The 57671-nt window shown below is 42.8% G+C and carries 60 protein-coding genes and 2 pseudogenes; 9 read left to right on the top strand and 53 right to left on the bottom strand.

Translation table 11 applies throughout. From position 1 onward, the window contains the following. Positions 1–29: 29 nt before the first annotated feature. The 4 genes from C1G53_RS02230 to C1G53_RS02215 form a co-directional block, all read right to left on the bottom strand. Positions 30–878, bottom strand: coding sequence for a bifunctional methylenetetrahydrofolate dehydrogenase/methenyltetrahydrofolate cyclohydrolase (locus C1G53_RS02230; protein WP_105117507.1), 849 nt, complete (start codon positions 876–878; stop codon positions 30–32). Positions 879–994: 116 nt separating this feature from the next. Then, positions 995–1729 carry an amino acid ABC transporter ATP-binding protein gene (locus C1G53_RS02225; protein ID WP_105113720.1) on the bottom strand — a complete coding sequence of 245 codons (735 nt, stop codon included), beginning with the start codon at positions 1727–1729 and terminating at the stop codon, positions 995–997. Between the two features lies 1 nt (position 1730). Further along, positions 1731–2411, bottom strand: coding sequence for an amino acid ABC transporter permease (locus C1G53_RS02220; RefSeq protein ID WP_105109884.1), 681 nt, complete (start codon positions 2409–2411; stop codon positions 1731–1733). 124 nt (positions 2412–2535) lie between these two features. Continuing rightward, positions 2536–2766, bottom strand: coding sequence for a DUF1797 family protein (locus C1G53_RS02215; protein ID WP_024532454.1), 231 nt, complete (start codon positions 2764–2766; stop codon positions 2536–2538). A gap of 218 nt (positions 2767–2984) precedes the next feature. Here C1G53_RS02215 and C1G53_RS02210 point away from each other — a divergent pair, with 218 nt between their 5' ends. The 3 genes from C1G53_RS02210 (at position 2985) to C1G53_RS02200 (ending at position 6199) form a co-directional block, all read left to right on the top strand. Continuing rightward, a complete protein-coding gene (locus C1G53_RS02210; protein ID WP_105117506.1) occupies positions 2985–5213 on the top strand; it encodes an ATP-dependent Clp protease ATP-binding subunit in 2229 nt (742 codons plus the stop codon). A 163-nt stretch (positions 5214–5376) separates the two neighbouring features. Then, entirely contained in the window at positions 5377–5835 is a 459-nt protein-coding gene (locus tag C1G53_RS02205; protein ID WP_105113717.1) for an NUDIX hydrolase, read from the top strand. A gap of 55 nt (positions 5836–5890) precedes the next feature. Further along, the gene (locus tag C1G53_RS02200; protein ID WP_105113716.1) at positions 5891–6199 is read left to right on the top strand and encodes a DUF1827 family protein; all 309 of its coding nucleotides are present in this window, start codon (positions 5891–5893) and stop codon (positions 6197–6199) included. Between the two features lie 84 nt (positions 6200–6283). Here C1G53_RS02200 and ileS read toward each other — a convergent pair whose 3' ends face one another. The 13 genes and pseudogenes from ileS to murD form a co-directional block, all read right to left on the bottom strand. Further along, entirely contained in the window at positions 6284–9073 is a 2790-nt protein-coding gene (gene ileS / locus C1G53_RS02195) for an isoleucine--tRNA ligase (protein WP_105117505.1), read from the bottom strand. A 12-nt stretch (positions 9074–9085) separates the two neighbouring features. Beyond that, positions 9086–9523, bottom strand: a complete 438-nt coding sequence (locus C1G53_RS02190; protein ID WP_105117504.1) for a GNAT family N-acetyltransferase — start codon at positions 9521–9523, stop codon at positions 9086–9088. Positions 9524–9754: 231 nt separating this feature from the next. Further along, entirely contained in the window at positions 9755–10444 is a 690-nt protein-coding gene (locus C1G53_RS02185; RefSeq protein WP_105117503.1) for a DivIVA domain-containing protein, read from the bottom strand. Between the two features lie 8 nt (positions 10445–10452). Next, a complete protein-coding gene (locus C1G53_RS02180) occupies positions 10453–11244 on the bottom strand; it encodes an RNA-binding protein (RefSeq protein WP_105117502.1) in 792 nt (263 codons plus the stop codon). Positions 11245–11246: 2 nt separating this feature from the next. Further along, complete coding sequence (locus C1G53_RS02175; RefSeq protein WP_105117501.1) at positions 11247–11510, bottom strand: YggT family protein; 264 nt, start codon at positions 11508–11510, stop codon at positions 11247–11249. A gap of 4 nt (positions 11511–11514) precedes the next feature. Then, positions 11515–12069: a cell division protein SepF gene (locus tag C1G53_RS02170; RefSeq protein ID WP_105117500.1), complete on the bottom strand. Its 555-nt coding sequence runs from the start codon at positions 12067–12069 to the stop codon at positions 11515–11517. Between the two features lie 19 nt (positions 12070–12088). Continuing rightward, positions 12089–12760, bottom strand: a complete 672-nt coding sequence (locus C1G53_RS02165) for a YggS family pyridoxal phosphate-dependent enzyme (RefSeq protein WP_105117499.1) — start codon at positions 12758–12760, stop codon at positions 12089–12091. 1 nt (position 12761) lies between these two features. Then, positions 12762–12914: pseudogene (locus C1G53_RS13660) on the bottom strand (cell division protein FtsZ); the annotation flags it as partial. Positions 12915–12994: 80 nt separating this feature from the next. Next, positions 12995–13997 (bottom strand): annotated as a pseudogene (gene ftsZ, locus C1G53_RS02160) (cell division protein FtsZ); the annotation flags it as partial. Positions 13998–14022: 25 nt separating this feature from the next. Next, positions 14023–15399: a cell division protein FtsA gene (ftsA, locus tag C1G53_RS02155; RefSeq protein WP_105117497.1), complete on the bottom strand. Its 1377-nt coding sequence runs from the start codon at positions 15397–15399 to the stop codon at positions 14023–14025. 145 nt (positions 15400–15544) lie between these two features. Continuing rightward, positions 15545–16519 (bottom strand): cell division protein FtsQ/DivIB, encoded by a 975-nt coding sequence (locus C1G53_RS02150; RefSeq protein WP_105117496.1) that lies wholly within the window; start codon positions 16517–16519, stop codon positions 15545–15547. A 5-nt stretch (positions 16520–16524) separates the two neighbouring features. Next, positions 16525–17589, bottom strand: coding sequence for a UDP-N-acetylglucosamine--N-acetylmuramyl-(pentapeptide) pyrophosphoryl-undecaprenol N-acetylglucosamine transferase (locus tag C1G53_RS02145; RefSeq protein WP_105117495.1), 1065 nt, complete (start codon positions 17587–17589; stop codon positions 16525–16527). Then, positions 17589–18941: a UDP-N-acetylmuramoyl-L-alanine--D-glutamate ligase gene (gene murD / locus C1G53_RS02140; RefSeq protein ID WP_105117494.1), complete on the bottom strand. Its 1353-nt coding sequence runs from the start codon at positions 18939–18941 to the stop codon at positions 17589–17591. The genes C1G53_RS02145 and murD overlap by 1 nt, the downstream gene beginning before the upstream one ends. A gap of 229 nt (positions 18942–19170) precedes the next feature. Between murD and C1G53_RS02135 the strand changes: the two genes are divergently transcribed. Then, positions 19171–20373, top strand: a complete 1203-nt coding sequence (locus C1G53_RS02135) for a mechanosensitive ion channel (RefSeq protein ID WP_105117493.1) — start codon at positions 19171–19173, stop codon at positions 20371–20373. Positions 20374–20476: 103 nt separating this feature from the next. On the opposite strand, the gene C1G53_RS02130 is transcribed toward C1G53_RS02135, so the two are convergent. Continuing rightward, positions 20477–20728 carry a DUF3165 family protein gene (locus C1G53_RS02130; protein ID WP_105117492.1) on the bottom strand — a complete coding sequence of 84 codons (252 nt, stop codon included), beginning with the start codon at positions 20726–20728 and terminating at the stop codon, positions 20477–20479. Between the two features lie 17 nt (positions 20729–20745). Then, positions 20746–22593 (bottom strand): translational GTPase TypA, encoded by a 1848-nt coding sequence (typA, locus tag C1G53_RS02125; protein WP_105117491.1) that lies wholly within the window; start codon positions 22591–22593, stop codon positions 20746–20748. Between the two features lie 280 nt (positions 22594–22873). Between typA and C1G53_RS02120 the strand changes: the two genes are divergently transcribed. Both C1G53_RS02120 and C1G53_RS02115 read left to right on the top strand, forming a co-directional pair. Then, a complete protein-coding gene (locus C1G53_RS02120) occupies positions 22874–23599 on the top strand; it encodes an excalibur calcium-binding domain-containing protein (RefSeq protein ID WP_161941350.1) in 726 nt (241 codons plus the stop codon). An 8-nt stretch (positions 23600–23607) separates the two neighbouring features. After that, positions 23608–24033 carry a thioredoxin family protein gene (locus tag C1G53_RS02115; protein ID WP_105117489.1) on the top strand — a complete coding sequence of 142 codons (426 nt, stop codon included), beginning with the start codon at positions 23608–23610 and terminating at the stop codon, positions 24031–24033. Positions 24034–24086: 53 nt separating this feature from the next. Here C1G53_RS02115 and asnA read toward each other — a convergent pair whose 3' ends face one another. The 14 genes from asnA to C1G53_RS02045 form a co-directional block, all read right to left on the bottom strand. Next, positions 24087–25079: an aspartate--ammonia ligase gene (gene asnA / locus C1G53_RS02110; protein ID WP_105117488.1), complete on the bottom strand. Its 993-nt coding sequence runs from the start codon at positions 25077–25079 to the stop codon at positions 24087–24089. Between the two features lie 95 nt (positions 25080–25174). Next, positions 25175–26236, bottom strand: coding sequence for an MmcQ/YjbR family DNA-binding protein (locus tag C1G53_RS02105; protein ID WP_105117553.1), 1062 nt, complete (start codon positions 26234–26236; stop codon positions 25175–25177). Positions 26237–26286: 50 nt separating this feature from the next. Next, positions 26287–27045, bottom strand: a complete 759-nt coding sequence (locus C1G53_RS02100) for a DUF3883 domain-containing protein (protein WP_105117487.1) — start codon at positions 27043–27045, stop codon at positions 26287–26289. A gap of 82 nt (positions 27046–27127) precedes the next feature. Next, positions 27128–29779: a valine--tRNA ligase gene (locus C1G53_RS02095; protein ID WP_105117486.1), complete on the bottom strand. Its 2652-nt coding sequence runs from the start codon at positions 29777–29779 to the stop codon at positions 27128–27130. An 18-nt stretch (positions 29780–29797) separates the two neighbouring features. After that, on the bottom strand, positions 29798–30706 hold the full coding sequence (locus C1G53_RS02090) for a DUF5655 domain-containing protein (RefSeq protein WP_044667920.1): 909 nt from the start codon (positions 30704–30706) through the stop codon (positions 29798–29800). Beyond that, positions 30703–31107 carry a VOC family protein gene (locus C1G53_RS02085; protein WP_105117485.1) on the bottom strand — a complete coding sequence of 135 codons (405 nt, stop codon included), beginning with the start codon at positions 31105–31107 and terminating at the stop codon, positions 30703–30705. The genes C1G53_RS02090 and C1G53_RS02085 overlap by 4 nt, the downstream gene beginning before the upstream one ends. A 240-nt stretch (positions 31108–31347) precedes the next feature. Next, on the bottom strand, positions 31348–31734 hold the full coding sequence (locus C1G53_RS02080) for a helix-hairpin-helix domain-containing protein (RefSeq protein WP_105117552.1): 387 nt from the start codon (positions 31732–31734) through the stop codon (positions 31348–31350). Between the two features lie 16 nt (positions 31735–31750). Further along, entirely contained in the window at positions 31751–32005 is a 255-nt protein-coding gene (locus C1G53_RS02075) for a DUF1912 family protein (RefSeq protein ID WP_105117484.1), read from the bottom strand. Positions 32006–32112: 107 nt separating this feature from the next. Further along, positions 32113–33114: an aldose epimerase family protein gene (locus C1G53_RS02070; RefSeq protein ID WP_105117483.1), complete on the bottom strand. Its 1002-nt coding sequence runs from the start codon at positions 33112–33114 to the stop codon at positions 32113–32115. A gap of 148 nt (positions 33115–33262) precedes the next feature. Then, positions 33263–33664 (bottom strand): PTS sugar transporter subunit IIA, encoded by a 402-nt coding sequence (locus C1G53_RS02065; protein WP_105117482.1) that lies wholly within the window; start codon positions 33662–33664, stop codon positions 33263–33265. Positions 33665–33668: 4 nt separating this feature from the next. Next, positions 33669–34484 carry a PTS system mannose/fructose/sorbose family transporter subunit IID gene (locus tag C1G53_RS02060; protein ID WP_105113637.1) on the bottom strand — a complete coding sequence of 272 codons (816 nt, stop codon included), beginning with the start codon at positions 34482–34484 and terminating at the stop codon, positions 33669–33671. Beyond that, complete coding sequence (locus C1G53_RS02055; RefSeq protein WP_161941357.1) at positions 34471–35367, bottom strand: PTS mannose/fructose/sorbose/N-acetylgalactosamine transporter subunit IIC; 897 nt, start codon at positions 35365–35367, stop codon at positions 34471–34473. The genes C1G53_RS02060 and C1G53_RS02055 overlap by 14 nt, the downstream gene beginning before the upstream one ends. 39 nt (positions 35368–35406) lie before the next feature. Further along, positions 35407–35892, bottom strand: coding sequence for a PTS system mannose/fructose/N-acetylgalactosamine-transporter subunit IIB (locus C1G53_RS02050; protein WP_105117480.1), 486 nt, complete (start codon positions 35890–35892; stop codon positions 35407–35409). A gap of 55 nt (positions 35893–35947) precedes the next feature. Next, a complete protein-coding gene (locus C1G53_RS02045; protein WP_105117479.1) occupies positions 35948–37720 on the bottom strand; it encodes a glycoside hydrolase family 35 protein in 1773 nt (590 codons plus the stop codon). A gap of 220 nt (positions 37721–37940) precedes the next feature. Between C1G53_RS02045 and C1G53_RS02040 the strand changes: the two genes are divergently transcribed. Beyond that, on the top strand, positions 37941–38651 hold the full coding sequence (locus C1G53_RS02040) for a GntR family transcriptional regulator (RefSeq protein WP_105117478.1): 711 nt from the start codon (positions 37941–37943) through the stop codon (positions 38649–38651). Positions 38652–38688: 37 nt separating this feature from the next. Here C1G53_RS02040 and C1G53_RS02035 read toward each other — a convergent pair whose 3' ends face one another. The 4 genes from C1G53_RS02035 to recX all read right to left on the bottom strand — a co-directional run bounded on the left by C1G53_RS02035 (position 38689) and on the right by recX (position 41310). Beyond that, the gene (locus C1G53_RS02035) at positions 38689–39414 is read right to left on the bottom strand and encodes a GntR family transcriptional regulator (RefSeq protein ID WP_105117477.1); all 726 of its coding nucleotides are present in this window, start codon (positions 39412–39414) and stop codon (positions 38689–38691) included. Between the two features lie 134 nt (positions 39415–39548). Further along, positions 39549–39866, bottom strand: a complete 318-nt coding sequence (locus C1G53_RS02030; protein ID WP_105117476.1) for a DUF960 domain-containing protein — start codon at positions 39864–39866, stop codon at positions 39549–39551. 56 nt (positions 39867–39922) lie between these two features. Then, entirely contained in the window at positions 39923–40456 is a 534-nt protein-coding gene (locus C1G53_RS02025; RefSeq protein ID WP_105117475.1) for a DUF402 domain-containing protein, read from the bottom strand. Positions 40457–40533: 77 nt separating this feature from the next. Then, positions 40534–41310 (bottom strand): recombination regulator RecX, encoded by a 777-nt coding sequence (gene recX / locus C1G53_RS02020; protein WP_105117474.1) that lies wholly within the window; start codon positions 41308–41310, stop codon positions 40534–40536. 37 nt (positions 41311–41347) lie between these two features. On the opposite strand from recX, the gene rlmD reads away from it, so the two are divergent. Next, positions 41348–42700 carry a 23S rRNA (uracil(1939)-C(5))-methyltransferase RlmD gene (gene rlmD / locus C1G53_RS02015; protein ID WP_105117473.1) on the top strand — a complete coding sequence of 451 codons (1353 nt, stop codon included), beginning with the start codon at positions 41348–41350 and terminating at the stop codon, positions 42698–42700. 53 nt (positions 42701–42753) lie between these two features. Here the strand turns inward: rlmD and C1G53_RS02010 are convergent, their stop codons facing one another. From C1G53_RS02010 to C1G53_RS01945, 14 genes are all read right to left on the bottom strand, one after another. Beyond that, positions 42754–43443, bottom strand: a complete 690-nt coding sequence (locus C1G53_RS02010; RefSeq protein WP_105117472.1) for a 5'-methylthioadenosine/adenosylhomocysteine nucleosidase — start codon at positions 43441–43443, stop codon at positions 42754–42756. A gap of 8 nt (positions 43444–43451) precedes the next feature. Beyond that, on the bottom strand, positions 43452–43772 hold the full coding sequence (gene macP / locus C1G53_RS02005) for a cell wall synthase accessory phosphoprotein MacP (protein WP_105117471.1): 321 nt from the start codon (positions 43770–43772) through the stop codon (positions 43452–43454). A gap of 9 nt (positions 43773–43781) precedes the next feature. Beyond that, on the bottom strand, positions 43782–44327 hold the full coding sequence (locus C1G53_RS02000) for an NUDIX hydrolase (RefSeq protein WP_105117470.1): 546 nt from the start codon (positions 44325–44327) through the stop codon (positions 43782–43784). 8 nt (positions 44328–44335) lie between these two features. Further along, positions 44336–45718: a bifunctional UDP-N-acetylglucosamine diphosphorylase/glucosamine-1-phosphate N-acetyltransferase GlmU gene (gene glmU / locus C1G53_RS01995; RefSeq protein ID WP_105117469.1), complete on the bottom strand. Its 1383-nt coding sequence runs from the start codon at positions 45716–45718 to the stop codon at positions 44336–44338. A 173-nt stretch (positions 45719–45891) separates the two neighbouring features. Next, entirely contained in the window at positions 45892–46362 is a 471-nt protein-coding gene (locus C1G53_RS01990; protein ID WP_105117468.1) for an ASCH domain-containing protein, read from the bottom strand. A 13-nt stretch (positions 46363–46375) separates the two neighbouring features. Beyond that, a complete protein-coding gene (locus C1G53_RS01985) occupies positions 46376–47074 on the bottom strand; it encodes a 3-oxoacyl-ACP reductase (RefSeq protein ID WP_105117467.1) in 699 nt (232 codons plus the stop codon). After that, the gene (locus C1G53_RS01980) at positions 47067–47303 is read right to left on the bottom strand and encodes a DUF2829 domain-containing protein (RefSeq protein ID WP_004194840.1); all 237 of its coding nucleotides are present in this window, start codon (positions 47301–47303) and stop codon (positions 47067–47069) included. The genes C1G53_RS01985 and C1G53_RS01980 overlap by 8 nt, the downstream gene beginning before the upstream one ends. 52 nt (positions 47304–47355) lie before the next feature. Beyond that, positions 47356–48150 carry a hypothetical protein gene (locus tag C1G53_RS01975; RefSeq protein WP_105117466.1) on the bottom strand — a complete coding sequence of 265 codons (795 nt, stop codon included), beginning with the start codon at positions 48148–48150 and terminating at the stop codon, positions 47356–47358. A 1-nt stretch (position 48151) separates the two neighbouring features. Next, positions 48152–48469, bottom strand: coding sequence for a PadR family transcriptional regulator (locus tag C1G53_RS01970; protein WP_105117465.1), 318 nt, complete (start codon positions 48467–48469; stop codon positions 48152–48154). Next, positions 48466–48630 (bottom strand): hypothetical protein, encoded by a 165-nt coding sequence (locus C1G53_RS13125; protein WP_105117464.1) that lies wholly within the window; start codon positions 48628–48630, stop codon positions 48466–48468. Before C1G53_RS13125 ends, C1G53_RS01970 begins: the two co-directional genes overlap by 4 nt. A gap of 452 nt (positions 48631–49082) precedes the next feature. After that, on the bottom strand, positions 49083–51095 hold the full coding sequence (locus C1G53_RS01960) for an ABC transporter permease (protein WP_105117463.1): 2013 nt from the start codon (positions 51093–51095) through the stop codon (positions 49083–49085). A 1-nt stretch (position 51096) separates the two neighbouring features. Then, positions 51097–51855, bottom strand: coding sequence for an ABC transporter ATP-binding protein (locus tag C1G53_RS01955; RefSeq protein ID WP_105117462.1), 759 nt, complete (start codon positions 51853–51855; stop codon positions 51097–51099). Positions 51856–51953: 98 nt separating this feature from the next. Beyond that, positions 51954–52934 (bottom strand): sensor histidine kinase, encoded by a 981-nt coding sequence (locus C1G53_RS01950; RefSeq protein WP_105117461.1) that lies wholly within the window; start codon positions 52932–52934, stop codon positions 51954–51956. Further along, complete coding sequence (locus C1G53_RS01945; RefSeq protein WP_105117460.1) at positions 52927–53610, bottom strand: response regulator transcription factor; 684 nt, start codon at positions 53608–53610, stop codon at positions 52927–52929. Before C1G53_RS01945 ends, C1G53_RS01950 begins: the two co-directional genes overlap by 8 nt. 135 nt (positions 53611–53745) lie before the next feature. Between C1G53_RS01945 and C1G53_RS01940 the strand changes: the two genes are divergently transcribed. Next, entirely contained in the window at positions 53746–54939 is a 1194-nt protein-coding gene (locus tag C1G53_RS01940) for a DUF2974 domain-containing protein (RefSeq protein WP_105117459.1), read from the top strand. 1 nt (position 54940) lies between these two features. Here C1G53_RS01940 and C1G53_RS01935 read toward each other — a convergent pair whose 3' ends face one another. Further along, positions 54941–56065 carry an aminotransferase gene (locus tag C1G53_RS01935; RefSeq protein ID WP_105117458.1) on the bottom strand — a complete coding sequence of 375 codons (1125 nt, stop codon included), beginning with the start codon at positions 56063–56065 and terminating at the stop codon, positions 54941–54943. A gap of 540 nt (positions 56066–56605) precedes the next feature. After that, entirely contained in the window at positions 56606–57565 is a 960-nt protein-coding gene (locus C1G53_RS01930) for a site-2 protease family protein (RefSeq protein ID WP_105117457.1), read from the bottom strand. Positions 57566–57671: the final 106 nt, after the last annotated feature.

The following is a 57671-nucleotide window of genomic DNA, read 5'->3' as shown; positions in this document are numbered from 1 at the left end:
GTCAGCTCTTGCCAACCTCGCCTACTTACCTATTTCCCACTTCTGACACAAGCCTCAAAAGTCTGTTCCATGAGCATGGTAATGGTCATAGGGCCAACTCCACCTGGAACAGGGGTAATGTGACTAGCAACTTCTGCTACCTCATCATACTTGACATCCCCAATCAGTTTGCCATTTTCATCACGGTTCATACCAACGTCAATCACTACTGCACCTGGCTTGACAAATTCCTTGGTTACAAAATGTCCACGACCAATCGCAACGACTAAAATATCCGCCTGACGAGCTAATTCTGCCAGATTTTTTGTACGTGAATGAGCAATGGTTACAGTTGCATTGGCATCCAAAAGGAGCTGGGCCGTGGGTTTGCCAACGATATTGGAACGACCAATAACCAGCGCTGTTTTGCCTTCTAGGTCAATCCGGTATTCCTTGAACATCTCCATAATTCCTGCTGGAGTTGACGGAATCATGACCGGATGACCTGACCAGAATTTACCCATATTGGTCGGATGAAAACCGTCCACATCCTTATCTGGGTCAATGGCCAACAAAACTTTTTCTTCGCTGATGTGGGCTGGTAGAGGCAACTGCACCAAAATACCATGCCATGCATCATCTTGATTGTAGCGCTCAATCAATTCCAAAAGTTCTTCTTCTGAAATGCTAGCTGGCACTCGTACAACCTCACTCTTAAAACCAGCTGCAAGGGCTGAACGTTCTTTATTGCGAACATAGACCTGGCTGGCTGGGTCTTCTCCAACCAAAATAACGACCAAGCCTGGTACCAAGCCCTTCTCCACTTTTAATCGAGCTGTTTTTTCTGCCAGAGCTGCCTGCATTTTGGCTGCCAAGGCCTTTCCATCAATCACTGTCATTGCTTAAAATCTCCTCACTTTTTCTTCATTATACCCTATTTGCCACTGATTTGACTAGGTTCTCACCCAATTCATCTGAAAACAGCAAAAAACTCCGAACAATGTCGGAGTTGAGCTTATAAGACTTTGGATAAGAAATCCTTAGTCCGTTCTTCCTTGGTGTGTTCAAAAACTTCTTCTGGAGTTCCATCTTCAACAATATAGCCTCCATCCATAAAGATAACTCGGTCTGCTACTTCACGCGCAAAGCCCATTTCATGGGTTACGATTACCATGGTCATCCCTGACTTAGCCAAGTCCTGCATAACCGCAAGTACCTCACCAACCATTTCAGGATCAAGGGCTGAGGTCGGCTCATCAAAGAGCAAGACATCTGGATCCATGGCCAAACCACGGGCAATGGCAATCCGTTGCTGCTGACCACCTGATAGACTTTGTGGATAGGCATCCGCCTTGTCAGGCAAACCAACTTTTGCCAACAATTCATGCGCCTTAGCTTCTGCCTCTGCCTTAGCAATTCCTTTTGTCTTAATAGGTGACAGGGTAATATTTTCTAATACGGTCATATTTGGAAAAAGGTTAAACTGCTGGAAAACCATTCCCATCTTCTCACGCATCTTGAAAATATCATTGGATTTGTCCGTAATATCGACCCCTTCAAAAGTCACCGTCCCCTTGGTCGGTACCTCTAAGAGATTCATGGTACGCAAGAAAGTTGATTTTCCTGAACCTGAGGGACCGATAATGACAACCACTTGACCTTGCTGGATATCTAAATCAATCCCTTTTAAAACTTCATTTTCACCAAAATACTTATGAAGATCTTTTATGGAAATAATTGCTTCTGTCATCTTAGTGTCCTCCCTTGTTTAATTTTTTCTCAAGAGCTTGAATGCCTAGGGTCAAAATACTGGTCATCATCAAATAATAGAAGGCTGCAAAAATAAGCGGACTTTGAGTGAGATAAGTCGTCGTAGCAACCGTCTGTGCCCCATTCCACAACTCAATAACACCAATGGTTGACAGGAGCGAACTGTCCTTAACAATGGTTACAAACTCATTTCCCAAAGCAGGGAGAATATTCTTGATAGCCTGTGGCATAATGACATAGCGCATGGCTTGTTTTGGACGAATACCTAATGAATAAGCTGCTTCCAATTGACCCTTTGGCACAGCATTGATACCCGCACGAATGGTTTCAGACACATAGGCTGCGGAGTTCATAGAAATGACAATAATCCCTGGAATTAAACGCGTCAAATCTACATCTAAAATCCCTATTTGGATAGTCGGTGCAACAAAATTGGTCATGGCAAAGGCAATCATAATCTGTACTACCATTGGAGTACCGCGGAAAATCCATACATAAATATTGGCAAGCCAAACCAGAACCTTATATCTACTGCGTTGGGCAAAGGCCAAGAGCGTCCCTAAAATACTACCAAAGAAAACCGAGAAAAAAGCGATAATAAGGGTTACAAGGGCCCCATAATTAAAATATGCCCAATAATCAGGCAAGAAAGAAAAATCCATTCATTCACTCCTCAAATATGATCTAGACACCATTATACCATTTTTGAATATTTATGCAACTATTTTTGCTTAGATATTCATTTTATTGCAAGAAAAAAGCACCTATCGGTGCTCGAGCTTGTTCTTAGTACAACAATTCGTAGATTTCCATCGCAATCAAGTCAATGCTGTCAAACGTATAGGTTTCACGAGCAGCGACATCACGCAAGGTAAATACTGAACCATTTTCCTCGTCATAGCTATAAGCCACTTCTGCAACAACAACACCTTCACGCTCAAAATTACGTTTCAATGTACCGCCATCGTTAGCCATAGCTTCCAGACGATTGATAATTCTCACCAAATGTGATTCCATATTCCTTCTCCTAATCCTTTTTATAAAAACATTTTACCACATATTATAAAAAAAGTCTTGATTTTTCAACATTTTCTTGTCAGTTCCAAGGCATCCAAGTGATTATGTTCCGAATATAGCAGTTTCTTGATTTTTCCCTAAATCTTGTTATAATAAAGCTATAACTGACCTTTATTGACTATTTGACAAAGGTCCATTCCATAGAAAGAGGTAGAACGATGCTCTGTCATAACTGTAAAATCAACGATGCAACCATCCATCTCTATACCAATCTGAATGGTAAGCAACAACAGGTAGATCTCTGCCACAACTGCTACCAAATTATGAAAACTGATCCTAATAATGCCATCTTGCGTGGTTTAGGGGATTTAACAAACCCAAATAATATGGACCCTTTCAGCGAGTTCTTCAATCACTTGGGAGGCTATCCAGGAAACACTCCAGCTGGCAAGAAACGTGACCAAACCCCACCAACACAAGCAGGAGGGAACAACGGGCGTGGTGGGCAAACTCCACCACCTCAGCAACCACAACAACCAAATGGATTGTTAGAAGAGTTTGGTATCAACGTGACGGAAATTGCCCGCCGTGGTGATATTGACCCAGTGATTGGCCGTGACCAAGAAATTACACGTGTCATCGAAATCCTCAACCGCCGTACCAAGAACAACCCAGTCCTCATCGGTGAGCCAGGTGTTGGTAAAACCGCTGTTGTTGAAGGGTTGGCTCAAAAAATTGTCGACGGCGATGTGCCACAAAAATTGCAAGGTAAGGAAGTCATCCGATTAGACGTTGTCAGCCTGGTACAAGGGACTGGTATCCGTGGCCAATTTGAAGAACGTATGCAAAAACTCATGGAGGAAATCCGTAACCGCCGTGAGATTATCCTCTTTATTGACGAAATCCACGAGATTGTCGGGGCTGGCTCTGCTGGTGATGGCAATATGGATGCTGGAAATATCCTCAAACCTGCCCTTGCCCGTGGCGAAATGCAGCTAGTCGGTGCAACAACCCTCAACGAATACCGTATTATCGAGAAGGATGCAGCCTTAGAACGCCGTATGCAACCTGTAAAGGTCGAAGAACCAAGCGTTGAAGAAACCATTATCATTCTCAAGGGTATCCAGAATAAGTATCAGGACTACCACCATGTCAAATACTCTGACGCAGCTATTGAAGCTGCTGCGGTCCTTTCAAATCGCTATATCCAAGACCGCTTCTTGCCAGACAAGGCCATTGACCTACTGGACGAAGCTGGTTCTAAGATGAACCTGACCCTCAATTTTGTTGATCCAAAAGAAATCGACCAACGCTTAATTGATGCCGAAAATCGTAAGGCCCAAGCAACTCGTGACGAGGACTATGAAAAGGCTGCCTATTTCCGCGACCAGATTGCCAAGTATAAGGAAATGCAAAAGGCAACCATCAGCGAGGAAGATATTCCCCTCATTACTGAAAAGGAAATTGAAGCCATCGTAGAACAAAAAACAAATATCCCTGTTGGTGATTTGAAAGAAAAAGAACAATCTCAATTGATCAACCTGGCTAGCGATCTCAAGGCACACGTTATCGGTCAAGATGAAGCTGTAGACAAAATCGCCAAGGCTATTCGCCGCAACCGTGTTGGTCTTGGTGCTCCAAACCGCCCAATTGGCTCCTTCCTCTTTGTTGGACCTACCGGTGTCGGTAAAACAGAGCTGTCCAAGCAACTAGCGATTGAACTCTTCGGTTCAGCCGATAGTATGATTCGCTTCGATATGTCCGAGTATATGGAGAAACATGCCGTTGCCAAGCTAGTCGGTGCCCCTCCAGGTTATGTAGGATATGAAGAAGCAGGACAGCTAACGGAAAAGGTCCGCCGCAATCCTTACTCTCTCATCCTCTTGGATGAGGTAGAAAAAGCTCACCCTGATGTCATGCACATGTTCCTCCAAGTCCTAGACGACGGCCGTCTGACAGATGGACAGGGACGCACAGTCAGCTTCAAAGACACCATTATCATCATGACTTCAAATGCTGGAACTGGTAAGGTTGAAGCAAGTGTCGGTTTTGGAGCAGCCATGGAAGGTCGCACCCAGTCTGTTCTTGGCCAACTCAGCAATTTCTTCAGTCCAGAATTCATGAACCGCTTTGACGGAATCATCGAGTTCCAACCACTCAGCAAGGAAAACCTCCTTGAAATTGTCAGCCTCATGCTGGATGATGTCAACAAACGCTTGTCTAATAACGGCATTAGCTTACATGTGACAGATAAGGTCAAAGAAAAGCTAGTTGATCTAGGTTACGATCCCAAAATGGGGGCTCGGCCACTTCGCAGAACCATCCAAGATCAAATTGAAGATGCCATTACAGACTTCTACTTGGAAAACCCAAGCGAAAAAGACCTTCGCGCTGTTATGACCAGCAAGGGGAACATTCAAATCAAGGCACATACAAAAACAAAATAAGTAGGAAAAGTGGGACTGGCAACTTGACCAGTTCCCTTTTTTCAAAAATCCTTCCTCACATATAAAAAATACCTGATTTGACCAGAAAAGTCTAGTCTGAGGAAAAATGTAAGAAAAATGGTATAATATAGTCATCTCAATTGTAAAAAGGACTTAGTTTACTATGAATATTGCCGTTTTTGGAGAAAAGAAGGCTGACGTAGACTATCAAAATCGATTTGGTGTCTATGCTGTTATCCCTGATGAAAAGAAAGAAAATATCATCCTCGTTCAAGCACCAAATGGTGCTTGGTTCCTACCAGGTGGGGAAATCGAAAAAGGGGAAAATCATCTCATCGCCCTAGAACGCGAACTAATGGAAGAGCTTGGTTTTACAGCCGAAATTGGTCACTATTATGGTCAGGCTGACGAATATTTCTACTCTAGCCATCGAGATACCTACTTCTACAACCCCGCTTACATCTATCAAGTGACCAGCTATCACCAGGTCGGCCTACCTTTAGAGGATTTTAACCACATTGCCTGGTTCCCAATCGATGAGGCCATCGAAAAACTCAAACGAGGCAGTCACAAGTGGGGAATTGAACAATGGAAATTGCAAGAAAATGTATCTGATAACTAGCCAAAACACCCCCTAGCGTGCTATAATGGAACTAAAGAGATGTAGGAGGTTCCACATGAAAATCATAAATACGACAAATAGTCATTCATACCTGGTCCAAAATCAGTTGGCCAATACCGATGCCTTTCTAGTAGAAACCTATTCTGCTGGTAATACAGATGTTATTTTCACCCAGGCCCCTCGTCACTATGAACTCTTAATCAGCAACAAATACAGGGCTGTGCAACAATCCGAAATCGAAAAAATCCGTGATTTCTTCCTTCACCGCAAGATTGATGAACGAACAATTGACAAGGCTGCTATTCAAACCATCCATACCGAACGGTTGATTGAAATGTCTATTCCCATTATTACTGAAATCTAAGAAGCCAACGGGCTTCTTTTTTTGACCAATTAACAATAAAAAAGCCTATCGCTAGATAGACTTTAATTAACGAATATGGATTGCTTAGGCTTCAAAACCTTGAGCTACTGCTTCAGCAAAGTTTTCTTCTACTACGCTAGCACAGTGGTCACAGATTGTTGCACCATAGCTACGCTCAACAACGCTAGTATCAATGCGGCGGCAACGATCACACACTTCACCGGCTGCACGTTCTACAGCAAAGGCAACTTCATCCACCACAAGTGCACTTTCAGGAGCTGCTTCCGTGGTTACTGTCAAGTTTGAAACGATGAGTAACTGAGCCAGGTCTGCATTCAAGCTCTCCAAGAAGGACTTGGTTTCAAGTGACACATAGGCAGTCAGATGTGCTTCTAGCGATTTACCAATCACTTTAGCGTTACGTGCTTCTTCCAAGGCTTTTTGAGCTTTTGTACGGAAGACCATAAAGCTTTCCCAATCAGCTAAAAGCTGCGCTTCATTGCCAAATGTTTCCACCTCTGGCATTTCCGCCAATTGTACAAATTCTTCTGCTTCATGTTCCAAGTAGGACCAGATTTCTTCTGCCGTGTGTGGCAAGATCGGAGTCAAGAGCTTGGTAATTTTCACCAAGATGTCATAGAATACTGTCTGCATCTGACGACGAGAAAGTGATTTAGCACCATCAATGTAGACGACATCTTTGGCAAAATCGAGGTAGAAAGCTGACAAATCAAGAGTCACAAAGTTTACGACAGACTTGTAGATAGCCATGAAATCATAATTGTCGTAGGCTTCACGGATTTGAGCTACCAACTTGTTAAATTTCACCAAAAGATACTGGTCAACAGAACGAAGTTCGTCGTAGGCTACCGCATCGCTTGCAGGATTGAAATCAGAAGTGTTGGCAATCAAGAAGCGAAGGGTATTACGGATTTTACGGTAGGTTTCAGAAACCTGTCCAAGAATATCCATTGATACACGCACATCGTTTGAAGTATCCACAGAAGTTACCCACAGACGTAAGATTTCTGCACCAAATTGTTTCTCAACATCACTTGGAAGGATGGTATTCCCTAGAGATTTAGACATCTTCATGCCTTTACCATCAAGGACAAAGCCCTGTGACAAGATAGCTTTGTATGGGGCATGACCATTTACGGCTACAGAGGTGATCAAGGATGAGTTAAACCAACCACGGTATTGGTCAGAACCTTCTAGGTATAGGTCTGCTGGATAGGCAAGGTTTTCACGGGCATTCATGACGCCATTCCAAGAGGAACCTGAGTCAAACCAAACGTCCATGATGTCTGTTTCTTTGGTAAATTCGCCATTTGGTGAACCTGGATGAGTGAAACCAGCTGGCAAAAGATCTTTGGCTTCTGATTTCCACCAGATAATAGAACCATGCTCTTCAAAAAGGGCAGCAACGTGGTCTGTAACTTCCTTTGTCATAATGGCTGTGCCGTCTTCAGCATAGAAGATTGGAAGCGGCACACCCCAAGCACGTTGACGAGAGATGACCCAGTCACCACGGTCACGGATCATGTTGTAAAGACGTGTTTTACCCCAAGCAGGAATAAAGGTCGTTGATTCAATTTGGTCCAAGATTTCCTGACGGAATTTAGAAACAGAGGCAAACCACTGTGGCACTGCACGCCAGATGATTGGCTTCTTGGTTCTCCAGTCGAATGGGTAGGAGTGATTGATGACTTCGCTAGCAAGGAGCAAGTCACCCAATTTTTCCTTAACCGTTGGTACAACCTTGTCATAGAATTGACCTTCAAAATCAGGACCCGCAGCTTCATTCATCAAGCCACGTTCGTTGACCGTTACGGCAACTTCCAAGTTATATTTGACACCAACATTGTAGTCATCCTCACCAAAACCTGGAGCCGTATGGACGATACCAGTACCCGAATCCGTTGTGACGTGGTCACCCAAGATAACCAATTCATCAACTTCAGCATCCCATGGGTGTTCGGTCACGATATATTCAAATTCAGCACCCTTGTGTTTTGAAATCACTTCAAAGGATTCCCAACCGAATTTGGCTGCCAAGCTGTCAACCAAGGCTTCTGCCAAGATGTACTTACGGTCTGAGCCAGCAGGTTGAACCAAGACATAGTCAATGTCTGCTCCCATGGTCAAACCGCGCGAAGCGGTTACTGTAAATGGAGTGGTTGTCCAGACAACAATGTAGCTATCCGTATCCAAGAGCCCCTTGCCATCTTTGACCTTGTTGGCATAGTAGAGAGAAGTAGAGTCAATGTCATGGTATTCGATTTCAGCTTCTGCAAGAGCAGATTCAGATGACCATGACCAATAGACTGGCTTGGCACCACGGTAGATATAGCCCTTGTCCGCCATAGCTCCAAAAACACGGATTTGAGCTGCTTCGTAGTCTTTAGTCAAGGTGATATATGGATTTTCCCAGTCTGCAGAAACACCCAAGCGCTTGAAATCATCACGTTGCTTGTCAACCTGGCTAAGAGCGTAATCACGACACATTTCAAGGTATTCTACCAGGTCCATTTCCTTGCGCTTGACCCCTTGTTTTGCCAAGACTTGCTCAATCGGAAGACCGTGCGTATCCCAACCTGGTACAAAGGGGGCACGGAAACCTGACATGGACTTAGAACGAACGATGATGTCTTTTGAAATCTTGTTCAAAGCATGCCCAACGTGGATATTCCCATTTGCGTATGGAGGGCCATCGTGTAGGTGGAAGGCAGGCTTGCCTGCGTTAAGTTCTTGACGACGAGCATACAAGTTTGCTTCATCCCAAGTCTTTTGCCATTCTGGTTCACGAGTTGGTAAACCTGCACGCATTGGGAAGGCCGTTTGACCTAAGTTGAGGGTTTCTTTTAATTTCATTTTATCTCCTTTTTAAAAAGTTAATTCCATTTTTATTTCTTGTCCAATCATACCAACTGATTGGAAGCCAAATTTTTCTAAGATGTACCGCATTTTATGATTGCCGATTACATAATTCATGGTAACTGTGTGGCAACTTGGATCTTCCTTAGCCAGACCAATCACTTGCCGGATGACTTCCTTACCATAGCCTCTATTTTGACAATGCCTGTCTATTAACAAACGCCACACATAGTAGCTCTTGTCTTCTTGTATAGACAACAATACAAAACCTACGATTTTCTCTCCTGATTTGACTGCATAAGGAAGCAGATGTCCCTCCTCCCGATAGAGCCAAGCCTGAGCCAGAGAATATTCAACCGAGGCAACTCGACGCTGGTCCTCTTCTAAGACCTGCACTTGCAAGACTTCTTCAAAATTATCCTTATTTACTAATTCTAATCCGATCATAACAAACAAAAAAACTCCCGCCAATAAGGACGAAAGTTCGTGGTACCACCTTAGTTTAGATAGGGTTTCCCCCATCCCTCTATGTTCGTAACGTGAACCGACGTCTTTCCCTACTTAACTGTTCAGGAAAGATCAGACAAAGGGATCCTTGACTAGAAAGGGATTGCAGGTCTTCCACCATCACCTACTCGCTGAATATATTTCTAGCAATACTGTCTTTGTATCTGAAAACTATTCTGTCACGGAAACTTCAACTGTTTCCCCTTTATCAAAAGCTTCTGCCTGACGAGTTAATTCTGCAATTTCCTCTGGACTTAGCTGACGGGTATAGTCTAAGCTATCCTCTTCAATGGATACTTCCTCATCTAAAGCCTTATGAAGGACATCGCGGAAAGCATCATCGCTAGTTTGAATATAGGTAGCTGTTGGACGGAGAATTTCTTCCCATTCTGGAGAATTTATCAAAGATAGCTGGCTTTCCACTGTTGATTTTAATCGTTGATGGAAAATACGTGTCTTATTCTTTAATTCCTCTGTTTCAATTACAACTTTCTTTGCATTATCTGTCGCATTACGAAGGATCTCATTTGCCTTATCCTTTGCTTCGTGCAATAAAGTAGCGGCATCATAATCTGCTTGTTTAATAATATTTGCTGCTTGATCTTCTGCAGCATGTTTTACTTTCTCAGCTGTATCTTGTGCTAAGAGAACAGACTGGCTCAAGGACTCCTTCATTTCATCAAAATATGCCAATCGTTCACGAAGAGTCTTTAATTCTGCCTCTTGTTCATGGTTTTTACGAGTTAAATCCTCATAATCACGAGTCACAATATCTAAAAAGTCATCCACTTCATCCGCATCGTAACCTCTAAATTTGGTTGCGAAAGTTTTATCTTTTAATTCTAGTGCTGTAAGTGCCATTTTTCCCCCTATGTTTTAATCATTTCTAACTTTAATTTTACTTTACCTTGCTTAGAAAAACCTAAAAGTTCGCTTACTCGAATTCTTCCGTACTTTCTAAGACTAATCAATTGTCCTAACTCAACCTGCCTACCTGCTTGTTCTACCTGAACATAATCCAATTTTACATGACCAGCTGTAATCAACTTATCTACCTTGGTTCGTGACAGATGGAAGGCTACTGCAATTAACTTGTCCAATCGCATACTGGAAACCAATACTTCCTTAAAGCGGACCTCATCATTCATTTTAATTGACATAGACTGCCAATCTCGTTCCATCAGCTTAACAGGAACCCTTGCAATTTTAACAATGGTCTGAATTGCCAGTTCTCCAAACTTCTTATCCAAAAAAATGAGCAACTCATCTTCTCTATTAAGAATATCACCTAAGTATTCTCTCCGAATACCCAATTTATTCAAGAAAGTTCCCAGTACCTGTGAATGTGATAAACTGTGAAACTTTCTAGAGTAGACAAGTTCTAGGGCCATCACATCAAAATCTTTTTTGTCCAAGACATAGTAGCTAGGAGCAAGAATGACACGAGAATACTCTGTTGGGACAAGATCCCTTGTCGAAAACGCTTGTAAGTGGTAATAATTGGCAATCATCTGAGCAATAGCATCCTGCCTAGGATTTAGAAAACTTGTCAATCTATAGGAATAAGTATCCTCAACTTGCTGACACATATCCATCACCTTCTCGACAAATTCCCTCTCCTCTCGGGCAAAATGTTCCAAAATATGCTTTTCACTCTTCATCTTTATACCAGGCCAACTAAGAGTTGCACCAATAGGCGCGTTCCCATATTCAAGACTAGCATGGCCACCAGGACTGTCAAATCTAAGCCCATAAATTGTAAGTTCAAGCGCCGAAAGGGTTTCAAGAGCGGACTAACTAGACTTTCTAAGAAACGACCAAGGGGACTTGTGAATAGAGCAGGGAACCAACTCAATAAAGCGTAGGCAAATAAGAGATAGGAATAAATCTCTACAAATTTTAATAGGATTAAAATCAGAAATTGCATATTCTTAGCGTTTCATATCAAAATCAAATGACGAATCTGCCCCTTGACCATTATTTGCATTACGCAATTCTTCAATATGTACAGTAACATTTACAGGAGTCAATAGCCACATGGTATTTGATACCTTCTTCAAATTACCAGAAAGAACAGAGCGTGCTCCATCTAAATAATCCAAACAACGTCTAGCCTGTTGCTCTGACATATACTGAAAATCGATCAAAATACTTGCATTATCTAACAGCAAATTGACCATTTCTGGAGCATCCTCATAGCGTTTTGGAAACTTAATGTCAATGGTTGTCCTAGCCATATCACTAATAACTGTATTTTTTAAATCTTGTTGTTTTTCACTTAATCGCTGAACTTGATAGTCTGAACGTGTTTCTCTACGTGTTTCAGGCTTTTGCTGATGCTCACTAACAGTTTGTGTCGTATTGGCAACACGCATCTTAGGACGTTCATTTGGCATGGAATATGCTTCCTCTTGCTCAGCTACTTCATTTACATCGTCAACCTCAAAATAATTAAATAAATTTTTAAATGTATCTTTTAGTGCCACGGTTTTCTTCCTACCTCACCTATTCAAAAAACGCAGAGCCGATTCTCACATAGGTAGCCCCATGTTCAATGGCTATCTCAAAATCACCACTCATGCCCATACTTAATTCTGTAAAAGGCATTCCTGGTAACTGCCGATTTGACAATTCTTCTTGAACTTGCTTCATTTTAGAAAAAATGGAATGCAGTTCCAATTCATCTGCCTCAAAAGGAGCCATTGTCATCAAGCCCACCAACTCAAGGTTTTTAAATTGAGCTATTTCAGACAAGACCTCATCAATCTCTGATAGGTCAAATCCATGCTTACTTTCTTCACCAGATATATTCACTTGCAGAAAACACTTAATTCTTCTAGTAGCTCTTTTATCAATTTCTTTGGCTAACTTTACAGAATCCAAGGCATGAAAATAATCGACAAAATTGATGATATCCTTAACCTTGCGTCTTTGCAGTGTTCCAATTAAATGCCAGGTAAGATTTTGATCTGCCAAGGCATTATATTTATCTAAAAACAGGTCCACTCGGTTTTCGCCTATATGAGTGACCCCCGTCTTCACAAGCTTATTAGCAATAGAGCTGTCAACATATTTGGTGACAGCTATTACATTCACAGATTCAGTTGGACGTCCTGCCTCTTCAGCTGCCTGAGCCACAGCCATAAAGACAGCATCCGTATTCTTTTGTAAATCCATCCTAACGGTTTCTGAAGAATGGTGGTGTATCCAACTCATCTTCGTCATGGTCCATAGAAAACTTCTCGACAGCTACTGTTGAAGCTGGTTCTGTATCAGTAGGACGGATTAGATTTTCTCGACGTAAGTCCCATTCACCAAATGCTGAAGCTTTTGGTGTTTCTACCTGAGCTACTGCAGTGCGAACTGGAGCCGTTGCTGGAGCTACTGGATAATCAAAACGTTGTGTCTGACGTGGTGAAACAGTTTCTGTACGATAACGGACAGCTTTTTCAGCCGCATCCTGACGAACACCTGTCGCTACAACGGTTACGCGGATTTCATCCTTCATGGTCTCGTCAATAGATGTTCCCAACCAGATATTCACTCCTTGACCAGCTGCTTGATGAACAATCTCAGATGCATCCTCTGCTTCCGTCAAGGTCATATCATAGCCACCTGTAACGTTGACAATAACATCTTCTGCACCATCGATAGTTGTTTCAAGAAGTGGTGAGTAAATTGCTTTACGAGCGGCTTCAATAACACGGTCTTCACCAGTACCGATACCAATACCCATAAGAGCATTACCCTTGTTTTCCATAACTGTCTTCACATCCGCAAAGTCCAAGTTAATCAAACCAGGATTGGTAATCAGGTCTGTAATTCCTTGGACACCTTGACGAAGAACATTATCAGCTTCACTCAAAGCTTCCAAAAGCGGTGTCTTCTTATCAACGATTTCAAGAAGGTTATTGTTTGAAATAATCAACAGAGTATCTACTTGTTCGCGAAGGCCTTCGATACCTTCGATAGCAAAGTTGCCACGTTTGTTTCCTTCAAAACCAAATGGACGTGTTACAACAGCTACTGTCAATGCACCCAAATTTTTGGCAATACGTGCGATAACTGGTGCTGCACCTGTACCTGAGCCACCGCCCATACCAGCAGTGATGAAGACCATATCAGCTCCTGAAAGAACGTTTGTTAACACTTCTTCGCTTTCCTCAGCCGCCTTACGACCAACTTCAGGCTGACCTCCAGCACCTAGACCGCGAGTCAACTTAGGACCTAACTGAATAACCGTTTCTGCTTTTGAACTACTTAGCGCTTGTACATCTGTGTTAGCTGCAATAAATTCAACACCAGCTACGCCTTCTTCAATCATACGGTTGATGGCATTACCACCACCGCCGCCGACACCAATAACTTTAATGACAGCACCATGACTTGCTGCTGCTTCAAATGAAAATGCCATAGTTTATATCACCTTTTCTATTCTCTTATTCAAACATACTGCCAAACAAACCACGGATACGATCTGTTAGGTTTCCTTTGGTCGCTGGACGACTCTCTTCTACCTCATTACTGTAGGCAGGAATTACTGGTTCTTCATGTTCTACCACGTTCAGCTCATTCACAATCTCCTTCTGAATGGGTTGACTAATACGTGGACGTGCTATAGGAATATCTACAGGCTTATGTCTTAATATTGTCTCACCATTTACAGCACGTTGAGCGATGTCTGCAACCTCTTCAAGTTCTCCCACATACTCTACAAAACTGATAACACTAGCAAACGAAGGATTACGTATGCCAATCTGATTTGGAACAAAGAGTTTTGTATTTACTCCAAATACTTCTTGTGCCAACTCGGTAATACCTGGTAGAATAGCACCGCCACCTACAAGAACAATACCTCCTGGTAAGTCTAAGGCGCGAGTTCGTTCTAAATCTTGTTTTACACGTTCAAAAATCTGACGAAGTCGAGCTGCAATCACTTCTGATAGATAACGTTCTGTCACCTCAACTGGCGCATTTTCACCAATCACTTCAACTGTGAACTTTTCCTTATCGCTAGATTCTTGAGGAAAAGCAATTCCGTAATTAAATTTCAAGTTTTCAGCGATGCTTTTTGAAGTGGTCAACACTTTTGAAATATCATTTGTAATGTAATCTCCACCTTCTTGGTAGATGTTGGTGTACTGTAATTCTTGACCACGCATGACGGCTACTGTTGTCTGACCTCCACCGAGATCAATAACAGTGGCACCGAATTCACGTTCTCCTTCATTTAACACTGAACGTGTCAAAGCTAATGGAGAAATAACAATGTTTTCTACCTGCACACCCGCACGTTCAACTGTTTTTCGTAGATTGTGAAGAATAGTACGAGGTCCAGTATAGAGCATCCCGCGCATTTCCAAGCGAATACCCATCATACCACGAGGATCCTTGATCCCTTGGAAACCATCGACTATGAATTCTTCTGGAATAAACGAAATCACTTCACGTTCTGGTGTCATGCTCTTTGTCAATGCCGACTTCACAACATTCTCTACATCCACATCTGTAATTTCTTGTGAATCTGTTGTTACAGGAATCATGCCTTGAGTCGGTTCAATTTGTAGAAGATTTGCTGGCAAACCAACATTTACTCTGTCGATTCGGACTCCCGCCTTCTCTTCGGCTTGTTCGATAGCCTTCTTTATTGCACCTGCAGCAACCTCAATATTGACAATAATCCCATCCTTGACACCAGCACTTTTCACATTGCTGACACCAATTACGTTCATTTCATTTTCATTATATTCTGCAACCAAGACTTTAACGGAGCTTGTTCCAATATCTAATCCCGTAAAAAAGCCGTTTCTAGCCATTCTATCAGTCCTCTCTTACTTCCACTTTAACAAATCATCTTCCATTTTAAAAAATAGTATAATTAGTCATCTTTCATTATACCATATTCTATTCGAATTTGGGGATAATAAAGGATTATTTTATAATTTTTTCTTTACCCAACTATCAAATTTCACTTGAATAGCGATAGATACCAACTTCCATATCAATTGTTATTGGTCCCTCTGCTTCTGCCGCAATTTTTGTATAATAAACAAGTTTTTCGGTCAGTTCACTAAGGGGCACCAAAACTGTATTTCCATCTGTCATATTGAATGTCAATAAATCAGCTGTTACCTGACTTGGAGTTAAACTTACAGTCTGGATTTTCTCCCTAATCGTCGGTTCAATCTCTCCAAGGGCAATGGCTAATTGTTTTACCTGATTTTTATCTGATAATTGAATGGTCGTATAGGTTTCCGGCAAGGTATCTACTGCTACAACCTCAGTACCTATATTACCACTAGATAAAACAGGGTAAAGCTGATTGTTCTGCTGAATATAGCCAATGATAGCGTATTCTTTGATGCGGATAGTGAACTGGTTTGGAAACTGATAGCTAATCTCCGAAGTTTCCACAGATGGATTATTTTTTTTCACATTCTCAGCGTAAGCTGGTGCATTCAATAGAGTGGTCACAACATAGTCTTTATCCGAAATCAAACTATATTTGATGACCTGTTCTGCTGTCAGCTTATCCTGACCTTTGACAACAATGTCTTTCGCCTTACTAGTTGGGGAAATGAAGTAGAGAGAAAGGGCCGCAAGTAATAAACTGACCACTAAAATAGGGACAGATTTCCAAATTACTTTTTTAGGTATTTCTACTTGCTTAATCTTCTTTCCTTCCAACTTATTCTTAGGAACAGAGCTAAGCTTGCCAGGCTTCTTAATCCCCTGAAAAAGCTTTTTCTTCTCTTGAACCATTGAAGGAACTTCCTCACTATTATCCGCTTTCACCTTACTTGCTAAATAGGCTTGATGCTTGGCCTTCCACTGTTCAAAAAAAGCACTTTTTTCTTCCTTAGAGGCTTCCATAGAAGGAACTTCTAAGTCGGGTTGTTCTTGGCTAGTAGGTTCTTTATCATTTTTTTGTGTCATTGCACCTACCTCCCCATATCATCCCGCAATAAATTGTAAAAACTATCTACAGATTGGATTTCTTTAGAGTTAGCCATATTATTTTTGTAAAATTCCTTGTTTTCCAATAAATTTTCAACTTCGGCTAGTAGATTTTCCAAGGTCAATTGACTTTCATCAATTTGTTTGGAATACCCTTTTTTCTCCGCATAGAGAGCGTTTTCTATCTGATCCCCTCGACTAGCTTGACGTCCCAGGGGCACAATCAAGTGAAGTTGTTGCATGGCAATCAACTCAAACAAGGTATTGGAGCCTCCTCGCGTAATAACCACATCCGCCAAATCCATCAAGGGCTGGTATAGTTCTGTTACATAGTCAACTCTATATAGGTTTCTATCTAATCGGTTAAGGCTACTATCCCCTGTCAAGTTGATAATATTGAACCGTTCTGTTAGAGCTAGGCTATTCTGACTAATCAAATCATTAAATACCTTGGCACCTCCTGAACCACCTACAAATAAGAGAGTAGGTAAGGACTTGTCAAAATGACTAAGGATTTCTGGCAACTGGATTGGTGTAACTTTATCATTGCTTTGCCCTACCTTGGTAACAGCCCCAACGTGTTTGACCTTGGTCAGACCTGCAGGCTGTTCGAAGGTACTATACATAGTTGTTGCAAATTTGTAGGCAATTTTATTGGCCAGACCCATGGACAAATCAGACTCATGGATAAAAACAGGTACCCCTAGAAGTTTAGAAGCAATGACCGGCGGAACTGATACAAAACCACCTTTTGAGAACAGGGCCTGGGGTCTAATTTTTGCAATAATAGCAAGCGATTGTAGGACCCCAAAACCAACCTTAAATACATCCAGCATATTCTGGAAAGAAAAATAGCGGCGTAATTTTCCTGTAGCAATCGAATGAAAGCGTACATCTAAGCCTGATTTTACAATCTGCTCATGCTCAATTCCATTTCCATCACCTATATAGTGAACTTCCCAGCCATCTTCAATAAAACGGGGAATCAAGAGAAGGTTGAGGGTCACGTGACCCACAGTACCTCCACCTGTAAAAACAATTTTTTTCATTAGTTACATAACTCCTCGTAGGTCTGCAAGAAAACATCTCCACGCACTTCAAAGTTTGGATACATATCCCAACTTGCATTGGCAGGACTTAAGAGCACAACATCCCCTTCTTCTGCTGCTTCGAAGGCCTTCCGAGTTGCGTCCGCAATATCCTTTGCAGCAAGAGTTGGTACTCCAGCCTTGTCTGCTGCTCGCTGAACCCGCGGAGCTGATTGACCCAGAATAACCATTTTCTTCAAACCAAGCAAATCTGGAACCAAGTCATCAAATTCATTGCCTCTATCCAAACCACCAGCAATCAAGATTACCTTGCTATTATCAAAACCTGACAAGGCTTTTTGAGTTGCTAGGATATTGGTCGATTTACTATCGTTATAGAAGGTCACTCCCTTGATTTTACCAACCAACTGCAAGCGGTGTTTCACTCCACCAAAGGCAGACAAGCTTTCTTGAATAGATTGGTTATCAACTCCCCACAACTTAGCAACAGCAATCGTTGCCAAGGCATTCTCAATATTATGAGTTCCTGGAACACCAATTTGGTCTGCATCCATGATGAACTCACCCTTGAAATAGAGTTTGCCATCTTGTAAATAGGCACCATCCACCACTTCTTTGGTTGAAAACGGAAGAACTTTAGCCTTGGTTTTTTGAGCCAAATCCTTGGCTTCTTCTTGATTGAAGTTCAGAACAATCGTATCTTCTTCAGTCATCTGGCGTTGAAGCATCCATTTGGCTGCCACATACTCTTCATAGGTTCCATGATAGTCAATATGGTTGGCACTCAAATTAGTAATAACTGCTACATTTGGATGGAAAGCCTCTGTTCCCATCAATTGGAAAGAGGACAACTCCATTACTAGAGTATCATCATTGGTCGCTGTTTGCGCGACAGAAGAGGCTGGATAGCCAATATTCCCACATAATTTTGCAGACTTATTTCCTGCATTTAGAGCTTCCGCAATCATGGTTGTGGTTGTTGTCTTCCCATTTGACCCTGTAATTCCGATAATCGGAGCATCTGAAATCAGGTAGGCCAATTCAACTTCCGTCCAGACCGGTATACCTTTTTCAAGGGCTTTTTCAACCATCGGATTATCATAGCGGATACCTGGGTTCTTAACCATAAGAGCAAAATCCTCATCCAACAACTCCAGCGGATGGCTACCACAAACCACACGAATTCCTTCCTCAAGAAGTCCTTGAGCTGTCGGATTTTCTTCAAATGGCTTACCGTCATTTACTGTTACAATAGCCCCTAAGGTATCCAATAGGCGAGCTGCCGATTCGCCCGACTTAGCCAAACCGAGCACCAAAACTTTTTTATTTTTTACAATTTCAGTCACTTTCATATTCTAGTTACCTTCATTTTCTATCATAGTCAATCAACTCTTGTCAAATGACCGATTATCCTTTTCAAGAATAAGTATTTTCTAACACTTTATTTTACCCTTTACAAGAAGCTTTTTCAAGCCAAAGGGAGTGAATAGCATGCAGAACAGAAAAAAACCAACTTATTTGTCAATTGTATGTAAACATGGTAGACTAATAGCGAAAAATATTATATTTAAGGAGTATTATATGACAAATATAATCGATAGTTTATTCTATCCTTTGCTTTCTGCTTTACCAGGCGTCATCCGTATGCTTGTCCTGGTTATCATTGCCTTTGTGTTGGCTGGCTTATTACGCAAGCTAACTCTAGCTGGTTTGAACAAAATCCAGTTCTCACAAAAATTACAAGAATGGGGTGTTATCAAGCCTGAAGATAACGGCCAAGCCCTCATCAAAACACTTGGTCAACTTGTTTACTTCCTTGTGATTCTCTTCTTCCTTCCATCTATCTTGTCTGGTTTGAATATCAGTAGCACGGTAGATCCAATCTCTAGCATGTTTGAGAAATTCTTTGCCTTTATTCCAAACATGATTGCAGCTGGTTTGATTATCTTTGTTGGAACTTTCTTCTGCAAATTTATCAAAGGTCTGTTGACTGGTGTCCTAGAACGTTTGGATATTGATGCATGGTACACTAAAGTTACTGGTCAGGAAAAATTGCCATTTGACAGCAAACAAATCATTTCTGTCCTATCAACTGTTGTCTATGTATTGATCTTCATTCCGATCTTAACCTTGGCTTTGGAAACACTTGGTATCACAAGTATTTCTCAACCAATCGTTACCATTCTTAATCAAGTAATCGGTATCTTGCCAAATGTTTTGGTTGCCCTTATCTTGATTGCAGTTGGTAGCTTTGTAGCTAAATTGATTGGCAACCTTCTTGAAAATCTTCTTGAAACTGCCGGTATCAACAACTACTCTAAATACCTATTCGCTAAAGAAGAAGCTAACTTTGAATTGTCAGCTATCATTACTCAAGTCGTTCGTGCTATCATCATCGTTTTCTTCTTTATCCAAGCTATCCAAGTATTGAACCTTGAAGTATTTAATTCTGTTGGTTCTGCCCTACTTGCTTACCTGCCATCACTTATCAGCGCTGTTGCTATTGTTATCTTGGCAATCATCGCAAGCAATCTAGTAGCTAACTTCCTACAAAAAGTTACGGATAGCCCTCTTGTTATCACAATTGTACGCTACTTGATTATCGTATTTGCAGTCTTCATGGCTCTCGATCAATTGAAGTTTGCACAACATATCGTTCAATCAACCTTCACAATTGTTCTTGGTGCACTAGCAGTAGCCTTCGCCCTTGCCTTCGGTTTAGGTGGTCGTGACTTTGCTGCAAGACAACTTGAAAAATTAGAAAAGAAAATTGACAAAGAATAACCATTACAAATAGCCTGAACACTCGCTTGGGCTATTTTTTATACCCTAAAATCCTGAGAAAAAAGGCCGGACCAACTGTCCAGCCTTTTATTCTATTATTAACTTATTTTCCTTTAGGAGAACTATCTAGATAGTGAATATCCCTCATAGCCCAGACCCCAATGAAAATCATGATCAAACCAAGCCAGAAATTTGTAGAAAACTGCATGATTTTTAGAAATCCAAGAATGAGCGCGATAACTAGTACGACTAGCAAAAACACTGCTAAAATCAAATTGATAGTCCCCTTGACATTTTTAGGGGCTACAAAAATATAAAAGAGTACCAATAAAATCGCTAGGATGAGGTAAAACATAGCTCTTCTCCTCGGAATTATTCTTCAGTTGCTAATTTTTTCTTTTTAGCTGCCTTGTCACGTTCTGCCTTATTCAAGATTTGCTTACGAAGACGGATAGACTCAGGCGTTACTTCCATGTATTCATCATCGTTCAAGAATTCAAGGGATTCTTCAAGAGTCAAGATACGCGGTGTTTTGATAACTGATGTTTGGTCCTTGGTTGCTGAACGAACGTTGGTCATTTGTTTAGCAGTCGTGATGTTCACAGTCAAGTCATTTTCACGTGAGTTTTCACCAATGATCATTCCCTCGTAAACTTCAGTACCTGGGTTGACAAAGATTGTACCACGCTCTTCGATACGCATGATTGAGTATGTAGTTGCCTTACCTTGGTCGATAGAAACAAGGGCACCACGGTGACGACCACCGATTTCACCTTGAACAACAGGCAAGTATTGGTCGAAAGTATGGTTCATGATACCGTAACCACGGGTCATTGAAAGGAATTCAGTTGAGTAACCAATCAAACCACGCGCAGGTACAAGGAATACAAGACGAGTTTGACCATTACCAGTTGAAATCATGTCCAACATGTCACCCTTACGCTCTGAAAGAGATTGGATAACAGAACCTTGGTATTCTTCTGGTGTGTCGATTTGCACGCGCTCAAATGGCTCCATTTTCACGCCATCGATTTCCTTGATGATAACTTCTGGACGTGATACTTGAAGCTCATAACCTTCACGACGCATGGTTTCAATCAAGATAGACAAGTGCAATTCACCACGACCTGAAACAGTCCATTTGTCTGGCGAGTCAGTAGCTTCTACGCGGAGAGATACGTCCGTTTGCAATTCTGCCAAAAGACGTTCTTCGATTTTACGTGATGTTACCCACTTACCTTCACGACCTGCAAATGGTGAGTTGTTGACCAAGAAGGTCATTTGAAGTGTTGGTTCATCGATACGAAGAACTGGAAGTGGCTCAACCGCATCAGTTGGTGTTACCGTTTCACCAACGAAGATGTCTTCCATACCTGAAACGGCAATCAAGTCACCAGCTTTTGCTTCTTGGATTTCCTTACGCTCAAGACCGAAGAAACCGAAAAGTTTAGTAACGCGGAAGTTTTTAGTAGTGCCGTCTAGTTTTGAAAGGGTAACCTGGTCACCTACTTTAACAGTACCACGGAAGACACGACCGATACCGATACGACCTACGAAGTCATTGTAGTCCAAAAGCGATACTTGGAACTGCAAAGGCTCATCTGAGTTATCGACTGGCGCTGGAATATGCTCGATAATGGTATCAAAAATTGGTGCCATGGTTTCTTCTTGGTCTGCTGGATTGTCAGACAAGGAAGAAGTTCCGTTGATAGCTGATGCATAAACTACTGGGAATTCCAACTGGTCATCATCTGCACCGAGTTCGATGAAGAGTTCAAGGACTTCATCCACAACTTCTTCTGGACGAGCAGATGGCTTGTCAATCTTGTTAACAACGACGATTGGCGTCAAGTTTTGTTCAAGGGCTTTTTTCAATACAAAACGGGTCTGTGGCATAGTACCTTCGTAAGCATCTACGACAAGGACAACACCGTCAACCATTTTCATGATACGCTCAACCTCACCACCGAAGTCCGCGTGCCCTGGTGTGTCCATGATGTTGATACGAGTACCGTTATAAGCAACAGCAGTGTTTTTAGCTAGGATAGTGATACCACGCTCTTTTTCGATATCGTTTGAGTCCATGGCACGCTCATCCAACTGCGTACGTTCATCAAGGGTTTGGGATTGTTTCAATAATTCATCAACGAGGGTTGTTTTTCCGTGGTCAACGTGGGCAATAATGGCTACATTACGGATGTCTTCTCTAAGTTTTGTCATAATATCCTCTGTATCTTTTAATTTAACTAAAAAAGTATATCATAGATTGGCGAAAAAATCACAGATAATCACATTGTAAATGTTTTCAGACAAAAGTTTGAAAGAATCTAGGAAAGAATCTGTAGCCAGCGTTGAACCTATAATTAAATAATCTGTTCTACCACCTATATCTATCTATTTTAAACACTAAACTTTTTATATAATAACATGTATAGAAAACGCTTTTATTTTATGATTGAATATGATATACTTAAAGAAATATGAAAGGAGATTCTTCAAAATGAAAGTGAAGACATTCGTTATATCGTTAGCTGCTCTCCTTATCGGAGCAAGTATCCAAACAAGCGTTTCTGCAGATACTCCTATCTATCGCCTATATAACCGACAGAATGGTGAACATCTTTATACCACTGATGCAAATGAAAAAGATGTTTTATATAACCAACATGGTTGGGGATACGAAGGTATTGGTTGGAATGCCCCTGACACTGGCACACCTGTATACAGACTTTATAATGCTGGTCTTCAGAACCATCTCTATACTAGCGACACCAATGAAGTGGCGGAATTAACTGCTAAACACGGTTGGACATCTGATAACAACGGACAACCAGTATTCTACTCTGGTGGTACCGTCCCAATTTACCGCGTTTATAACTTCAAACTCCGTGGGCTTCACCATTGGACAACAGACCTAAATGAGTACAATGTTCTCCCTAGTCATGGCTGGTCACAAGAAGGTGTTAAATTCTATGCGACGTCCCTAGGACAGCAAATTACAACTCAGTATGTTACTCCTCCTGCACCACCTACTATAGAAGCACCTCAGACCCCTGTTCAAACTGAACCAGCAACTCCTACACAAACTGAACCAGCTGCACCTTACTATCCAAATTGTTCTGCAGTCCCTGAAAGTTTAAAACCTATTCTATCTGGCCAACCTGGTTATGGCCCACATTTGGATAGAGACGGGGATGGTCGTGCATGCGAACCGACTAGACAGTGATAGAAATTATGATTAAAAAATTTGTCAGCTGTATTTGTTTATTGCTCTGTTTGGTGATCTTCTATGCCTGCAAACCTTCTCAAGAAGCTAAATCAGAGGTTATCACCTCCACTCAGTCTATTTCGCTTGAAGAAGTGGAAGAAAAGATACGCAGCCGAGAAGACTTCTATCTCTATGTAGGACGACCAACCTGTCCTTATTGTCAAAAATTCTTTCCAAATTTGGAAAAAGCCATTCAAGATACACAAGTTCCCGTTTACTATCTCAATACAGATGAAGAATCTAGTGACCCTGTAAAAAGTTTTGTATCGTCTCAAAATATACAAACAGTTCCTCACTTAACCTTCTATCAAAATGGTGAAAAACAAACTTATCTTGAAAAAGGAAGTCAGACTCCACTTGAAGAAATTGAGCAGTTCTTGAAACAATATTAAATAGAAAATGATAGACTTCCTTTTTGAAACCTATCATTTTTTATATACTCATCTTACAAGATATTTTCAAAGTTATCACGCACTTCCTGTGGCCATACGCTAGATTGAACTTCACCGATATGTTTCTTACGAAGCAAGAACATGGCCAAACGAGATTGACCAATCCCACCACCAATAGACAGTGGAAGCAAGCCGCTCAAGAGCGCCTTATGCCAGTCAAACTCTAGGCGGGCCTGATCACCAGTAATGGCTACCTGACGACGAAGGGCTGCCTCATCAACTCGAATACCCATTGATGACAATTCAAAAGCTGAACCCAGAACTTCGTTCCAGACTAAGATATCCCCATTGAGCCCCTTGTAATCCCCTTCTGATGGACTAGTCCAGTCATCGTAGTCCGAAGCACGACCATCATGTGGCTTACCATCTGCCAGTTCTCCACCGATACCGATTAGGAAGACTGCGCCGTATTCTTTGGCAACAACGTTTTCACGCTCTTTTGGCGTCAAGTCTGGGAAATTTTTCACCAAGTCTTCCGTGTGGATAAAGGTGATTTTCTTTGGAAGAACAGACTCAATGTCATAGCGAGCCTCCACAGCCAATTCTGTCAGGCGGATGGCCTTATAAATCTGCTCAACCGTTTCCTTCAAATAAGCTAGATTACGACGACCTGCTGGAATAACTTTCTCCCAGTCCCACTGATCCACATAAACCGAATGAATTTCATCTAAGGAGTCCTCATCAGGACGCAGGGCCTTCATATGAACAAAGAGCCCTTCTCCTTCATTAAAACCGAATCGAGCCAGGGTATGACGCTTCCACTTAGCAAGAGAGTGTACGACTTCGTAAGTTGCATCTGGAATCAATTTGACATTAACTGACACGGCATTCTCCACTCCTGACAAATTATCTTGAATACCATCCCCGACACGACTTAAAATCGGTCCTTGTACTTCTACGATTTCTAACTTGTCTTTCAAATACTGTGTGAATGTATTTTTGACGAAAGAAATCTCCTCTTGCTGATGAATGAAGCTTTTCTTCATACCTTACCTCCTCGTAAAATTGATACACCTATTATACTCTTTTTTTTCAACTTGTAAAGCCTTTTTATTAAATATTCTGATAATTTAATGAACTATTAGAAATCCTGATAAGAAAAGGGTTTCTGCAATTCTCTTATCAACTCTTCTGTCAACCGTCTAGGACCACGGACAGCTTTCACTCCTAGGTCCATCATGCGCTCTCTTGGCAAAAACTCATCTGGCAACTGTGCAATCAACTCGACCTGCATGACTGACTTGTCCCTTGGGATATCCGACTGACCATGATTGGTGACATTGGCTTGCAAAACCCGACAAACATAGCGAATGGCCTGTACAGGCGCCGTCACGTAGATGGCTACGATGTCCCCAGCTTGAATGGTTGATTTTTGCGGCCAATAGACTACCTTATTTTCCGCAAACTCAGTATCAATATCATAGACCTTGGGATTGGCTGGAATAACCCAGTAATCAGGCCCCTGCTCCGCCTTATAAGATTTTGGTCCCAACATAAAACGACTTTTCTCAAGGAGGGCAAACACCGTCTGGTCCTCCATCGTATCATCCAGTAAGACCGACACCCAGGTCTTCTTCGACATATGGTAGGCAGGGAAGATGCCCGACTGACTCAGCAGCTCTGCTATTTCCCGACCGTCAACCTTGAGATTGACAATCTCCACCTCTTCTTGAGAATCGCTCCCATCCAGCTTGTCCCTCGGAATCTGACTGACCAGGGCATACCACTTGTTATTGTTGGGATGGCGAAAAGCCCCATAGGTCGGCAACTTGGCAAAGGGATAGTCAGGAAGGTCGCCCCACTGCTCCTTGATGAGCTGGGCTAGGCGGTTGCTTTGGTCTTTGGTAAATGGCAGAGCGATACAGCAGGCTTCCTCTACCCGACCCAAAATGGTCTGGTAAGCCTCACGCACCTGCCCCACAAAAGCCCCCGCTGGCGCAGTCACCAGATGGGCGGTATAGACCTCCTCCATCTCACAATCCCAGACATAGGACGACAGCTGACCAGCCTCATCGACCTCCACCACCGCCTCTAACTGCCCCTCCATGAACACTTCACGATAGATGTAACGATTGTTGGAGAGGATAAAACCGAAAGGGATGAGGGAGGGGAGGTGGATTTGGTAAGAATTAGATTTGTTCATCATTCATCCTTGCTTCCTAGAAAATAGAGGAATAATCTGTGAGTTTCTCTTTAATAAATATCCTCAAGAACATGATACTCCTTTACTGCTTTTGACTGGACTATTTTTTCTCTAAAGCCCAACTCTTTCAATGGATTTTCAATCGTCACAATTCTAGGGATACTCTCCAAATTTAACACTAAAGATAAGACAAATTGATTTGGAAATTCTTTCGCTTTCAAAAATTCTTTCTCAGTCATTCTGAAACGACCTCTGTTTTCTCGAATTCCTTTTACTTCGGATAAAAATACCCTTTCTGTTGTTGTGATTTGAAAATCATATCCATCACCATACAAACGAGCATCTTCAATACTCCCTGCTTTAAACAGAGGTACTGACTGGAAATGTTGCAAAAAGTATTGCTCTGCTTCTAGACCGGTTTCCTGCAATTTCCGAAATCGTGTTTGAATAATTGGTTTTTGAGCCACAAAAATGTCCTTTAAGAACCCCTCTTCTTTTAAGCTCATTTTCAAAATATCTGCAAATTCCGTTACATCTGCAGTTCCAAACAAACTATCTATAAATAATTTTCGATGCTCATAAACATCTTTTTTCTGCCACCAACCCCGCCGACCATTCTCAAAATAAGGATCAAATAAATCCATACGTTGCTTGACAACACCTGTCGTTTCAGTTAAACCAAGCTGAACAAAATACTGATAAAAATCCGTCTTTGTATTGAAACCAAATTGCTTGATTAACTGGGTATCAAATTTAGCCAGACCATAGCCAATTAAATTTAATAGATGGTAATATTTGTGCTTACTCATAACTTATACCTGTTCCAATTTATTATCCCCATTATACCACAAAACCCAGCCTTTTTAGGCTGGGCATTTGATTGTATTCTACCTACTTAACCAGTTTCTTCATCTCTTCAATCCGCCCTACTGTCGCATCGTATTTTGCTTGGTAGTCGGCTTGTTTTTCTTTTTCTTTTTCAACGACTTCTGGTTTGGCGTTGGCGATGAAGCGTTCGTTGCTGAGTTTTTTGCCGACCATATCTAGTTCTTTTTGCCATTTGGCCAATTCTTTGTCTAGTCGAGCCAACTCTTCTTCGACGTTGAGGAGGTCGGCGAGTGGCAAGAAGATTTCAGCACCGGTGATAACGGCTGACATGGCTAATTCTGGTGCGGCAATGCTTGAGCTGATTTCCAACTGCTCTGGATTTGTAAAGCGGCGGATATAGTTTTCATTTGCCTTGAAGAAGGCTTCAAGCTCGCTATCTGCCGTCTTAATCAAGATAGTAATCGGCTTAGATGGCGCAACATTGACCTCTGCTCTGCTATTTCGCACCGAACGAATCAGATCCTTAAGGCTTTCCACTCCCTTGTGGGCTTCCGCATTTTCAAAGGCTGGGTTGACAACAGGGTAAGCTGCCACCACGATAGAGCCCTCTGCGTACTGAGCGAAGATCTCTTCCGTCACGAACGGCATGATTGGGTGGAGGAGGCGAAGGATTTGGTCCAGCGTGTAGAGAAGGACAGAGCGGGTCATGACTTTCTCGGCCTCGTTGGCGCTGTAAAGAACTTCCTTGGTCAGCTCCACATACCAGTTGGCGAACTCTTCCCAGATGAAGTTGTAGAGGATGTGCCCAGCCACACCGAACTCGAACTTGTCGAAGTTTTCAGTGACCTTGGCAATGGTTTCGTTGAGGTTGTGGAGAATCCAGCGGTCCGTCACGTTACCAGCCTCACCAGTTGCGACTTTGGCTACATTCTCACGCGCCGCATCCAAGGTCAAGCCTTCATTGTTCATGAGGATGTAGCGGGAAATGTTCCAAATCTTGTTGATAAAGTTCCAAGACGCGTCCATCTTCTCATAAGAGAAGCGAACATCCTGACCAGGAGCAGAGCCGTTTGACAGGAACCAACGCAAAGCGTCTGCACCGTATTTCTCGATGACATCCATTGGGTCAATCCCGTTTCCGAGCGACTTGGACATCTTGCGACCTTCTTCGTCACGGATCAAACCGTGGATCAGCACGTTCTTGAAGGGCTGACGGCCGGTGAACTCAAGCGATTGGAAAATCATCCGTGACACCCAGAAGAAGATGATGTCGTAGCCCGTTACCAAGGTTGAGGTCGGGAAGTAACGCTGGAAGTCCGTCGCGTTTTCGTCAGGCCAGCCCATAGTTGAGAATGGCCAAAGGGCAGAGCTGAACCAGGTATCTAGGACATCCTCATCCTGTACCCATCCGTCACCTGCTGGTGCCTCTTCTCCGACGTACATTTCGCCAGATTCGTTATACCATGCTGGAATCTGATGACCCCACCAAAGCTGACGCGAGATAACCCAGTCATGTACATTTTCCATCCATTGTAGGAAGGTATCGTTGAAACGTGGTGGGTAAAATTCTACCTTGTCAGCTGTGTCTTGGTTGGCAATGGCATTCTTCGCCAATTGGTCCATTTTAACAAACCATTGAGTTGACAAGCGTGGCTCGACTACCACACCAGTACGCTCAGAGTGTCCAACGGAATGCACACGGTTTTCGATTTCAACAAGTGCACCCAGTTCTTGTAACTTAGCAACGGTTGCCTTACGAGCTTCAAAGCGGTCCATACCTGCAAATTCACCCGCCAACTCGTTCATAGTACCGTCTTCATTCATAACGTTGACTTGTGGCAAATTGTGGCGTTGTCCAACGAGGAAGTCATTTGGATCGTGGGCAGGTGTTATTTTCACAACCCCTGTACCAAATTCTGGGTCTGCGTGTTCATCCGCAACGATTGGAATTAACTTGTTAACGATTGGCAGGATAACGTTTTTGCCAATCAAGTCCTTATAACGTGGGTCTTCTGGGTTAACCGCAGCCGCAACGTCACCGAACATGGTTTCAGGACGAGTTGTCGCAACTTGAAGGGCACGAGAGCCGTCTTCCAACATGTAATTCATGTGGTAGAAGGCACCTTCGACATCTTTGTGAATAACTTCGATATCAGAAAGAGCTGTGCGAGCCGCTGGGTCCCAGTTGATGATAAATTCGCCACGGTAGATCCAGCCTTTTTTGTAGAGTTCCACAAAGACCTTGCGAACGGCTTTTGACAAGCCTTCGTCCAGCGTAAAGCGGTCACGTTGGTAGTCCAAAGACAGACCCAACTTGCCCCATTGCTCACGAATGGTCGCTGCATACTCATCCTTCCATTCCCAGACTTTTTCAAGGAATTTTTCACGACCCAAGTCATAACGGGTCACGCCTTGCTCACGCAAGCGCTCCTCAACCTTAGCCTGTGTGGCAATCCCCGCATGGTCCATACCTGGAAGCCAGAGAGTGTCAAAGCCCTGCATACGCTTCTGACGGATGATAATATCTTGAAGGGTTGTATCCCAAGCGTGTCCTAAGTGCAACTTACCTGTTACATTTGGCGGCGGAATGACGATTGAATAGGGCTTGGACTCCGCATCGCCTGACGGCTTAAAGACATCTTGGTCCAACCAAGTCTGGTAACGACCAGCCTCAACCTCGGCTGGATTGTATTTTGGTGATAATTCTTTTGACATATTTTGTCCTTTCCACATTTATAAAACTTGCTTAATCAAACTCATGATATACTCTAAATTGTCTGTCGTCTTAACCTTCAGCTCGTAATCCCCATTTCCAAAATGACCGATATTTGAAACATCTCTGGTTAATTGTTTTGGATCATCCAATTGACCAATTCGGGCATTTATGAACAGTTTTAACTGCTTGTTTTGAATTTCAATATCAACAATATTATGACCATCCTTCTTAAAAGCAATATAATACTTAGTAGGAATTAACTCACAATCCGGTATCAATTGAAAAATAGCTTGTTTAAAGCTGTCATACAACTCTACAATATCGTCCGATTTTTTGAGTAATAAATCTTCTTCAGAATAGGTTTTTAGCTCCTGGGCAACAAGGGACAGATCCGATTGCTCTTTAGAAACTGATGCCTTAATACTCGGGGCATTCTTCGATTTTTTAATACCATTCACAAATAGTACATCATTTTCAAATTTCCTAACCTCCCAAAGCTCGATATTCAAATCTTTGAAGTCAACAGCCTGTTTTTGAAAGGAAGTAAAATTAGGAGAAACAAAAGCCACCTTACTTTGGGACCAGTCTACCTGTGATTTATTTAGCAACTTCCCTGTTCGTTCTTGATACTCCAAAATGAAATCTGCCTTGTATTTCAACAAAGTATTCAAATAAGACACACCTTGATCTAAAACGCTTTGGTTGGCGCTACGCTTGTACTCAATAATAACAAAGGCATTTGTTTCTTGATCAAAGGCAAGTGTATCTAAGCGCTGATTCTGAATAGAAAACTCCGAAGCAATAAATTCTAAGCCAGTTAACTGAGTTAGATGACGCTCAAATAAGCGTTGTAAATCGCGCTCTAGCTTAAATGCTTGATCTTTTAAATGATACAATTCATTCCCATTTAACTTAAAAAGATTCATCGCAAACCTCGCCTTTCAAATTCCCCCACCAACTCTATCTTAATCCCATCGGGATCTTCCAAATAGAGGGCGTAGTGGGCTGGTCCTCCTGCATGGGGATAGCGGTCGTCGTAGAGAAGTTTGACTCGTCTGGTCAAAAATTCCTTCCGCCATTGGTCAATATCATCAGGTGTTCCCGCATGAAAGGCTAGATGATTGAGCCCCGTACGGCAACGGTGATAGCCTGCCTCTAGGAAATCCTCTGGCGTTTGGACAAAGACCAGGTACTGCTCTTCTTTTTTATAAGATAGCCCTTCCTCCCACTCCTGATAGAGCGAGTAGCCCAGCTTGGTCAGGAGAAAGTCGTAAAATGCACGCGAAGTTTCCAAGTCAGAAACGTAAATTTCAACATGATGTAGCATATTTCTCCTTTCCAAATGAAAATCCCTGCCTAGACTTTCTAGACAGGGACGAAGTTATTCCGCGGTACCACCCTTGTTCAGATACATTATCTGCACTTTGCTTATTCGATTCACATCATCAGCAACCAGTTTTGACATTTGTGCGGATTTCTCAGTACCACCGCTTCCTGTGACAAATGGGGCTCAAAACACCTCTGAATGGCTTTATTGTAACAAATTGCACCTTAAAAAGCAAGGGATTTAAGCTTTCAAGTCAATCCCTTTTTCTTTCAACTGCTTGATAGTTGCAGGACCGATGCCTTTAAGAGCCAAGAGCTCTTTTTCTGTATGGTTTGCAAAATCAGCCACAGATTGAATACCTGCTTGGTAGAAGGTTTCCAAACGTGCTGCCGCAATACCTTCCAAGTCAGGAAGTGCCATAAAGGCTTCCAATGAAGTCGCTGAAGAAGTCACCTCTGCTACAACTTCATTCACTTGTTCCACAGCATGCTCTACTGCAGCTTCAGCCTTTTCAACTACAGTTTCAACAGCCTCACGCGCTGTAGCAACCCCCACACGCCCTGCACGTTTCAAGTCTGCCAACTGTTTTTTCAATAGTTTTTTACGATTTACATTTTTCTTTGCCAAGATTTCTATCCTCTCTTTAATAATGTCTTTGGCCAAATAAGTCATCTGGTAAATCATGGAAGCTCTTGCCAGCATGATAGTTGGCAAATTTCCCCTGGATAAAACGATAAGCATCTAGCTTACTTTCGTAACGGATGTAGGCATCCGCCGCACGCTCATCCTTATCCTCTTCCAATACACGACGGCTTTCTTCTACCGCCATCTCGTTTACCATGACCTGAGTATTGACCCAAGCTTCAAATTCCTTTAAAAATTCTTGTTCTTTTGTCATTATTTTCCTCTTTCGTCTGCTTCAATCGAAACACACCGATTTATTATACCACATTTTCCAAAAAAGACAAGAAGCCCTATCTGTCTAGCAGGTAGAGCTTCTCATTCTTACCATGAAAATTGATAAACAGTCTGAGATAAAAATTCCTCATCTTTTTCCAGCAAAATGGAGCCAAAGCCATCTAGGTTGCAAGCATTTGGCAGAGCCTGGCATTCCAAGCTAAAGGCACCATGGTAGGCAGCCAAAGCTTCAACAGGATAATTGTAAGTGTAGATGACTACTGATGGCTGATTGGTTCGCACGCGCAGACTTATTTTCCCATCTGGGCTACTAACTTCAACTGGAACCTCCACCTGCTCCAAAAGCCATGGATGGTCGTAACCTTTCACAAGGATATTCTGAGGGTGCTGGCTGTCAAAGCCCTGAGCAAATCTTGCTCCCTCTCTAAAGTCAAACGGTGTTCCCGTTACATCCTCTAAGACACTTGTTGGCAGATTATCCTCACCAAGCGGAGCATAGCGATTTGCCTCAATCCGAATTTCATGGTCTGCTACTGACTGCTGAAAATCCCCCGATAAGTTGAAATAGATGTGATTGGTCGGATTGAAAATCGTGTCTTTGCTAGACACCGCTCGATAATCCACCGTCAACTCGTTCTGGTCTGTTAGACCATAAATAGCCTCAACCCTCACATCTCCTGGAAAACCATTGAAACCATCTTTTAGGACAATGCCAAAGGTCACTTGATTTTTCTCATGGTCTAGAAGGACATCCCAGTACTGTTCATTTGCCGTGTCAATCCCACCATGCAAGGTTCTGCTAGGTTCATTTTCTGTGAACTGATATCTGGTTCCCTTTATCTCAGCCTGAGCACCTGAAATACGCCCCGCTACTGGGACAATGCTTGAACCAGGGTACAAATCTGTCTTACGGTAATCATCATCCGACTTGGCAGCCAAACTGACATTCCGTAAACCACCATTTTCTTCTACCGGCAAGAGAACTTCCACCACTCTGGCACCAAAATCAGTCAGAGTAACCTGCATGCCATTTTTATTTTTTAAGCAATAGAGCTTCGCTTTTTCACCAAAATCTTTTACGTCAATCATTGCTTTTCCTCACAACATCAAATGAGGGGAGGCAATCAACTTGCTTCCCCTCAGGATACTTAAAGCCTCATCATATAGATGACTAGTCAGAAAACTGGAATGAGAAACCCATTTCTAGGCTCGGGCTAAACTAGTCCACCGAACTAGTTTATTCCTCATCATCGTCATCGCTTGTTAGTAGGCTATTGACATGGACGAGGTTGCTTGTACCAAATTCCACATAGTCTACGGCTTCACCGAGCAAGACGCCGTTCAAGAAACCAATCACCATAGGCATGTTCATACCTGCATAGAGGTCAAACTGCCCACCGTCAATCAATTTACGGGAAACAACGTTGGCTGGTGTACCGCCCAACAAGTCAGCGAATACAACAAAGTCATCTAAATTAGCAACTGTTTCTTCAAATTTCTTCTGGAAGTCTTCTGGACCTTCTTCTGGTAAAAGAGCTACTGTATAGATATCCTCCTGAGGACCCATAATCATCTCAGTAGATTTCTTCAATTCTTCACAGAAAATCCCATGACTTACTAAAATTAAACTCTTACCCATACGCTTACATGCCAAAGACAAACTTACCGATTGCTGAAAGCGTTACTGCAAGAACGATGATAATCAAGATAGCCTTAGTAGAAGTCATACCTTTGCGTCCTAGCAACCAGAAGACAAAGCCTGTGAAGATAGCTGGTACCAAACGAGGGAAGATAGTGTTGAGCAAGTCTTGTACATCAATCACTTTTTCACCAACACTTGGAGCCCATGATACTTCAAAGTTAATCATAGTTGCAATCAAGGCACCCATCATGAAGACACCCATTACAGAAGCAGCATCTACAAGAGCTGTCAACTTATCACGCATAGTTGTGATGAGTTTAGTACCTTCTTTATAGGCAATTTCCAACTGTTTCCAACGGAAGATGTCATAAGCTACTGCTACAGCTACCCAAAGGAAGATACCTGCTGGAGTTCCTTCTTTAGCCATAGTCGCTGCTACAGTACCCATGATAGCTGGTACAAGGGAACCAAAGATAGAGTCACCGATTGGAGCAAATGGTCCCATCAAGGCTGTCTTAATACCGTTAACTGCATCCTTAGAAGCTACACCGTCGCTTTCTTCAAGCGCCAAGTCAATACCAGTAATGATGGTATGGAAGAATGGAGAAGTGTTGAAGAATTGAGTATGCAATTTCATCATTTCCTTCAATTCAGGAGTACCATCTCCATACATTTTACGAAGCTGTGGCAAAATCATGTAGAGGTAACCAGAACCCTGCATCCGCTCATAGTTCCAACCTAACTGATAAGTGAACAAGCTACGTTTGTTGATTTGATTAAAATCTTCTTTTGTTAGTTTGTAATTAGATTTCGTCATCTTCAATTTCCCCACTTTCTGAAACTGATGGAGCAACCACTGCTACTTTTTGGCTATTTTTGAAGTGAAGCACTGAAAGGAAAGCACCCACAATAGCGATACCGATCATTGACAAGCCTTTGAAGTTGTTCACAAAAGCGATACCTGCATCTTCAGGAAGAGTGCCAACGATACCAGCAACAGCACCACCCAAAGCTGATACGTTACCGTAAAGAACAGTCAACATAGCTGTAAGGGCAAAACCAACTGCCAAGTAGTGAAGGTTACGTTTAAGTGGAAGGTAGTGGAGCAAGATTGCAAATCCAAGACCTGGAAGCATACGAGCAGCAAGTGTTAAACCATCTGCAATCCATTGATATTCTTGGATAGTAGTAACCATTGTGTTTACAAACTCACCACCGAATGCAAGGGCAAGGAAAACAGGAAGTGCACGAGATGCTGCCCATGGAATAGCTCCAAGAAGGTAGTTGCGTTCGATTGCTGCATAGTCAAATTTTTCAACCGCAGCATCTACGCGGTGTGCAAAGAACGTAGTTGAGAAACGACCAGCAATATCTGTATAAACAAGAAGTGCTGCTACAGGTACTGCGATAGTAGATACGGCAAGTTCTGGGTCAATACCTTGTGAAACTGAGAAAGCTGTCGCAAGAACCGCACCAGAAGTTGCGTCGATACGAGATGCACCACCGAAAGTACCTACACCAAGTACCATCAATTGAAGAGCTGCTCCAATGGTCAAACCAGTTGCCATGTCACCCATGATCAAACCAGAGATGAACCCTGCGAAGACTGGAGAACCAGCTGACGATACAATTGTCAACTCATCACAAATCTGATAAGCAGAGTAGAGCGTTAGAAGTAATATTTGCCACCATTGCATAATAGTGAACCTCCTTTAAAATTTTTCAAAAATATCCGAAGTTTATCTGACCTTATCCAAGAGTGGCATAAAGTCTTTTGGCGTGTCGCCTGGTACCATTTGAGCGATCAATTTCACTCCCTTAGCAACCAAGGCATCAAAGTCCGCAATGTCCTTGTCTACAACGTTAATAGAGCGAGTAACAGAGCGAGTTTCTGGTGATTGTGACATATTGCCGACGTTCAATTCAGCAAGTTCTACACCATATTCAACCAAGCGGAGGAAGTTTTCAGGACGACGGGCAACAATCAACAAACGTTGCGCATCATATTTGCCTTCCTTGATGTTATTAGCTGCTTTTTCGATTGGCAAAATAGATAATTTTACCCCCGGTGGGCAGGCTAATTTCAAACCTTGTTTCTCAATGTCGTTTTGAGCAACCGCATCATCGATAACCATGATCCGACTAATATTTAATTTAGTCGTCCAAAGGTTAGCAACCTGACCGTGGATCAAACGACCATCAATACGTGTAGCAATAATTGCCATACAATGTTCTCCTTTTCTTCATAAATCTTTCTGTTAGACACTCTCAAGGGAGTACCTATACTTCTTTATAAACGGGTTCCTGTGAAAAGCTAATCTTCTCTCTATATTGTCCTTCCGTTTCAAAAACGACTATTTCATTAACTCCTTTCTTTAAGTATCCTTTTGGAATATAGAGATAGAGGATTGGACCTTTTTCCCAGAAACGTCCGATATTTACATTGTTAACAAATACAACACCCTTACCAAAACCTGTCATGTCCAAGTAAGTGTCTGCCAGGTCTTCTAGTTCAAACTGGTAGCGATAGAAGGCTGGTTGCCCCTCCTGCCACCCTTTTGTGAAGTCTAGTCCAGAAATATCATCCAGTGGCAATGGGTACATATCCCAATTACTGATATAGTGCAAATCTGCTATGGCACCACGACCCAAACCTTTGGATTGTGTAGGTGCAGTCAATTTATGACCGTAATTGACTCGTCCCATGTTTTCAACTAACACTGCTAGTTCAACCTGGTTAGACTGGAACTCTAATTCAATATCTTCACCAATTTCTGTCTGATACTGGGTTGTAACCAAGCGACCATCGGCATAGACCTGAATACGATCTCGAGCATCAATGACACGAAGTCGCTCTGCCTCATCCTTATCACGTTCTATCCGTGTTTTATAAAGAATATAGCCTGTCGATTGACCCAACTCTTCCATATTTTTTGGATAGAAGCTAGATGAGTAATCGCTTACATTTTCTGCTGTAGAAAATAGACCAACCTTGTCCTTTAAGTCTACTGCTGGATAAGCCTTGGCTTCCTTAACCAGTGGCTCCGCATAGGACAAATCAGGATAGGCTTCTTTCATACGTTTTTGTAAGGCATAGAATTTCTTAGTTGGATTACCAGCCTCATCTAAAATCGCATCATAGTCATAAGAAGTCACCTGTGGCAAATCAATCTGACCCCGAGCCGAGCAACCATTCATGAAGCCAAAGTTGGTTCCTCCGTGGAACATATAGAGGTTAATCGAACCTAATTCAATACATTCCATAACAGCGTCAACCATCTCATCTGGATCGCGACGAATAACTTCATCACCCCAGCGGTTAAACCAACCATCCCAGAACTCCATACACATGTAAGGCCATTCCTTGCCATATTCATTAAAGAAGGCCTGCATGTTTGCAAAGTTTTCTCTAGCTCTCGAACCAAAGTTACCTGTCACAAAGATGTCGTCTTCTATCAAGGTCCCTGCTCGAAGCGTTGCCCGCCATGCACCATCAGAAGTGAAGAGCGGAGCTGTCAAGCCATACTTCCTCATTAGACCTGCTACAGCCCTTAGATATTCCTTATCCTCACCATAGGAACCATATTCGTTCTCTACCTGGAACATAAGGATATTGCCACCTTGTGCGAGTTGGAACTTGGCTAATTTAGGAAGAAGAGAAGCGTAATATTCATCTAAGTGCCTTAGGTAGCGTTCATCATGAGAACGAACCCTCAGCTCCTCCTGCATCAGCCAAGCGGGGAGACCTCCCCATTCCCACTCAGCACAAATATATGGGGAAGGACGAACGATAGCATAAAGCCCCAAATCCTGCGCCAGCTGTAAGAAGCGCTCCAGATCCAGTATCCCTTCATAGCAAAACTCCCCTTTTTTAGGTTCGTGCATATTCCAAGGAACATAGGTTTCAACCGTATTAAAACCTAAAGCTTTTAAGTTATACAAGGAATGGTACCAGTCATCAGGATGCACTCGGAAATAATGGATGGCCCCCGATAGAATTTTAAAGGGTTGATGATCTAAGTAAATTTGATCTTTTATATAGAACTCTGTCATCTCGTCACCTTTATAATTATATACCTTTCTGTTAATATAATAACACTTTTTACTGGTTATGTCCACTACTTTTTTGAAATTTTTTTGAAATATTTTATTCTTTTTGAAAAATATAGGATAGGGAAAAGGATTACAGGGATTTTTTTAGGGTTTCCAGCTGTATATTTTGATTTTTCAAAATTCATTTAGTATAATAAAACATGGAAAGGAAGTAATAAATATGAAAGTACCTAAGTACCAACTGATACAAAATGACTTACGTCAACAGATTATCTCTGGTAAATTTGAAAATGGCGATAAATTTTACACTGAATCTGAATTGACAAAACTATTTAACGTTAGCTCTATTACGGTTATCCGTGCTGTGAATGAATTGGTTAAGGATGGCTACCTGGTTCGTCAACAGGGCAAAGGAACCTTCGTTTCCCGTTCCCGTAAAGGACGCTTGGTAGAATTCTCCGATATTGAAGTTTTCTCAATGGATAAGGATACCGTTGTCGTGCTCTCTTGTGAAAAAGGCAATGATCCTGACATTCTAGAAAAACTCAATCTGGATAAGAATGATTTCTACTATAAGATTGTTCGTGTGCGTTCAGCAGAAAATACACCCTATATCTTCCACAATTCCTATATCCCTCAACGATATATTCAAAATCCGGATGCTCCACTAGAACATTATCAGTCTATCTACCAACGCTTCAAATTGGACTACAATATCCATATGTCTGAGGAACCGTTTGTTGAAACAAATGAAATTGTTAGCCCTTGTCCAAAAGACGTTTCAAAACATTTAAATTTAAAAGCAACAGAACCTGCAGTTCTTCAAAATAAAACAACCACTCACAGCGCAAGTGGTGAAATTATGGAATATACTGAAACCTACAAGCACTGGAAATACTACAAATTTGAAATCATGGCTAACCACCGTTAAATGCAAAAAACGCAGACTTAACCATCTGCGTTTTTTTCTATTTCTGATGAATAATCTTATAACGAAACTGATCCGCTCTAGCAATACTCAGTGTAAACTCAATTATCCTATTTTTATCATTGTAGGTTTTTCTCACCAAATGAAGAACTGGACTGTTGTTAGGAATACTTAACATCTTTGCTTCATTATCCAAAGAAATACTTGCATAAAATTCTTCTTCTGCCAAACGGATGGTTTGGTCATAATCTTCTAAAAACAATTCATACAAGGGTAACTCCATCATTCTATCCGCAGATAAACTCGGAAATAGAGAGGCAGGAACATAGGTCCTCTCTAGCATCATTGGGATCTCATCAGCCAGACGAAGGCGTTCTATTTCAAAAACCTCTTCACCCTTACGCAACTGTAGATGTTGAGCAAGATAATCAGTAGCTGGAACAGTCTGAAAAGACAGAATTGAAGTTCGGGGTTCCTTACCAATCTTTCTCATCTGGTCTGTGAAACTGTAGGACTGGGATAAATCAACAGCATTATCCAAAATTTCTGAAACATAGGTTCCCTTGCCATGTTTCCTATAAACTAAGCCGCGCTTTTCCAACTCCTGCAAGGCTAGGCGAACGGTAATGCGACTGACCCCATGTACCTGTGTCAGTTCCCGCTCTGAAAGCAATTTATCATTTGGCGCCATTCTCTCACGAATAGCTACTTCTAGTTCATCGACCAACTGCAAATAAAGGGGTTTGTCATCAACTTGACCACTCATAGCATCCTCCTTTCGAATCAGCACAATCTCTCACCATTATTTTACACTAAATTCACTATATTAACAAGATGTTATTGTGATTTGATTGATTCCAAATGAAAAAGAGCTGAGCAAGAAGCGAAAATGGAAGATGATTATAGGAGGGTCACTTCATCTGGCAGGGTAATGGTTTCCTTGCCCTGCTTATCCATCACCAAAATCGTTGACGGATAAAAAGGATCGAAGCGACTGTTCAAATCCAAAGCAATGGCATTCCTATAGCCCTCTTGAGAAAACACAAGTGTCACCTTTCCCTTTCTATTTTTGATGGAAAAACGCAAGACACTTTTTAAGGGAATAACTCCTTTTAAGTAGTTATCAATAAAATACCAAAAACTGTCAATGACCTCTCCTGGCAATGAGGTGACAACACCAAAACTTGCGTACCGTCCATTTGTTTGATCAAAAGCCATCTTTCCTCCTTTATGGTAAGAAAAAAACCTGTAAAACAGGATTTTCTTTTCTAACTTTATCTACTTCGCAGTTCTAAATAGCGTTTGTACCAGATATTAACATAGGCTGGAGAGAAGGGACCACGTTGATTGTTGATCCAGTCCACCAGAATCTTGACATTTTCCTTCAAAATAAAATCAATATCACTAGAATACTTCATAGCCTTGCGGTGACGCTCGTATTCGTCCACATCCAAGAGCCTTTTCTCACCATCAGCAAAGACCTTGACATCTAGGTCGTAGTCGATGTACTTGAGGGCTTCGTTGTCTAGAACATAAGGACTAGCAAGGTTACAATAGTAGGAAACACCGTTTTCACGGATCATAGCAATGATATTGAACCAGTATTTTTTATGAAAATAAACGATTGCTGGTTCTCTCGTTACCCAACGTCTGCCATCATTTTCAGTCACTAAGGTGTGGTTATTGACCCCAATAACAGCATTTTCCGTTGTTTTTAATACCATGGTGTCACGCCAAGTGCGATGAATTTCACCGTCATGTTTATAACTTTGAATAGTAATAAAGTCGCCTTCCTTTGGTAATTTCACTTTGTTACCAACTTTCTACTATTACAATTTATCTCGACTATTATACCATATTTTTTCAACCTAGGCGAAGATTTTTCTCACAGATATTCACGAAGGGCTGTTTTTATAGTATCAAAATCAAATCCTTTGCGGGCCAAAGCCTGTGTCAAACGTTGTTTTAGCTCATATCCCTCATATTTTCGACTGTATTTCCGATACTGCTTATCCAGCTCCTTGGCAATCAACTCTGCTTCATTTTCTTCATCCGATGTCAAGTCTAATTGAGCAAGGCACTGTTTGGCAAGCTCATAGGAAAATCCCTTGGACATCAAGCCCTGAACCAACTTATCCTGTAAAGCTCGCAGGGGCAACTTGGATTGATACTTTCGACTTAACTTTTCTGCAACCCTTTCAGCCAGATCTGAAAAATCAATCTCAGCCAGTCCATCTTCAATTATTGATTTCGAAATTCCCTTGGTCATCAATTTTTGCCGAAGCATAGCTGGTCCCTTGTCACCATTCAAGCTATTCTGACGGATATAGGTTTCTACATAGGCTTTATCGTCAATCCACCTATCTTCTTCCAAATTAGCAACTATTTTTAGAGCAGTGGCTCCTGCAATCTCATATTTTTGCAGATATTCCAATACTTCTTTTTTAGTTCTCTGCTTGAAGGAAATGAAATACAGGGCTAAATTTTTCCCATAGGAAAATTGGGCAAAATCCCGAATGGCTCCAAATTCCTCTTCTGTGATGTCCTTGTCCTTACTGAGCATGAAGCGAACAATGGTATCTTCTGTGATATAGGTGTTTTCCTGTCCTTCAACTTCTAAGAGATAGAGCCGTTTTTTCTTTTCGATTTTTGTAATTCTCATTCTTTCATTATACAGGAATTTTCGGTAAAATAATAATATGAATTTACAAGTAAACCAACGAATTCCCTTGAAAATCAAGCGAATGGGTATCAATGGCGAAGGTATTGGCTTTTATCAAAAAACGCTAGTCTTTGTTCCGGGTGCCCTCAAGGGGGAAGAAATCTATTGTCAAGTAACCTCTGTTAAACGTAATTTTGTGGAAGCAAGGCTACTGAAAATTAACAAGGAATCAAAATTCCGGGTCAAACCAAGCTGTGACATTTATCAAGCCTGTGGTGGCTGTCAAATCATGCACCTTCGTTATGACAAGCAACTGGACTTCAAGCAAGACCTGCTCCAACAAGCCTTAAAAAAGTTTAAGCCAGCAGGCTATGAGGATTACCTCATTCACCCAACCATTGGAATGGATCAACCAAGTCATTATCGGGCTAAATTACAGTTTCAAACCCGTTCATTCAAGGGTCAAGTCAAGGCTGGCCTCTATGCTGAAAATTCCCATCGCCTGATTGGTATTACAGACTGCTATGTCCAAGACAAGGAAACCCAAAAGGTTATCAATAGGATTGCTGACCTCCTAACCAAGCACCGTATCCCTATTTACAACGAGCGTAAGGAGCAGGGCATTCGTACAGTTATGGTTCGCAGAGCTCGTCAATCTGGTCAGGTGCAGGTCATTTTTGTCACCTCCTGCCAGGTCAATCTGACCAAACTCATTGAAGAAGTAACCAAGCAATTTCCTACTATTGTCACTGTTGCTCTAAACTGGAATAGGCAGAAGTCCAGTGATATATACGGAGAAAAAACGGAGATTCTCTGGGGCAAACAGGCCATCGAAGAGGCTGTTTTGGATTATGAATTCTCCCTGTCACCTCGGGCATTCTACCAACTAAATCCCCAACAAACGGAAGTTCTCTACGGAGAGGCAGTCAAAGCATTAGATATTTCTGGCGATGAAGACTTGATTGATGCCTACTGTGGTGTGGGAACCATTGGCTTTGCCTTTGCCAGAAAGGTCAAGTCTGTTCGAGGGATGGACATCATACCTGAAGCCATCGAAGATGCTAAGGCCAACGCCAAACGGATGGGGCTGACCAATACCCACTACGAAGCAGGCAAGGCAGAGGACATCATTCCCCAATGGTACAGGGATGGCTATCGGGCTGACGCCCTGGTGGTAGACCCCCCTCGGACTGGCTTAGACGAAAAACTCCTCAAAACGATTTTGGAATACAAGCCTGCTAAGATGGTCTATGTATCCTGCAATGTTTCGACCCTAGCCAGAGATTTGGTTGAGCTGACCAAAGCCTACAAGGTTGAATACATCCAATCCGTTGATATGTTTCCCCATACCGCACGAACTGAGGCGGTTGTGAAGTTGAGTAGGAAGTAAGCTGCTGACAAGGTTTATTGCATAGAAAAAAAGCAAGCCTTGCGAGGCTTGCTTTATGCTTGTTCTAAAAAGGCAATCAGGGTCTGGGCAGACCGTTCACCTGCCTGGATAATAAATTCATCAAAGGTGATATTGGCATCCCCTTGGGCTGTATCACTCATGGCACGGATGACTAAGAAGGGTTTACCTGTATTAACGGCCGCTTGGGCAATAGCCGCTCCTTCCATCTCCACAGCCAGAACTTCTGGGAAATGTTCCTTTATGCTGGCGATCTTATCTTGACCAGCGATAAAACTGTCACCAGTTACAATCAGTCCATGATGGCTACTTATTTCCTGCTCTGCCAAAACGCCTGTTAACTGTTCTAACAAGACTTGGTCTGCTGGATAATACAATTCCTGCCCTGCCATTTGCCCATAGGCGTAGCCAAAAGCCGTCACATCGACATCGTGGTAGGCCAAGTGAGTAGCTACCACCACATCACCGATGGCGATCCCGTCAGCTACTGCCCCTGCTGAGCCTGTATTGACAATGGCGTCCACTGCAAAGCGGTCAGCCAAGATGGCTACAGACATTGCTGACATGACCTTGCCAATGCCTGATTGGACTAGAACCACTTCATGCTGGCCAATTCGACCTTGGTAATAGGTCCGTCCCAAGACAGCTACTTCTACTTTTTCCTGGAGATGCTCGACCAAAATCTTCAGCTCCTGGGGCATGGCAGCAATAATTCCAAACTTCATCTTTTCTCCTAAATAAATAAAACTGCAATAATAAAGATAATCAATAATACGATGACCCAGAAGAGAATTTTGTTGACTTTTCCCCGAAATTCTTCGCGTTTGATGGTTTCAATTCTACGACTTTTGACCACCGATGGTTTGACAGGGATACGGATGGTCTGTCCTTCCTCGTAGCCTTGGTAGTCTTCATCTAAAATGGGCTCAAAAATTTTTTCATCCATGGATACCGTTTGCTTGGGACTAAAATGTCCAAAGCGTTCATCTGTATCAGCCTCCTGCATTTTTTTCACTCGTTTTAGTATGTCATCCGTTAACAAGGGCTTGCCCACTGTCATCTCCTACTTTCTCATGAGTTGTAAATATTGAACCGCCATGATGGTCTTGGCATCACAAATATCCCCACTTGCGACCAAGTCCAAGGCTTCTTCTAGGGTTACATAAGACAGTTCAATGACCTCGTCCTCATCCATGGGACGAGGGTTTTCCACTTTAACCAAGTTATCAGCTAAATAGAGGCGAATACGCTCATTACAAAAACCGATAGCAGAGTAAAAATCTGCCAACAAGGTCAGCTTGTCACTGGTATAGCCTGTTTCTTCTTCCAATTCACGCAGGGCTGCATCTTCAAGCGTATCTTCTTCGCCTAGTTCCAACTTTCCTGCTGGAATTTCATAGATAGCCCGCTCGATAGCCTTGCGGTATTGTTTGACCAAAATCATTTTACCTTCAGGAGTGACTGCTAAGACACAGACCGCCCCCTTGTGGAAAATCAGTTCACGCTTACCAGTCCCACCATTTGGCAAAGCCACATCATCGACAACAACATCAAAGATATGACCCTTGAAAATCTCAGTACGGTTGATGGTTTTTTCTTCAAAATTCATAATAGTACCTATTTTTGACTAGGATGGAAAGGAAAACGGGTCGCATAGCCTTCCTTGTTTTCCTGACGACCACGACCAATCCCGATGGCATCTTTTGGAATGTCCTTGGTAATGGCAGAGCCGGCAGCAAGCAAGGCATTGTCACCGATTGTTACTGGAGCGATGATGGTTGAGTTTGAACCGATAAAGGCATTGTCGCCAATCGTGGTCTTGAATTTGTTTTTACCATCGTAGTTGACCGTAATGGTACCTGCACCGACGTTGACATTGCTGCCGATTGTCGCATTGCCCAAATAAGTCAAGTGACCTGACTTGGTTCCCTCACCAAGTGTAGAGGCCTTAACTTCCACAAAGTTTCCAACGTGAACATCTTTTTTCAGAAGGCTATCTGGACGGATATGAGCATACGGACCTACTGTCACACCCTCTTCGATAACCGATTCTTCAATGTCTGAGTTGCTAATGACCACATCTGCAGCGATTTTAGAATCACGCACGCGGGTGCCGTTTGTCAAAATCGTGCGTTCACCGATCACTGTCTGACCTTTCAAAACAACGTTGGCTTCAATGACCGCTTCTGCTCCAATTTCTACATCAATGTCGATATAGGTTGCTTCTGGATTGACAAAAGTTACTCCGTTAATCATGTGTTTTTCATTGATCCGCTTGCGCATGACTGCCTCTGCAGTCGCAAGAGCTACACGGTCGTTAACACCTAGGCTTTCATCAAAGTCTTTGAGGACATAGGCCCCAACTTTTTCGCCAGCCTGACGGAAAATCGAAATAACATCTGTCAAATAGTACTCACCTTGGGCGTTGTCCGTATTGATCTCCTTAAGAGCTTCAAACAAGCGCTTGTTGTCAAAGAGATAGGTACCAGTGTTGATTTCCTTGACCTGTTTTTCGAAATCGTTGGCGTCTTTTTGCTCAACAATCTTCAAGACTTCATCATCAGCATTACGGATAATCCGACCATAGCCGAAGGGATTATCAGCCTGAGCTGTCAAAATAGTCGCAACGTTTTTATGGCTGATATGGAAGTTAATCAAGTTCTTCAAGCTTTCGCCTGTAATCAGCGGTGTGTCACCTGCAATAACAAGGGTGTGACCATCTAGCCCTGCCAAAGCTGGCTCAGCCATCATGACCGCATGACCTGTTCCCAACTGTTCTGATTGGAGGGCAAATGCTGACTGACCTTCTAAAACAGTCTGTACCAATTCTGCCTTATGACCAACAATGGTTACAATCTTGGCAGGCTCCATGGCATCCACGGCACGCTTCACATGCTCCAACATGGTAATTCCGGCCACCTTATGTAGGACCTTCGGTAAGTCAGACTTCATGCGAGTTCCCTTACCCGCTGCTAGAATAATTGCATAGTTATTGCTCATAAGTATCTCTCTTTTCAATGTTATGACCCTATTATAGCAAATTTTGTGTTTTTTGGAAAATGGCAGTATTATAAGGAATTTTCGTGAATAAAAAAACTGGAATGAAGCCAGTTTCTCAAAAATTTTTAGTATTAGAAAACAAACTAAAGGATGATTGCATCCAGTAGAACTGTCTATTTAGGGTAAACCAATTCAAATTCTTCACAGACAACCAGCATATCTTCTGAGAAGGTCAGACCTGCTTCTGCCAGCCAGATAGTGAAAAGCTCCTCATGGACCTGCCGCCAGTGGATCAGACTTTTCTCTTTTATGATAGACAAATCACCTTCCTGACGGAACTCGCCCTCCTTATAGGCATGATCCGCTGTCACTTGGGAAAAGGGCGTCACATAGACCTTGGTGGTCTGGATAATGCAAACAGCCTGACCTTGACTGTCGAGAATAATGTCGTAGCCACCAGCTGTTGGGATTTCTTCTCCCTCTACTGCGTAGAGGGCATGGGCAGAGCTGGTTGAGGTTTTTATACCTCTTGCTACTAAATCAGCCAGTCGATCAGCTTCCGCCCCAAAGGCCCAGGCATCCGGCTCAGGACCTGCTTGGGGATTGGAGGCAAGAAATTCTTGCCAGAGTTGTGTAGGGGTCATGGGATTTTCCTTTCTACTTCAAACTCCAGCCACCGTCAATGGTGATAATCTGTCCCTGCATGGAAGTGAATTTGCCACTGGCTAGCATGAAGGTCAGCTCTGCTATTTCGCTGGGCTGGGTCCAGCGTCCGATTGGGGTCTGGTCTGCCACCCAGTCCGCCAGCCCACCAGGCTCAAAGTCCTTCTGGGTCATGCCTGTCTGAACGGCACCAGGGGCGATGCCGAAGACCTGAACCTTATCCTTGGCATAGTCCAGTGCCAACTGCTTGGTAAAACCTGCCAAAGCGTGCTTGGAGGCGGTGTAGGCAGAGCCTCCACCACCTGCTAGACTGGAGGCAATGGAACACATATTGATAATGATGCCCGACTGTCTGTCCACCATTTGCTGCAGATAGGGGCGAGTTAGTCTGGTCACCGCGAAAAAATTAACCGCGAAGATGCGAGCTAATTCATCCTCCTCGATATCCAGATGGGGACGGTAATCGTCTAGTATGCCTGCGGTGTTACAGAGGACATCAACTGTCTGGCACCATGAAAAGACTGGGCTTAAATCGCCTGTCAGGTCCAGCTGTAGAAAGTGAAAATCGCCTGTCAAGTCAGGCTTGCTGGCCTGATCAATCCCGTAGACACGCCAGGCATTTTCCAAAAAAATCTTCGCCTGTGCTAAACCAATGCCGCTGGAAACGCCGGTGATGAGGGCTGTCTTAGTCATGGACTTCTACCCAGTCGGTCGCAAGGACGTCGCAGGGGGTCGGGCTCCACATGGAGAAGCCCTCACCCTCGCCGGTCACGTTGATGAGGAAATAGGGCGTCGCCTCCAGCTTTTGCCCGTGGACTTCGATGGTGTCAAAGAGCTGGACGTAGTTCTCCGCCCCGCCCCAGCCTGTGCGAACGTACTTTTTCTTGGCCTTCAAGCCTGGTAAAATCTCTTCAAATGTCATTTGAAACTCCCTTATTCTTCTATCTTTCAATCATTATACCAAAAAATCGCTTCTATTTCGGTTTCCTCACCAACAAAACCGCACTTCCAATCCAAAAGGCCATAGCAGGCAGAATGAGCAAAACCAGATTGAGCCAAACTGGGACAGTCATGACCATATTCACCACACCGCCAACAATCATAAAGAGATAACTAGGCATAAAGACATAGCGGACCAACTTTTCCTTTTGGAAAAATAGCAGAGCTAAACCGAGAACGGTAAGTGGTACTGCAAGCCCCCAGCCAGTCAGAACCAGGTCAGGTTCCTTGGGGATTGCCCAAAGACGAAGCCCACAAATCAGGAGAAAAAGAAGGGGGATGCAGAGAAAACTTGCCCAAACCTTGATTTTGCTGGTCTGGTAAATCAGACCGCGAATAATGAGGAAAATCCCTGCTGGCAGGAGGAAACTGAGAGCCGTGTCACACACCAAGCCCAGCCAGTTTAGCGAAATGGTGCCTGTCCCTGCAAAATCCATCAGCCATTGGCTGCCGAGGTAGATGATGAGCATGAGGCCACTCAGGTTTGCGACTTCTATGAAACCAATCGGAGGGAGGTAGCTGAGGAGGTCGTCTGCCATTTGCTTGCTGTCTTTGCCCAGAAAATCCTCCGCCGAAAGCCCGTCTTTTTGAGCTTCAAGTACGTCTTGGTAGATGCTAAAGAGCTGGGCAGTCACTGCTTCTTCCTGCCTGTGAAAGACAGAGGCAATCATCATGTAGCCATTGATACGGCCCATGTATTCCTTGTTTTCCTTGGTCAGCTGGCTTTCAATCACTTCAATCTGCTTGCGGTATTCCATTTGTTTGCTCATCTTATTCTCCTTTCACTTTCTCCACTTTTGCGACGAGTTCTCCCCATTGGACCCAGAAATCGTTTAAGTAGCTCTGCCCTTGGTCTGTTAAATAAAAATACTTCCTGTCTGGTCCGTCTGGTGAGGGCTTGTTTTGGCTGAAAATTAAGCCATTTTTTTCTAACTTCTGGAGCAGAGGATAGACTGTTCCTCCGACCATGTTTTCAAAGCCCTGTTTTCTCAACTCCTGAACCAACTCATAACCATAGATTTCCTGTCGGGCAATGACCTGCAAGACACAGCCGTCTAGGACACCTTTGAGCATTTGGGTTTCTTTCATAAGCCCTCCTCGTCATCTGTAAAAAATCCAAATAATAGGCCTGATCCTAACAGGATACCTAAGATCAAAATAGAATCCAAAGTCCAACCAGTTATAATAGCAGTCACAAGCGTGATGCCTGCTAGTTTCCAATTTTCCGGACTTTTCTTATCCAGTTTCATACTGCCTCCCTATCTAGTTTGTAATACCAACTAGTTTAATAAAAATAAAAGTGATTTTCTTTGTCTTCTATCACTAGTTTGTTTTACCTATTAGCTTTGTATCTATAGTATAACGCAAGCTGACTAGTATGTAAAGCATAATAGTGGAAAATGAGTAAAAAAAATCAACACTACTACTCAAAGTTAGTGTCAACATCTCACCGCAGTGGTTGATTGGCAGATTTGTTCGTGTCTTACACTCCAAATCTGACCATTACGACTGTTGCGAACAAAGTTCGCTCTATTTCCAACCTCAAAAGGTTCACTGAACCTTTTGAGCTGTGCGGGGGTGGGAGTGAAACAGTCTGGAGATAGACTGTTTCAGCTCAACAACTGGAAATAAGGACTTGTTGACGAACTCTTTTTACTAGTCAAGTTCTTTCCCACTCCCAAAAACTTGGGTTGCCCCAAGTTTAGGAAATAATTTGTTTGTAAGATCGTGTCGTGATGGCATAGACCACTAGGTAGAGGAGGAGATAGCCACCACAGATTCCTACCGTTACTTGCAGCATCAGCCCTGCATTGACCACGCCGATAGACAACAAGATAGACGAGAGCATCTTGTAGGCAAAGGCTAGATGGACAAAGGCAAGTACGATAGGTAGGAAAAAGACGGTCAGCAATTGCTTGCGAATGGACTGTCTGGTCTGATCCTCATCCAGACCAACCTTGGTCATAATGACGAAGCGATCTCTGTCTTCGTAGCCTTCTGAAATCTGTTTGAAGTAAATTACCAGCACCACCGCCATCAAAAAGATGAGTGATAGCAAGAGGCCGATGAAGAAAAGTGAGCCTGCAAAACTGAAGAAACCACGCATGGCATAGGCACGATAGGCGAAACTGATGGCGTTCGTTGCATTCTGTAATATATTGGACTCCCAAAGCTCACTTTCAAAACGACCTGATAAAAAGGCGTCATGGCTATCTATCTGCTCTTCTTCTGATAGACTGCTTTCAAAGCCCATATAATAGCGATTTTCGGCTTGATTTTCAAATATTGTCAAGTCTTGAACAACAATGACCAGATACTGGCTGAGAAGGAAGGAACCATGGTCTGGTAGATGTCCTAAAGTCACATTCTTGGGCAAGACTTGGACAACTTCCATTTCCTTTTCATCAAAGGTAAGGGTTTGACCAGCTTGATACTGGACTCCCTTACTAAAAATTGCCACTTGGTCAGATGCCAACTGGAGTTTTTCTCCCGTCATCTTTTCATAGCTGGCTTGATTAAGGACAAAACCGATCCCCAATCGGTCAGAGAAATCCATACCAGCAGCTTCTTCATCCGTCAAAAATTTTATTTGCTGGTTTGTCACCTCAGAAAAATAGGCTTGCTGATAAGGATAGACTACCTTACTTTCAACAGGAATATCTGTCTCTTCTAAGATAGCTTCCGCCCACTCCTCCCACTTCTCCGTTTGTTCTTTTGAAGCGGTTGGCTGCATTCCAACATCAATCGAATAATCATTTGGATTCTGGTTAGCAATGTAATCCTTGCCACCGATGTAAATATTGAGGCCTCCAACCATGGTCACCAAGAACATACTGGAGAGGATAGTAATGGTCGCAAGGCCCAGAGCATTTTTTCGCATACGGAAAATCAAGTTAGACACAGAAATAAAATTCTCTGGCTTGTAGTAATAGGTCTGACGGTTCTTTAGCCAGTTTAAGAGACTGATAACACCTGCGTGGAAGAGCAGGTAGGTCCCAAAGATAACCAGAAGAGTCGCTCCAAAGAAACTCGGAACCGCCTGAAAGGGATTGGTCACTAGCTGGGCAATGGTATAGCCTGCCCCCAGTAAAATAATAGCTAAGAGGGTCTGTAGCCAGAGGGAGCCTGATTTCTTATCCCCTCGCTTCTTGCCCTGAACCAGTTTGAGAGAGTCTGTTAATCCCAATTTCCCAATATTAAAGAGGCTAACCAAAGCGAAAATCCCAAAGAGATAGATAAGTACAGTGACCAGACTTTTCAACTGGAAAGTTGAAGCTAGGACAACAGGCATCTGCATGACCTTGAGCAAGAGGGCATAGAAGAGTTTATCTAGAGCCAAGCCCAGCAACAAGCCTGTCAAAATACTACTGGCTGCAAAAACTAGATTTTCCAGAAAAGTCATCAGGAGGAGGTGTTTTTTCTCCAAGCCTAGAATACTGTAAACACCGAACTCTTTTGACCGCTGCTTCATGACAAAACTATTGGCATAGAAGACCATGATGGCAACCGCCAACATGACCACAATCATACCGAAGCCCAATACCATGGTTACCCCATCGGCTCCCTTGACCTGACCTAAATCAGGATGAAAGGCAAGCGATGCAAAAATATAGGCAATGGCTGTTGAAACTATAGTCATTAGGGCATAGGGAAAATAGAGCCTGCGGTTCTTTTTGAGATTGGTCAGAGCCAATCGAACAGTTAGTCCAAACATACTACTCACCTCGATTCGCCATCAGTGTCAAGGTATCTGAAATCAGCTGATACATCTCCTGACTAGTCCGCTCGCCACGGTAGATTTGATTGTATAGAATACCGTCTTTGATGAAGAGTACTCGTTTGGCACGACTGGCCGCTGCAGTTGAGTGGGTCACCATCAGAATGGTCTGCCCCTGCTGGTTTATCTGCTCAAAGATATCCAGCAAGGTTGCAGAGGACTTGGAATCTAGAGCCCCTGTCGGCTCATCCGCTAAGAGGATTTCTGGCTGGGTGATAATCGCACGTGCCACCGCAACCCGTTGCTGCTGACCGCCTGAAATCTCGTAGGGCATTTTGTCTTGCAAGGTCGCAATTCCCAGGCTATTAAGCGTATGAACGAGTCGCTTGTTCATCTCATCAATCGGATAGCGAGACAAAACCAGAGGCAAAAGCACATTATCCTTGACAGAAAGAGTATCCAAGAGATTGAAATCTTGGAAGACAAAGCCCAATTTCTCCCGACGAAAGGCTGCCGCTTCCTTGCTCTTGATAGCTTGGGTATCCAATCCGTTAAGCAAGACCTTGCCCTGCGTTGGCTTATCAAGGGTTGCCAAAATATTGAGCAAGGTGGACTTACCAGAACCTGATTCTCCCATAATGGCGACATATTCACCCTCTTCCACAGTAAAGTGAATATCCTTCAAGGCCTCGACCTGACTCGCCTTAAAGCGAGAACTGTAAATCTTTTGAACGTGTTGTACATCTAAGAGTGGCATCACTGCAACCTCCTTTTCTTTTTTCTACCCCCATTCTAGCTCATCCTCCGACAGTCTGCCATAGCCCTAGCTTTCATTTGCGTGACAGTTTTGTAAGATTAGTCAAAAATCAACTCCACTTCTTTGATACCGATTCGCACCTCTGTTCCCCGACCCACTTTTGATTTTAGCTTTAGGGAATAGCCCAGCTCCGCAGCAATTTTCCGTGAGAGATAGAGCCCCAGACCCGAAGATTGCTGGGTTCTACGGCCATTGAAACCTGAGAACCCACGCTCAAAGACCCGTTCCAAGTCGCTCTCAGCAATCCCAATTCCCGTATCGCGAATGACCAAATCATCCCCGTCCAGAGCAATCGAAATACTTCCCCCCTGACAATACTTGAGGGCATTGGATAAAATTTGCTCAATCAAGAGACCTAGCCAGCGTTTGTCTGTCTTTACGCTCCTATCCAGCTGTTCCAAGTCCAAGCTGGTATTGGCCTGAATGAAAAAGAGGGAATATTTCTTGACCAGACTTCTGACTAACTCTTCCAAATTGACGGATTCGATAACCAAATCATCATGAAAGGACTGTAAACGGAGATAGTTCAAGACCAAGCCTGTGTATTGTTCTATCTTAAACAATTCCGATTCTAATTGATGACGAACTGGACTACTATCTACTTCCTTGACCAAAAGTTGACTGGCTGAAATAGGTGTTTTCATCTGGTGGGCCCAGAGGGTGTAGTAGTCATCCAATTCTGTCTGTTCCTGACGCTGTTTTTCAATCAAGAGCTTGTTCTGGACTTCTAGTCGCTCCACTTTTTCCTGCAACAAACGCTCACTGGCTGTCCCAGTAGTCACTTTCTGACCACGCCAGATTTTTCCAAAACGAGAAAATTCCCTGAAAAAATCCCAGAAGAGGGCAAGGAGCCAGCAGATAGTGAGCAGGGTGAGGGCGTAGAAAACCAAGTTTCTTTGGATGTCAAAGAGCCCACTATAAGCCAGAATGGTCGTGGCAAAAAGACAGTAGCTGACCAGAAATAGCCAACGATGACGGAGCCAAGAAGTTAGAAAATCAGGCAACATTTCCTTATTCATGTGTCCACACCAGGCCGTAGCCTACTCCTTTCTTGGTCATGATTAAGTCAGGTAGGCCCAGCTCTGCCAATTTTTTACGCAGGCGAGCGATGTTAACCGATAAAGTATTGTCATCCACAAAAATATCACTGTTCCAGAGTTCTCTCATCAACTCCTCACGGCTGACTACTTCCTTACCATGTTCAAATAAAACGCGTAAAATCTGAAATTCATTTCGGGTCAATTCCTCTACAGCCTGTCCATAGGACACCTGCATGGTCTTTAGGTCTAGGGAAATCTCCTCAAACCAGAGTACACTTTGTTCTCCGACAAAGTCATAGGTTCTTCTGAGAAGCCCCTGTATTTTAGCCAAAAGCACCGTCATTTCAAAGGGCTTGGTCACATAGTCATCCGCCCCCATATTGATTGCCATGACAATGTCCATGGGCTGGTCATGGGAAGACAGAAACATAATGGGCACACGGGATGTCTTGCGAATTTCCTGACACCAGTAATAGCCATTGAAAAACGGCAGACCAATATCCAGCAAAATCAAATGGGGCTGAAAATCGCTTATTTGGTCCAACACCGTCTGAAAATCTTTGACCTCTTGAACCTGATAACCCCAGTTTGTAAGATTCTTAGCAACTAATTGACTAATAATTCGGTCATCCTCAACCAGAAGAATTCTCTGCATAACATTTTCCCTCTCTTACTATATACTATTTATTATAGCCTAAATTTCAGGAAAAAAGGGGGATTTTCTACAAATCCAACCCAGATTTGTCATTCCACACATATTTCGCTATACTAGAAAAAAGAAAGGATTGCCATGCCGAATTTACTCAACTACATCGAAGATACCCAATACGATAGCTTTTACGACCAGCCCCTCAACAAACTGGACATTTTGGCCCTGACCGAACTTTCCTACCTACCTTTTGACAGACTGGCTCCCACTTCCTTTACAGAAACTGGCATCCGGCTGGACCATCTGGCAGAGCAGTTTGAGGCCACCTATCAGAATGATTTCCCACCTTTTTCCATGGTGACCAAAAATCGCCTAGCCTTATTTGCCCTTCTAGCCAAATCCATACGCTTCAAGTCTATCAAGGCATTTGGCTTCGTTGACGACTATCAGTTGGACCAAGAACAACAATTCTCCGCTATCAGCTATCGTCTGGATAGACAGACCATCTTGACAGCTTTTCGTGGGACTGATGACACTATCATCGGTTGGAAGGAAGACTTCCACATGGCCTATATGGATGAAATTCCTGCCCAGCGTTCAGCAAGTGGCTATTTAGAAAAGCTGATGGCTAGTCAAGATGGAAATTTCTATATCGCTGGGCATTCAAAAGGTGGAAATTTAGCCCTTTATGCTGCCAGCCAGCAAGCTCCTGAGTTGCAAGAACGCATCCTTGCTATTTATCCTTTTGATTCTCCTGGACTTCATAAAAAGCATTTAGATGCCCCTGGCTACAAAAACATCCAAGACCGTATCCACCCTATCATTCCTCAAAATTCTATTGTAGGAATGATGTTGGAAGCACCTAAAAACGCCCAAATCGTTCAGACCAATACGGTCGGACTGCTCCAACACATTACCTTTTCTTGGGAAATCGAGGGGCTGGATTTTAAATCAGTCCCTACCCTTACCAGTGATAGCCTCCAAATCGACCAAACCCTAAAAGCTTGGACTGCCAGCCTGACGGATGAAGAATTAAAAGCATTCTTTGACCTCTTCTTTGGCATTTTCATCCAGGCAGGTATTGAGCGTTTCAGCGACATAACTGTCAATCCCCTACAAAAATTACAGGAAATGGACCGATTAAGGAAAGAATTTTCTCCTCAAGAAGCTGAAATGATGGACAAGCTCATTCGGCTACTCTTCGATACACGCTACCAAATATGGAAAGAGCATGTTAACACCTCCATTCCAAGTCCAGACATTTCTCTGCCAGACTGGCGGAAACTCTTCCAATTGGATCATTCAGATAACTCAAAAACTAGCTCAGGTGACTGAACTAGTTTTTGTTATCGAATCTTCTTAAAAATTGAGATAGCTTTTCCAAGCCCTTAATTAAGGTTTCTTTTTCACAGGCATAGCCCAGACGGACATAGCCATCACGATCAAACCGATTACCAGGCACTAAAAGAACACCATGTTCTTGCAAGAGTTGCAAGCAAAATTCTTCCATAGGCATATCCACTGCAATCTTGACAAAGCTTGTAGATACGACCGCTGGTCGAATATAGGAAACCAAGGGTTCCTTCTCAATCCATTGGTCCAAAATAGCTAAATTTTCTTCTAAAATGCGCCGATTTCTTTTCAAAATCTCTTTGCGAGATGCCAGCGCGAGTTGGGCCACCATGTCATCAAAGACACCTGCACAAATCATAGTGTAGTCCCGATAATCTCTCAATATATCTGTCACTTCAAGATTGGCTGCCACCCAGCCGACACGAATACCTGGCAGAGAATAGGTCTTAGACAGACTATTAACCGCAATCCCCTTGTCATAGACATCAATGATGGACGGCACATCCAGCTCAGAAAAGGAACGATAGACTTCATCTGATAGGATATAGGCTCCTACCTCACCAGCAATTTCCGCCAATTCTTCCAAATAGGTCCTATCCATGACAGCACCAGTTGGATTATTGGCATTGTTGATGCAAATCATCTTAGTGTTAGGACGGATGAGCTGGCGCAATTTCTCCAAGTCTGGCAACCAGCCCTTCTCTTCCTCAATCTGCCACAAATCCACTTCTGCTCCCAAGGACTTTGGAATATCGTAGAGTTGTTGGTAGGTCGGGTATAGAGAAATAACATGGTCACCTGGCTCAATCAAACTATAAAGAACTAACAAGTTGGCCCCTGTTGCCCCATTGGTTTGGAGAATTTGTTCGGGACTGACCTGTTCGTAGAGCTGGCTGACAGCCTCTTTAAATGCTGGCGAGCCTTCTATCCAGCCATAGTTGAGCTTGGTGCCCTGCAATTTTTTATAAAAATCCTCAGGATTGGTACCCGACAAGGCGAATAATTCATCTAAGGTTAAGGCAGAAATGGACACTCCTGCAATGTCATAAGTGGCGCTGGTTTCGTGGACATTTAGCCACTCCTCAACGCCGAAACGTGGTAATTTCATTTTTATTCCAACTTCATTTTTTTACTGTCTATATTGTACCACATTCTCACATAAAACGTATAAATATTCAAAAAACCCAATTTCTTCTAAGTAAAAAAATAGATGATAAACTAGTGATAAAATAGGATTTTCGTGGGAACAGAATCTGTACGACTTGTAGGCAAAATACAAACATGAGACAAATGATGCAAATCAAAAAATCTCAAATCTTCTATCCGACATTAGAGAGCCCTCCAAGAAAACAAATTCCCAAGGCAACTGGTCCCTCCTCTTTTACATTGAAATAGGCAATAAAGGATTATTTCCATCCTGCCTGACATCCATATGTAGTCGCTAACTAAAACCAAGCACAATATTCACCGTAAATAGGATGGAAAGAGAGAGACGATAAGAAAAAGGATAAGCATAGAACAAGCTAGAGAAGATAGGCAAGCACCAAGAAGGCATATACAAATTTTTTCATGACCAACCTCCCAATCTATTTGTTTCCGTCCCTATTTTAACATAAATTTTATAGCAAACACAAGTTAAAATAATCTACTATGGCAATTGACTTTCTAAATCAACTTCCGCCAAGAGCTTGCTATAATAACCCTGTTCATCAACCAAAAGCGGGCTGTTGGGCAGCATTTTTTTAGCCTGAACCAGTGATTTCTTCAAAGCCTTGTAATCTTTCGTAATTCGCTGATGGTAGAGAGCCGCGATGACTTGGTAATTTCCCATAGGGTACTTGAGCAGAGCCTTGACCTGTTTGTCCTGACCCAACTCCCTAGCTTCATCTTCCAACCCCTGCAAGATATAGACTTCCAACAAAATAAGTTTGCTTGCTTTGATGATGTAATCATTATCGGATGTGGCAATCAATTGTTCCAAGCGTTCCTTGGCTTCTGGGTATTGCCCCTTAAAAATCATGACTTCTGTCCAGTTGAGGTAATGCGTTTGTGGTAAATGTCCTGGCAAGATTGGGAGCTCCAAAACAAAATCACTCAAGTTAGCCGCAGTCGGATCCACCAATGCTTGAGCTGTATGACGAAGAGCATGATAGGTCAGCCGACTATATTCGGGATGAGCACGCAACTCTTGTATCTTAGCACCATCCAAGAAACCAGAAGGGTTGGCATTGAGAATAAATAAAGATAGATTGAGAAGAATTTGCGATAATGGTAGCCCCCACTGCCCCGTCAAAACTCCCATCAAAACAGAAAGCAAGACTAGAACAAGATGAACAATCAGGCCACCTGCAAACATCAAAATTGCCCGTGGGTCATTCTCGTCTTTTTTGACCCCGATATACTGAGCAGCTGCCCCTTGCACAATCACGGTTTTCTTCCATTTCCAGCCCTGATCAGTCTTGACCAACAAGCGATTGCCCAAGCCAAGCGCCACCAAGTCAAAACCTGTCAACCAACCAAAGAAGGCATGCCCCAATTCATGAAGAATGAGGGTCAGATAGAGTGTTCCCATAAACCAGATATAGCCTAGACCAACAATTAAAAACATACTAAGATTAGTAGTGAGGAAATCTCCGACGGGAGAAAGTACTCACTACTTTTTCTTTATGATAAAGTAGAGGTGTCTTGTTAAGTCGTAGGGCTTTTTGACGCTA

This window comes from Streptococcus suis (assembly GCF_002960445.1).
In the GTDB taxonomy this organism is placed as follows: domain Bacteria; phylum Bacillota; class Bacilli; order Lactobacillales; family Streptococcaceae; genus Streptococcus; species Streptococcus hyiners.
The sequence above is the reverse complement of the archived record's forward strand: the minus strand, read 5'-3'. Positions and strand labels throughout refer to the sequence as shown.

Excerpts from the sequence above, each read along its gene's own strand:
- C1G53_RS01970 (WP_105117465.1), bottom strand. The coding sequence starts at position 48,469 with ATGAAAGAAACCCAAATGCTCAAAGGTGTCCTAGACGGCTGTGTCTTG.
- C1G53_RS02010 (WP_105117472.1), bottom strand. The coding sequence starts at position 43,443 with ATGAAGTTTGGAATTATTGCTGCCATGCCCCAGGAGCTGAAGATTTTG.
- C1G53_RS02145 (WP_105117495.1), bottom strand. The coding sequence starts at position 17,589 with ATGAAAAAAATTGTTTTTACAGGTGGAGGTACTGTGGGTCACGTGACC.
- C1G53_RS02060 (WP_105113637.1), bottom strand. The coding sequence starts at position 34,484 with ATGACGAAATCTAATTACAAACTAACAAAAGAAGATTTTAATCAAATC.
- rlmD (WP_105117473.1), top strand. The coding sequence starts at position 41,348 with ATGAATTTACAAGTAAACCAACGAATTCCCTTGAAAATCAAGCGAATG.
- C1G53_RS02165 (WP_105117499.1), bottom strand. The coding sequence starts at position 12,760 with ATGGATTTACAAAAGAATACGGATGCTGTCTTTATGGCTGTGGCTCAG.
- C1G53_RS02100 (WP_105117487.1), bottom strand. The coding sequence starts at position 27,045 with ATGAGTAAGCACAAATATTACCATCTATTAAATTTAATTGGCTATGGT.
- C1G53_RS02000 (WP_105117470.1), bottom strand. The coding sequence starts at position 44,327 with ATGAATTTTGAAGAAAAAACCATCAACCGTACTGAGATTTTCAAGGGT.
- C1G53_RS01985 (WP_105117467.1), bottom strand. The coding sequence starts at position 47,074 with ATGACTAAGACAGCCCTCATCACCGGCGTTTCCAGCGGCATTGGTTTA.
- C1G53_RS02120 (WP_161941350.1), top strand. The coding sequence starts at position 22,874 with ATGAAAGTGAAGACATTCGTTATATCGTTAGCTGCTCTCCTTATCGGA.
- ileS (WP_105117505.1), bottom strand. The coding sequence starts at position 9,073 with ATGAAATTAAAAGAAACCCTCAACTTAGGTCAAACGGCCTTCCCAATG.
- C1G53_RS02095 (WP_105117486.1), bottom strand. The coding sequence starts at position 29,779 with ATGTCAAAAGAATTATCACCAAAATACAATCCAGCCGAGGTTGAGGCT.
- C1G53_RS02190 (WP_105117504.1), bottom strand. The coding sequence starts at position 9,523 with ATGATCGGATTAGAATTAGTAAATAAGGATAATTTTGAAGAAGTCTTG.
- glmU (WP_105117469.1), bottom strand. The coding sequence starts at position 45,718 with ATGAGCAATAACTATGCAATTATTCTAGCAGCGGGTAAGGGAACTCGC.
- C1G53_RS02045 (WP_105117479.1), bottom strand. The coding sequence starts at position 37,720 with ATGACAGAGTTCTATATAAAAGATCAAATTTACTTAGATCATCAACCC.
- C1G53_RS02175 (WP_105117501.1), bottom strand. The coding sequence starts at position 11,510 with ATGCAATTTCTGATTTTAATCCTATTAAAATTTGTAGAGATTTATTCC.
- ftsA (WP_105117497.1), bottom strand. The coding sequence starts at position 15,399 with ATGGCTAGAAACGGCTTTTTTACGGGATTAGATATTGGAACAAGCTCC.
- C1G53_RS02185 (WP_105117503.1), bottom strand. The coding sequence starts at position 10,444 with ATGGCACTTACAGCACTAGAATTAAAAGATAAAACTTTCGCAACCAAA.
- C1G53_RS02205 (WP_105113717.1), top strand. The coding sequence starts at position 5,377 with ATGAATATTGCCGTTTTTGGAGAAAAGAAGGCTGACGTAGACTATCAA.
- C1G53_RS02200 (WP_105113716.1), top strand. The coding sequence starts at position 5,891 with ATGAAAATCATAAATACGACAAATAGTCATTCATACCTGGTCCAAAAT.
- C1G53_RS02085 (WP_105117485.1), bottom strand. The coding sequence starts at position 31,107 with ATGCTACATCATGTTGAAATTTACGTTTCTGACTTGGAAACTTCGCGT.
- C1G53_RS02215 (WP_024532454.1), bottom strand. The coding sequence starts at position 2,766 with ATGGAATCACATTTGGTGAGAATTATCAATCGTCTGGAAGCTATGGCT.
- C1G53_RS01975 (WP_105117466.1), bottom strand. The coding sequence starts at position 48,150 with ATGAGCAAACAAATGGAATACCGCAAGCAGATTGAAGTGATTGAAAGC.
- C1G53_RS02225 (WP_105113720.1), bottom strand. The coding sequence starts at position 1,729 with ATGACAGAAGCAATTATTTCCATAAAAGATCTTCATAAGTATTTTGGT.
- murD (WP_105117494.1), bottom strand. The coding sequence starts at position 18,941 with ATGAAAGTGACTGAAATTGTAAAAAATAAAAAAGTTTTGGTGCTCGGT.
- C1G53_RS02030 (WP_105117476.1), bottom strand. The coding sequence starts at position 39,866 with ATGGCTTTTGATCAAACAAATGGACGGTACGCAAGTTTTGGTGTTGTC.
- C1G53_RS01940 (WP_105117459.1), top strand. The coding sequence starts at position 53,746 with ATGCCGAATTTACTCAACTACATCGAAGATACCCAATACGATAGCTTT.
- C1G53_RS02130 (WP_105117492.1), bottom strand. The coding sequence starts at position 20,728 with ATGTTTTACCTCATCCTAGCGATTTTATTGGTACTCTTTTATATTTTT.
- C1G53_RS01980 (WP_004194840.1), bottom strand. The coding sequence starts at position 47,303 with ATGACATTTGAAGAGATTTTACCAGGCTTGAAGGCCAAGAAAAAGTAC.
- C1G53_RS02035 (WP_105117477.1), bottom strand. The coding sequence starts at position 39,414 with ATGAGTGGTCAAGTTGATGACAAACCCCTTTATTTGCAGTTGGTCGAT.
- C1G53_RS02050 (WP_105117480.1), bottom strand. The coding sequence starts at position 35,892 with ATGGCAATTATTGCTACACGTATTGATGGTCGTTTGATCCACGGTCAG.
- C1G53_RS01945 (WP_105117460.1), bottom strand. The coding sequence starts at position 53,610 with ATGCAGAGAATTCTTCTGGTTGAGGATGACCGAATTATTAGTCAATTA.
- C1G53_RS01930 (WP_105117457.1), bottom strand. The coding sequence starts at position 57,565 with ATGTTTTTAATTGTTGGTCTAGGCTATATCTGGTTTATGGGAACACTC.
- C1G53_RS02230 (WP_105117507.1), bottom strand. The coding sequence starts at position 878 with ATGACAGTGATTGATGGAAAGGCCTTGGCAGCCAAAATGCAGGCAGCT.
- C1G53_RS01935 (WP_105117458.1), bottom strand. The coding sequence starts at position 56,065 with ATGAAATTACCACGTTTCGGCGTTGAGGAGTGGCTAAATGTCCACGAA.
- C1G53_RS01960 (WP_105117463.1), bottom strand. The coding sequence starts at position 51,095 with ATGTTTGGACTAACTGTTCGATTGGCTCTGACCAATCTCAAAAAGAAC.
- C1G53_RS01990 (WP_105117468.1), bottom strand. The coding sequence starts at position 46,362 with ATGACCCCTACACAACTCTGGCAAGAATTTCTTGCCTCCAATCCCCAA.
- typA (WP_105117491.1), bottom strand. The coding sequence starts at position 22,593 with ATGACAAAACTTAGAGAAGACATCCGTAATGTAGCCATTATTGCCCAC.
- C1G53_RS13125 (WP_105117464.1), bottom strand. The coding sequence starts at position 48,630 with ATGAAACTGGATAAGAAAAGTCCGGAAAATTGGAAACTAGCAGGCATC.
- C1G53_RS02135 (WP_105117493.1), top strand. The coding sequence starts at position 19,171 with ATGACAAATATAATCGATAGTTTATTCTATCCTTTGCTTTCTGCTTTA.
- C1G53_RS02105 (WP_105117553.1), bottom strand. The coding sequence starts at position 26,236 with ATGAACAAATCTAATTCTTACCAAATCCACCTCCCCTCCCTCATCCCT.
- C1G53_RS02040 (WP_105117478.1), top strand. The coding sequence starts at position 37,941 with ATGAAAGTACCTAAGTACCAACTGATACAAAATGACTTACGTCAACAG.
- C1G53_RS02115 (WP_105117489.1), top strand. The coding sequence starts at position 23,608 with ATGATTAAAAAATTTGTCAGCTGTATTTGTTTATTGCTCTGTTTGGTG.
- C1G53_RS02065 (WP_105117482.1), bottom strand. The coding sequence starts at position 33,664 with ATGGGTAAGAGTTTAATTTTAGTAAGTCATGGGATTTTCTGTGAAGAA.
- C1G53_RS02070 (WP_105117483.1), bottom strand. The coding sequence starts at position 33,114 with ATGATTGACGTAAAAGATTTTGGTGAAAAAGCGAAGCTCTATTGCTTA.
- C1G53_RS02075 (WP_105117484.1), bottom strand. The coding sequence starts at position 32,005 with ATGACAAAAGAACAAGAATTTTTAAAGGAATTTGAAGCTTGGGTCAAT.
- C1G53_RS01955 (WP_105117462.1), bottom strand. The coding sequence starts at position 51,855 with ATGCCACTCTTAGATGTACAACACGTTCAAAAGATTTACAGTTCTCGC.
- C1G53_RS02090 (WP_044667920.1), bottom strand. The coding sequence starts at position 30,706 with ATGAATCTTTTTAAGTTAAATGGGAATGAATTGTATCATTTAAAAGAT.
- C1G53_RS02210 (WP_105117506.1), top strand. The coding sequence starts at position 2,985 with ATGCTCTGTCATAACTGTAAAATCAACGATGCAACCATCCATCTCTAT.
- C1G53_RS01950 (WP_105117461.1), bottom strand. The coding sequence starts at position 52,934 with ATGAATAAGGAAATGTTGCCTGATTTTCTAACTTCTTGGCTCCGTCAT.
- recX (WP_105117474.1), bottom strand. The coding sequence starts at position 41,310 with ATGAGAATTACAAAAATCGAAAAGAAAAAACGGCTCTATCTCTTAGAA.
- C1G53_RS02180 (WP_105117502.1), bottom strand. The coding sequence starts at position 11,244 with ATGAAGAGTGAAAAGCATATTTTGGAACATTTTGCCCGAGAGGAGAGG.
- C1G53_RS02150 (WP_105117496.1), bottom strand. The coding sequence starts at position 16,519 with ATGACACAAAAAAATGATAAAGAACCTACTAGCCAAGAACAACCCGAC.
- C1G53_RS02220 (WP_105109884.1), bottom strand. The coding sequence starts at position 2,411 with ATGGATTTTTCTTTCTTGCCTGATTATTGGGCATATTTTAATTATGGG.
- asnA (WP_105117488.1), bottom strand. The coding sequence starts at position 25,079 with ATGAAGAAAAGCTTCATTCATCAGCAAGAGGAGATTTCTTTCGTCAAA.